The organism is Corallococcus sp. AB018 (assembly GCF_003986945.1).
GTDB classification, from domain to species: domain Bacteria; phylum Myxococcota; class Myxococcia; order Myxococcales; family Myxococcaceae; genus Corallococcus; species Corallococcus exiguus.
In genome coordinates this window covers 1-57,671 of record NZ_RAWR01000027.1, presented here as the reverse complement: position 1 = coordinate 57,671, position 57,671 = coordinate 1, and the positions used below count along the sequence as shown (strand labels likewise).

The window sequence follows — 57,671 nt, the reverse complement described above, 5'->3', positions numbered from 1 at the left end:
TGCCCCATCCCCAGCTGTCCCTGCCTCCGCAGGGCGGCGCGAACCAGGTGCCCCCCGATGAGTTCCTGGGCGAGCTCGTCATCCCCAATCTGGCCGGGCACACCTGCCTCACCCTGCCGGTGACCGGCAACTTCTACGGGTACACGAGCGCGGATCCGCTCACGTACTACGTGGGGGCCACCGTGGACCGGTACTGGATTGCCCCAGAGGTGCGTAAGGACAACAACACCTTCGTCGGGCCGCGCGTCGGCGTGGGGAACGCGCCGGACCTCGTCATCACCGCGATGGGCGGGCCGGAGAATCTCGAGCCTTATGGACAGGCCCAGGTCCCCGTCACCGTCTGCAACCAGGGCACTCAGCCCTCTTCCACCCAGACGGTGGAGTTCTTCCTCTCCACGTCGTCCACGCCGCCGGAGCTGACCTTCCCCGGTGGAGATCCGGCCTCCAGCGTGTCCCTGGCGGGAGCGGTGGAGATTCCGTCCCTCCCCGAGAACGCGTGCGTCACGCGCGAAGGCACCCTCAACGCCAATCCACCGGCGGATCCGGAAGCGCCCCTCTTCGTGGGGGCCTTCATTCGCGCAGGGTCTCCCAACGACGAACTGCGCACGGACAACAACGCCTTCGTGCGGGGCCGCATCGGCGTGGGGTACGGGCCGGACCTGGTCGTCACGGAAGTCACCGCGCCATTCGCCGTGCGCTGGGGCGAGATGTTCTCCACCACCGTGAAGGTCTGCAACCAGGGCACGCAGTCCTCGGGATGGAACAGCCAGGTGAAGCTCCTCCTCTCCACCCAGCCCACCCTGGCGTTCCCGGACGAGATGCCGTCCTCCTCCACCCAGGTGACCCTGGGCGATGTGGACGTGGACTCTCTGTCCGTGGGGCAATGCACGACGCGCCAGCTCTTCATCACCGCGGACACGCTGCCCGGCTACCAGGGCTCCGGGCTGTTCTACCTGGGCGCGCTGGTGGACTCGCAGCGGTCGGTGACGGAGCTGCGCGAGGACAACAACGCCTTCGTCGAGAACTTCCTCGCGGTGCTGCCGTAGCGCTTCCACGCCGCACGTAGGACACGCGGGCGTCGGCCGGGGTCTTCACGAGCCCCGGGCGGCGCCCGCCGCCGTTTCGCGCAGGCCTCAGCGGGCGGTGCCGCTCCACTCGCGGTACCACGCCACCAACCGGGCCACGCCCGCGTCCACGGACACGCGCGGCCTGAAGCCCGTCTCCGCCTCCAGCCGCGAGGTGTCCGCCCACGTGGAGACCATCTCCGCGGGCGCCGAAGGCACGGACGTCACGCGGGCCTTCGTGCCCCAGTGCCGCTCCAGCAGGCCCACGAAGTCCCCCAGCGCCACCGGCTCGCCGTGGCCCACGTTGAGAAGCCGGTGCGGCGGGCTCCCCGAGGGAGGCCGGTCCAGCACGCGCAGCACGGCCTCCGCCACGTCATCCACGAAGGTGAAGTCGCGCCGCATCCGCCCGTCGCCGTGCAGCCGCAGGGGCTCACCCTTCGCCAGCGCGCGCAGGAAGAGCAGCGGCGCCATGTCCGGGCGTCCCCACGGCCCGTACACCGTGAAGAAGCGCAGGCCGCTCGTGGGCAGCCGGTGCAGGTGGCTGTACGCGTGCGCCATCAACTCGTTGGCGCGCTTGGTGGCGCCGTAGAGGTTGAGCGGTTGATCCACGGGCGCGTCCTCGCGGAACGGAGCGGGCGTGGACGCGCCGTACACGGAGCTGGAGGACGCGTAGACCAGGTGCTGGACGCGCGCCTCGCGGCAGGCCTCCAGCACGCGCACGAAGCCCGTCACGTTGGTGTCCGCGTACGCCGGAGCCTCCGCGTCCGGGGCCCGCACGCCCACCCGCGCGGCCAGGTGCACCACGCCCTCCGGACGCGCGGCCGTGAACGCTTCAACCAGCCGGGCCGCGTCGGTGATGTCCCCGGACAGGAAGGTGAAGCCCTGCGCGCCGGACAGCCGCTGGAGGCGCGCGCGCCGCAGCGCCACGTCCCCAGGAGCCGCGTCCAGCGCGTCCAGGCCCACCACCGTGTCGCCCCGGGAGAGGAGCCGCTCGCAGACGTGGGCGCCGATGAAGCCCGCCGCGCCCGTCACCAGGACCCGCATGCCCCCCTCGTCACGCGCGAAGGAGGGACGACCACCGTCACGGCACCACCTGCACCGCGTCGATGACGGCCCGGCGCAGGAACGAGTTCCAGTCCGTCGCGGACTGGTAGGCGCTCACCACGGGCTGCGAGCGGAACGTGTCCGTCCAGAGCACCTGGCCGGTGGGGTCCACCATGCCCAGCCGCAGCACCACGTCCACCCGGCCCAGCACCGTCGCGCCGGACACGTCCAGCCAGTCCAGGATGACCACCACCGCGGCCTCGGCCTTGTTCTGCTGGACGAAGGAGGACACCTCGTCCGTGAGCGGCACCGGGGCCTGGGACTGGCGCGTGGCCACGACCTCGAAGCCGCGCGAGAGGAGCTCCGCCTCCGTCTGGCGGGCCAGCACCGTGCGCGGGTTGCTCTCCCCGATGATGTCCTGGCGGAACGTGCCCGTGGGCAGCACGTCCACGCGCGAGCCCGCCACCACCACCACCTTGCGGATGCTCCCCTCCGGGCGCACCTGCCGTGCGGCGCAGGCCGGAAGGACGAGGGACACGAGCAGCAGCGGGAGGAGTCGTGCGGGGCGCATGCCGTCACGCTAGGCCACAAGCGGCGGGGCCTCCACCCCGACCGCACCCGCCTACCCCTCAATCGAACAGCCCCTGCAGGTAGAAGTCCCCGTCCCGCCCGTCCCGGTACACCCAGGCGGGCCCCAGCCCCTCGAAGTGCACGCGGTAGTAGTCCCTCTGGTACGGGGTGTCCGTCCACCATTCGCCACCCAGTCGCTCCGGCCCCGCCATCGCCGTCACCCGGTGCCGCCGCCCCGCGATCCGCGCCGCCAGCATCTCCCCGGACGCCGTCACCTCCGCGTCCAGCCGGGCCGGCTGGGCCAGCAGCCGCGACGGCCGCTCCCGGGCGGCCCCCGCCTCGCGCCAGACGGTGATGGGCGCGGCAGACTCCGGCGCCGGAGCCAGCGGGCCCGACGGGGACAGCAGACCGCGCCGCGCCTCTGGAGGATGGAAGGCCCGGGGCGTATGCGCGGACTCCGGCCGGTGCACGGCCTCCAGGGACGCGGCGAACAGCGCCCCCTCGCCCAGCGTCGTCGCCAGCCGCGACAGCACGCCCTCCAGGGCCGCGTCCCCCTCCGGCGCGTCCCCCAGCGCCAGCTGCTGGCCCAGGTCCTCGTCGTGCGCGTCCACCCGCACGGAGACCTCCGCCACTGGCCGCTCCAGTCGCAATTCCCCCAGCCGGTGCCGAGCCAGGTCCAACAGCAGCTTCGCTTGCGCCGTGGGCCGCGCCAGCAGGAGCGGCACCTGGGCCTCGCCGGTGGGGTCCAGGCGCAGCACGAAGGTGAGCCGCACCGCCGCCCGCTGCCGCCCGGACAGCCGCGCGCCCAGCCTGTCGAGCAGCGTCTTGAGCGCGAACTGCACGGGTTCGAAGGTGTCCGCGGGCGCGTCCAACACCACCCGATCCTCCAGCGCCTCCTCCAACGGATCCGGCGTGAAGGGCGTGTCGTCCACGCCCCGGCACCGCGCATGGACCCGGGCCGCACCGGCGCCTCCTCGCGCCGTCACCGCCCCGGCCGGCAGCGCCGCCACCTCTCCCAACGTGGACAGCCCCAGGACGGTGAAGGCCTTCGCCGCCGAGTCCTCCAGCGCGCCCATCGGAAGGGGCGCCAGAGCTCGCGCGCCCTGCCCCTCCGGCACCACCGCCACCCGCTGGGAGCCATACCGCGCCAGCACTCGCGAGGTGAACGCCTCCGACGCCACCGTCACGTGCGCCCGGTAGCCCTGCTCGCCGCAGACCTCCAGCACGCGCGCGCCCAACTCCCGTTCGCCGCCCACCAGGTGCGCCGCGCTCGCGTCGAACCACAGCCCGTCCGGTGCGTCGCGCTGGAAGCCAGGACACAGGCCGAGCAGCGACTCCCCCAGCGCGGCCAGCGCCTGGGCCTCGTCCTTCAACCGGTACGGGAAGTTCCGCAGCTCGGGCTCCAACGCGGTGGCCGCCGTCAGCGTCATCCCCGTCCGCACGCCGGCCTTCAGCGCGCGCGTGGAGGCGAACACCACCCGGCGCTGGCCGCGCACCTCCTCCACCAGCACCAGCGGCTGGCCCGCGAGCGCGGGAGACTCAATGACCTTGCGCTGCACCGGGAAGCGCGTGACGTGCAGGTAGCCCCTCCGCATGGCCCACCCTCTCTCTCTTGTCAGCGGCCGGCCGGGGACAGCGCGCTCCCCAGCGAAGGCATGGGCGCGTCCCGGCCGGGGCGCTGACCCAGGATGCCCATGCCGTTGCGCACGCGGTCGGCGGGGTCCCGGTAGAAGTCCGGCCCCGCATCCCCTGACGCCTCCACGTCCGCGTCCAGCAGCCGCGCTCCGGCATCCAGCCCCACCTCCGGGTAGAGCTCCCGCCAGGGGCTCACGACGCGCGTCCCCACGCCTCCGCCCCGGCTGCGCTCCAATTCCACGGACCAGCCCTGGACGCCCCGGGCCTCCAGTCGCAGCCGCGCGAGACCGTCCGCGGGCGCCTCCGGCGACGTCAGCAGCAACACCAGCGTCCCGCCTCGCGCCGCCGCGTCCGCGAGCTTGCGCGCCTCCGTCAGGGCCAGCCGCTCCGGACGGCCCGGAGCGCCCACGCCGAGCGTCAGATCCACCACCACCGCCGTGAAGGCACCACTGCGCGCCAGCTGCACGGCGGCCCACACCCGCTGCGCGAAGGCCTGGGGCCGCACGACGAGCAGCCGCTCCAGGTCCACGCCCAGCGCCGCCGCCGCGGGGGGATAGAGCTCCTTCGGACCATCCACCCACGCGCACAAGCGCAGCTCCCGGTGCGCGGCCGCCACCGCTCGCAACGCCAGGCTGGTGCGCCCCGACGCCGCCTCGCCGCACAGCTCCACGGAGTGCCCCAACGGCAGGCCACCTTGAGGCAGCAGCGCGTCCACCGCGTCCACGCCCGTGCGCAGCACCGACAGCGCGCGACGGGGCGCCGCCTGCAACTGGCGGATCCGTTCGCGCAGCTCCTCCACCACCGCCAACCCCGACCGTTCGACCGCCGCGCCCATGTGGCCTCCTCGCCTCGCGCACCGCGCGCGCATGGGGCCAGTATCCGAAGCCCTCTGACACCCGAACAGGCTGCATTCCGAGCGCATCGGACCTGTCGCGTCGGGTGCTCCGCTCGACGGAAGGAGGCGGATCCGCGCGCATTCTTTTTTTGGCACCGGACATGACAGGTCACGTGCGGGCCCACGAAAAAGGGCCCCGCGTCCTTCGCGGGGCCCTTCGGGTGATGCGCGGCGGATCAGCCCCGGGCTATCCGGCGCACAGCACCTTCACCTCCACCTTCGTGTCGCCCACGCGCCGCAGGCACGGGCCCAGGAAGAAGATGCGCGCGGAGCGGTCGCCGCTGGGGGGCTCGTAGCGGAAGTCGCCGTTGCCCGCCGTGCACGTCTGCACGGATCCATCCGCGCGCGTGACGTTCACCACCGCGAGCCGCGGATCCGGCAGGTTCACCACGGCCACGCTCTGCGCCACCGTGGCCAGGTCCGCGATGTCCAGCAGCGTCTGCTGGTAGCTCGTCTTGCAGATGGAATCCAGGTTCGCCCGGGTCGCGTCGAACGCCTTCGCCATGTCGCTCTGCCGGTAGCCGGGCCCGTAGGACGTCGGGCAGTCGACGTTGCGCACGTAGGTGGTGCCGCTCGTCGTGTCCACGATCAGCTCCGCGCGCTTGTCCGTCACCGCCACCGGCCCGATGGTCGCCCACAGCACCTCGCGCGACGCGCCCTGGCTGTCACGCAGGCTCTGGAAGGCCTGGTAGTACTCCGACACCGGCGTCAGCTTGTCCCCCTGCTCCGTGCACGAGTCCACGGCCCGGTCCTCGCCCAGCGCCACCGGGGGCGGCCGCTGCGTGGAGCTGCAGTCCTCCTCGTCGGACACCACCACCACCAGCAGGCGGGCGTCGTCCCGCAGGAAGCCTCCGTTGCCCCCTTCCGCCAGGGGCTGGGTGGCCAGGGGCGAAGCGACCGCCAGCCGCACCGCCTCGAAGGGCGCCTCCTGACCGCTGCCGGAGGTTCCCTGGTCCACCAGCCGCTGGAACTTGGGCAGCAGCAGCGGATCCGAACCCTCGATGAAGCGCTCGGCGGTGGGCAGGTTCGCCTCGTCCCTCACCGGCCGCAGCCGGCCTTCCTGATCCGGGAAGGAGCGGATGACGTCCGCCCCGTCCGCGAAGCGCTGGCGCTGGTACACGGAGGTGGTGATGACCCCCACGCGGAAGTCCTGGGACACACCGTTGCCCTCCTTCAGCGCGGCCAGGAAGGCGGGCAGTTCCGTCGCGATGCCCTGCTGCTCCTCGCTCATGGATCCGGAGTTGTCGATGACGAAGAGGATGTCCGTCTTCTGGGGGGCCACCAACGGAGGGCTCGCCTCGCAGGTGTCCGGGACCGTGGAGCCGTCATCATCCACGGGGGAGTGGCATCCGAGCGCCAGGAGCGCGGACAGCGACATCAGGTGGGCGCAGGTGTGGAGCTTCACATCGTCCTCCAGTGCGGGGACGCGCGCTCGCGCACCGCATCAGGCGTGAGAGGGGGCAAGCATGCCCCACCCCTTCACCGGACGCGAGACTTCTGGGCCGTTACATAGAGGAGAGTCGTACAGCCGACGAGGCACGGAAATAACGCACATCGCGTTTGCCATGTCCCTTTTGGTTGTTACGTTGGTTCATCCGCCGCAGAAAACAACCGGATGGTTCACCGGCCCGGCCGCTTGCTGACCGGGTTCAAGCAAGGAAGAGGCCGAACTCCCATGTCTGACGAGAAGAAGAAGGGCACCGCGGCCAGCGCCATGCCCACCGCGATGGCCCCTCCGGGGCTCATCAACAAGGAAGACATTCCGCAGGTGCTGCCCATCCTGCCGCTCCGCAACAGTGTCTTCTTCCCCGGCGGTGTGCTGCCCCTGGCCGTCGGCCGCCAGAAGACGATTGCGCTGATCAAGGACGCCGTCCGTGACGACCAGGTCATCGGCGTCGTGACGCAGCGCCGCGCCGAGGAAGAGGATCCGGGCGCGTCCGACCTGTACACGATGGGCACCGTCGCCCGCATCGTGAAGCTCTTGAAGATGGGCGAGGACAACTACTCGCTCGTGGTCCAGGGCCTCGCGCGCTTCCGCGTGATGGAGCTGGTCCAGGAAGCGCCCTACCTGAAGGCCCGCGTCGACGCGGTCGAGGACAAGACCTCCTCCGAGAACGTCGAGGTCGAGGCCCTGGGCATCAACCTGAAGAAGCTGGCGCGCGAGGTCATCGAGCTGATGCCCGAGCTGCCCGCCGCCGCCACGGAGCTGGTGGAGAGCATCACGCACCCGGGCCACCTGGCGGACCTCATCGCCGCCAACGTGGACGTGCCCATCGAGGAGAAGCAGGCCGTGCTGGAGACGGTCGACCTCAAGGCGCGCATGAAGCTCGTCCTGGAGCTGCTCAACCGCAAGCGGGAGATCCTCAAGCTCTCCAACAAGATCGACTCCGCCGTGAAGGGCGAGATGTCGAAGACCCAGCGCGAGTACTACCTGCGCCAGCAGCTCAAGGCGATCAAGGAAGAGCTCGGCGAGATGGGCGAAGAGGAAGAGGAGCTGGACGAGCTCCAGGAGCGCCTGAAGAAGGCCGCCCTGCCCCCTGAGGTGGAGAAGGTCGCCCAGAAGGAGCTCAACCGCCTGAAGACGATCCCGGCGGCCTCCAGCGAGTACACCGTCGCGCGCACCTACCTGGACTGGATCGCGGACCTGCCGTGGTCGAAGATCAGCGAGGACAACCTCGACATCGAGAACGCGCGCCAGCAGCTGGACAAGGATCACTTCGGCATCAAGAAGGTGAAGAAGCGCATCCTGGAGTACCTGGCCGTCCGCAAGCTGAAGAACGACATGCGCGGGCCCATCCTGTGCCTCGTCGGTCCCCCGGGCGTCGGCAAGACGTCGCTGGGCCAGAGCGTGGCCAAGGCCACGGGCCGCAAGTTCGTGCGCCTCAGCTTGGGCGGCGTGCGTGACGAGGCCGAAATCCGTGGCCACCGCCGCACGTACGTGGGCGCGCTGCCGGGCCGCTTCATCCAGAGCATGAAGAAGGCCGGGACGAAGAACCCGGTCATGATGCTGGACGAAATCGACAAGCTGGGCGCGGACTTCCGCGGCGACCCGAGCGCGGCGCTGCTGGAGGTGCTGGACCCGGAGCAGAACAGCACGTTCAGCGACCACTACCTGGACGTGGCGTTCGACCTGTCGAAGGTCATGTTCGTCGCCACGGCGAACCAGCTGGATCCCATCCCCGGGCCGCTCCGCGACCGCATGGAGATCATCGAGCTGACGGGCTACACGTTCGAGGAGAAGCAGGCCATCGCCCGCATCCACCTCGTGCCGAAGCAGCTCAAGGAGCACGGCCTCAACGGGGACCACATCGAGGTGCAGGACGAGGCGCTGCTCATCCTGACCACGTCGTACACCCGCGAGGCGGGCGTGCGTAACCTGGAGCGCCGCATCGCGGACATCTGCCGCGCGGTGGCGGTGGAAGTGGCCGGCGGCAAGCTGGAGAAGCAGATCATCGGCTCGGAGCGCGTGAAGGAGATCCTCGGGCCCGAGATGTTCTACTCGGAGGTCGCGGAGCGCACGGAGGTTCCCGGTGTGGCGACGGGCCTCGCGTGGACCGCGGCGGGCGGCGACCTGCTCTTCATCGAAGCGACCAAGATGGCGGGCAAGGGTGGCATGACCCTGACCGGCCAGCTGGGCGACGTGATGAAGGAGTCCGCCACGGCGGCCCTGAGCTACCTGCGCAGCAAGGCGGAGGCGCTGGGCATCCCGTCCAACTTCCTGGAGAAGACGGACCTGCACCTGCACTTCCCCGCGGGCTCCATCCCCAAGGATGGTCCTTCGGCCGGCGTCACCATCCTGACCGCGCTTACCAGCCTGCTGACGGGCATCCGGGTGCGGCACGACACGGCGATGACGGGCGAGGCCACGCTGCGTGGCCTGGTGCTGCCGGTGGGCGGCATCAAGGAGAAGGTCCTGGCGGCGCACCGCGCGGGCATCAAGCGCGTCATCCTGCCGGAGCGTTGCCGCAAGGACCTGATCGACGTGCCGGATCAGGCGAAGAACGAGCTGGAGTTCATCTTCGCCACGAAGATGGACGAGGTCCTCAACGCCGCGCTGGAGACGTCTCCGTTCAAGGAGGGCGCCGCGATCGCCGCGCCCACCACGGACACGCCCCCGGCGGAAGTCCGGGCGTAACGAGGTCCAGGGTTTGAAGTGACGCGGGCAGGTTCCCTTCATCGGGGACCTGCCCGTCGTCTTTTTCATGCAGGGCATACACGAAGGAGCGGACCCATGAAGTACGCCAACCTGGGACACACCGGCCTGCGGGTCTCCCGCATCTGCCTGGGCTGCATGAGCTACGGCACCCCGAAGTGGCGCCCGTGGGTGCTGGACGAAGAGGCGGCGCAGCCCTTCTTCCGCCGCGCGGTGGAGCTGGGCGTCACCTTCTTCGACACCGCGAACATGTACTCGGACGGGGTCAGTGAAGAGGTGACGGGCCGCGCGCTGCGCAAGTACGCGAAGCTGGACGAGGTGGTGCTGGCCACGAAGGTCTACTTCTCCACGGGCAGCGGCCAGAACGAGCGCGGCCTGTCGCGCAAGGCGATCACCCAGGCGTGCGAGGCGAGCCTCAAGCGGCTGGGCGTGGACACCATCGACCTCTACCAAATCCACCGGATGGATCCGAACACGCCCATCGAGGAGACCCTGTCCGCGTTGGATCAGCTCGTGCGCCAGGGGAAGGTGCGCTACCTGGGCGCGAGCTCCGCGTACGCGTGGCAGTTCATGCGCGCGCTCAGCGTGTCCGAGCGCAACGGCTGGGCGCGCTTCGTGTCCATGCAGAACCACTACAACCTGGTCTACCGCGAGGAGGAGCGGGAGATGCTGCCCCTCTGCGAGGCGGAAGGCGTGGGCGTCATCCCGTGGTCGCCGCTGGCGCGAGGACTGCTCGCGGGTTCACGCAAGTCGCTGGACGACAAGGAGGCCACGACGCGCGCGGGCTCAGACACGCTGTCGCCCATCCTCTACAACCAGCCCGGGGACTGGGACGTGGTGGAGGCGGTGAAGCAGGTGGCGGAGGCGCGCAAGGCCCCGCCCGCGCAGGTGGCCCTGGCGTGGCTGCTGTCCAAGCCCGTCGTCACCGCGCCCATCATCGGCGCGACGAAGCCCGAGCACCTGGAGGACGCGGTGAAGGCCGTGAGCCTCAAGCTCACGCCGGAAGAAGTGAAGGCGCTGGAGGCCCCCTACAAGCCGCACGCGGTGCGCGGCCTGTAGGCGGTGCCAGGGCTGGACGCGCCTCAGCGCTCCTTCACGAGCGCGTCCACCTTCTTCTCCAGCGGCTTCACGTCCTCGAAGAACGAGTCCATGGAGTGCGCCGGGGCCACGCGCAGCACCGGCGGCAGGAGCGAGCGGGGGAACTCCAGCTCCTCACTGAAGGGCTCGTTGCCCAGCACCTCCGACGCGTTCGTGAGGATCAGCACGCCCACCGACGCGATGACGAGCCCGCGAACCACCCGCTTGCCGCTCCAGCGCGTCACGTAGCGCAGGTGCCAGTAGAGCCCCCACCCCACCAGTGCCAACACGGCCAGCATGCGCACGAAGCCCAGCCACGAGCCCAGCGAGAAGCTGAAGCTCACGAGCGCGAACAGGGGCGGTAGCAGCGAGAAGCCCAGCAGCACCAGGGCGGCGATGGTGGTGTGCACGCGGAAGTGGAAGCGCTTGCGCGCGATGCGGCTCGCCAGCGACCAGCCCCCGGCCCACAGGAGCGCCAGCCCCAGGGGCACCACCGCGGACATCAGCAGGTCGCCCCAGTCCGTCTTCCGGAACTGGGTCACCCGCTCGGAGATGAAGGACGTCACGACCAGCGCCTGCAGCGTGAACGCGAAGGCCCGGGGTCGCTCGATCAGACGCTCGCTGGGGGCTTCGGGGGCTTCGTTGACGACCGTGTCCTCCACCACGAAGGAGCGAGGCCGGAAGCGCAGCACCGTGTCCCCCACGGACACGCGCGCGTCCGGGGTGATGACCAGCTCCTTCAGTGGCGCCCACGGCTCCACGCTGAAGGTGCCGTTGACGCTGCCTACGTCATGGAGCACCACCGCGCCGTCCTCGCGCCGCTCCAGGCGCAGGTGTTCCGCGGAGACCTTCGGGTCGTCCAGGATGATGTCGTTGGCGTAGCCGCGCCCCACCGTCACCGGCAGCGTGTCCAGCCGGTGGCGGAACTGGACGGCATCCCCTTCCAGCACCTCCAGGAAGATCACTTCGCCCATGACAGACCCTCCAGGTAGCGGCGCGCCAGCTTGCGTGCGTTCTCCGCGGAGAAACCGCCCAGCGTGAGGCTGGTGTCCACGCCGTGCGTGGATGCGTTCAGCGTGGCCGCGCGCAGCACCAGATCATAGAGGCCCGGGAAGCGGCGGTAGGCGCGCATGCAGATGGCGGCGCGCACGGTGAGGCCGTTCACGTCCACGAACTCCGACTTGCAGCGGAAGTTGGTGACGTCCTCGCGAGTGGCGGCCACCGCGTCCGGGTCCTGCGAGAAGAGCGTGCTGTAGAGCGCGGAGAAGCGCATCGCGCCCAGCTTCTGGCTTTCCACGTGCTGGTGCAGGTAGGCCACCACGCCCGTGCGGTGGCTGGAGGACAGGAAGATGTCCTCCTCGGAGGAGCACTGGTAGCTCGTCACCGTGTAGGGAGTCTCCGGATCATGCGGCGTGTCGCCCCAGCACTTGAGGAAGGGGCTCCAGCGGCCGGGGACGCGGTACCCACCCAGCGACTGCTTCGGCAGGTCCGTGGCCATCAGCCGGTCGGTGATGCGCTGCTGGTTGGCCAGCAACTGGTCCTTCACGGACGTCATCAGCGCGGCCGGGTCCGGAGGCGCTTCCTGCTCCAGCGCCCGGTCGAGCAGCGCGCGCGCGCGGGCCACCGGCACCAGGAAGCCCACCTGGTTGCCCATGGTGGCCACGTTGACGCCCACGACGCCGCCTTCACCGCTGAGCGTGGGTCCGCCGCTCATGCCGGGGTTGATGGCGCCGGTGAAGTGCACGCGCTCGTAGAGGGCGTCGCGCACCAGGCCGTTGTAGGTGCCCTCCACGATGGTGGTGCCCAGGTCGCGCGGGTTGCCCATGGCGAACAGGCGCGTGCCCTGCGGCGGTTCGTGTTCCTCCAGCTTGAAGTAGTCGCTGACGGGCGTGTCCACCTGGATGACGGCCAGGTCGCTCGCCACGTCCACCGCGAGCAGGCGCACCGGCACCGTCGCGTCGCCGCGGTCCAGCTCCGCGGTGTAGTCCTCCGGGTGGAGCACCAGGTCGGAGACGACGTGGTAGTTCGTGAGGGCGTGGCCCTTCGCGCTCACGAAGAACGCGGAGCCGATGGAGGACTTCGTCCCGGAGCGGCGCTCGATGATGCGCACCTGCGAGACGCGGCCCTGGATGCGGCGGAACAGCTCGTGCGTGGCCGGAGGCAACGAGGCCACCGGCAGGGGCGGCACCACCACGTCCGCGATACCAGCGTCAGGCGCTGGAAGGGCCGGCGGGGTTGGAGACGCCGAGGGCGCCGGAGGAGCCACGGGCTCCTGCGAGAGCACGGCGACAAGAAGAAGGGAGAACATGGGCGGGCGGCACCGTATCCCACCGCGAGCCCCACCGGGGGACGCCTTGGCCCTCCTGTCAGGCCACGCTACGAAGTGGCCGGTCCCTCTCCCTGCCGGCGGCGGCGCCAGGCCGCGTACGACACCAGCAGGGCTCCGGCCAGGGTGCCCGCCAGCGCCCCCGCGAGCCGCCGGGAGACGACGCCTGTCACCGGGGCCTCCATGCGGAAGGTCTCCAGCGATGCGCGCACCCCGGGCGCCAGGGCATCCCAGCGGGCGGCGGGCGCGCTGACCGTCACCACGGCGTGGCGGCCTTCGGAGGCCAGCCCCGTCACCAGCACCGTGCGCACCTGCCCTGCTTCACGCAGCGTCCCCAGCACCTCCACCCGGGGCACGGGCCCACCCACGCGGTCCACCCGCTCCGGCGTCAGCGCCACGCCCAGCTCCCGTTGGAAGTGCTGGACCACGGCGGTGGAGAAGGAATCGCGCTCGGAAGGACTGGCGGAGAAGCCTCCGTCCACCACGGCGATGAGGAACGTGGCCGCGTCCGGGCCCTCTCCGTCCGACAGCGCCGCGGACAGGGCGCGCGTGCGCACGCCGTCCTCCGACACCGCGCCCACCTGCGAGCCGGTGTAGCGCTCCCAGCGCGCCATCCGGAACGTGTCTGGAGGCCGGAAGCTGTAGCCATCCCGTCGCAGCTCCGTGCCGAGCGCACCGGACAGCGACAACCACACACCGGTGAGGACGGGCAGGAGCACGGGCCCCGAGGATAACCCCGAAGCCCGCGCCACGCCCGCTCCCCTGCCCCGCCGCTACCCGATCTTCTTCTTCAGGTCGTCCACCGGCGTCGTGTGCGTGACGATGCGGGACTGGAGCTCCCGCGCCACGTTGGTGATGAGCGGCTTGCGCATCATCGTCATGTGCGTGCCCGGCATGTCCACGACCTCCACGCCGCCGGTGACGAACTCCTCCCAGCCGGTGTGCTCACGCGTGTCCGGCCGCTGGCTGGCGCGCAGCAGCACGATCTTCCCGTCGAGCGGCTTCGCGTCGTACTGCGTGAAGGCGCGCGAGGTGGACTCGAACACCCGGTACAGGTTGCGCACGCGCTCCACGCCCACGTCGGCGATCTGCGTGTCACCCTGGCTGCCCACCTCGTAGAAGTAGTTCACGCGCTCCGCTTGCGTCATCTGGGAGATGCGCTCGCGCAGTTCCAAGGGGTCACGGCCGGTGGTGGCCGCCAGCATCATGGTGAGCTCGGAGGTGAGCATGTCCTCCAGTACCTGCTCCGGCGTCTTGTCCGGCACCATGTGCTGCACGGTGTACGCGTCGATGCTCGCCAGCAGCGCCACCTCTTCGCCCACGGCGCGCAGTTGCCGCGCCATCTCGAAGGCGATGATGCCGCCCAGCGACCAGCCCGCCAGGTGGTAGGGCCCGTGCGGCTGCACCTCGCGCACGGACGCCAGGTACAGCGCGGCCATCTCCGCCACGGTGCCCAGGGGCTCCTCGCCCTCGGTGCCCCGGGCCTGCAGGCCGTAGCACGGCTGATCCGCGTCCAGCTCACGCGCCAGGTCCACGTAGCAGAGGACGCCGCCGCCCGCCGGGTGGATGGCGAACAGCGGAGGCTTGGTGCCCTCCGGCTTCAGCGCCACCAGCGGCGACCAGGCGCGTGACTCGGCCTCCAGCAGCGCGGCCAACTGCTCCACCGTCGACGCCTGGAACAGCGACGCCAGGGGCAGGTTCTTGCCGGTGAGCTGCTGGATGCGGCCCATGAGCTGCACCGCCAGCATGGAGTGGCCGCCCAGGTCGAAGAAGTCGTCGCGGATGCCAATGGGCGACATCCCCAGCGTCTCCTCCCAGACTCGGACCAGCTGCAGCTGAAGCGGCGTGCGCGCCACCACCAACATGGAGCCTTCCGCGCGAGCGGTGTCCGGCGCGGGCAGCGCGCGGCGATCCACCTTGCCGTTGGACGTGAGCGGCAGCGACTCCAACGTCATGAAGGCGGACGGCACCATGTACTCAGGCAGCGTGCGCCGCAGCTGCTCGCGCAGCTCCGGGACTCCCGCCACGCTCTGACCCGGCGCGCCCACCAGGTACGCCACCAGGCGCTTGTCGCCCGGCACGTCCTCGCGCACCAGCACCACGGCCTCGCGCACGCTCGGGTGCGAGAGCAGGCCCGCTTCGATTTCGCCCAGCTCGATGCGGAAGCCACGCACCTTCACCTGGAAGTCCGCACGGCCCAGGTACTCCAGCGTGCCGTCAGGACGCCACCGCGCCAGGTCGCCGGAGCGGTAGAGCCGCGCGCCCGGAACAGTGCTGAACGGATCCGGGATGAAGCGCTGCGCGGTCAGCTCCGGCCGGCCCAGGTAGCCGCGGCTCAGGCCGTCGCCGCCCACGTACATCTCACCCGTGACGCCTGGAGGCACCGGCTGTCCGTGCGCATCCAGCACGTACACCTGGAGGTCCGGAATCGCGACGCCCACTTCGCTGCCGCGCCCGCCCTCCGCGTCCGCCGCCTTGAGTGCGCGGTAGGTCACGTGAACGGTCGTCTCGGTGATGCCGTACATGTTGACGAGCACCGGCGCGTTGTCCGCGTGCCGCGCGTACCAGGGACGCAGGCTGCCGAACTCCAGCGCCTCGCCGCCGAACACGACCGTGCGCAGGGACAGGCCCTCGTGGTCGCCCGTGCGCTCCTCGTGTTGGATGAGCTGACGGAACGCGGACGGCGTCTGGTTGAGCACCGTGACGCCCTCGCGCTTGAGCAGCGCGTGGAAGTCCGCGGGCGTGCGGCTGACTTCGTACGGCACCACCACCAGCTTGCCGCCGTACAGCAGCGCGCCCCACATCTCCCAGACGGAGAAGTCGAAGGCGTACGAGTGGAACAGCGTCCACACGTCCTTCGCGCCGAAGGCGAACCAGTGCTTCGTGCCGTCGAAGAGGCGCACCACCTGGGCGTGCTCAATCTGCGCGCCCTTGGGACGGCCCGTGGAGCCGGACGTGTAGATGACGTACGCCAGGTGATGCGGCGCCACGCCGCTGTCCGGCGTCGTCGTGGGCGCGGAGGCCCAGGCGGCGGCATCCGAGTCCAGGCACAGGCGCTTCGCCGCGCCCGACGGCACCACGTCCAACAGGTGCTGCTGCGTGAGCACCACCGGCACGCGCGCGTCCTCCACCATGAACTCCAGGCGATCCCGCGGGTACGCAGGATCCATGGGCAGGTACGCGCCGCCGGCCTTGAGGATGGCCAGCAGGCCCACCATCAGCTCCAGCGAGCGCTCCACCGCGAGGCCCACCAGGACCTCCGGCCCCACGCCCAGCGTGCGCAGGTGATGCGCCAGCTGGTTCGCCCGCGTGTCCAGCTCGCGGTACGTGAGGCGCTGTTCGGCGTAGGTGACCGCGATGGCGTCCGGGGTGCGCGCCGCCTGACGCTCGAACAGCGTGTGCAGGCACGCGTCCACCGGGAAGCGGAAGGACGTGTTCCAGTCCGTCACCACCTGCGTGCGATCCTCTTCCGTGAGCAGCGGCAGTTGGTGCAGCCGCGCGTCGGGGTTCGCCCCGATGCCCGCCAGCAACACGCCCAGGTGACGGGCGAGCCGCTCGGCGGTGCTCGCGTCGAACAGGTCGGTGTTGAACTCGAGCCCGCCCTCGATGCCGTTCGCCGTCTCCGTGAGGCCCAGCGACAGGTCGAACTTCGCGGTGCGGTGCTCCACCTCCACGCCTTCCAGGGTGAGGTCGGTCAGCGTGAACGCCCCTTCCGGCGCGTTCTGCAGCGTCATGGACACCTGGAACAGCGGCGTGCGGCTGGTATCGCGCGTGGGCGCCAGCTCCTCCACCAGCTTCTCGAACGGCACTTCCTGGTGCGCGTACGCGCCCAGCGTCGTCTCCCGCACGCGGCCCAGCAGCTCGCGGAACGTGGGGTCGCCGTCCAGCTTCGTGCGCAGCACCAGCGTGTTGACGAAGAAGCCGATGAGGCCTTCCGTCTCCGCGCGCTGGCGGCCCGCGATGGGCGTGCCCACGCTGATGTCATCCTGCCCGGAGTAGCGAGACAGCAGCGTCTGCCACGCGGCCAGCAGGACCATGAAGGGCGTGGTGCCCTCCTTCAACGCCAGGGCCCTGAGCGTCTCCGTCAGCTCGCGGCTGACCTTCACCGGGACGCTGGAGCCGTGCGACGTCTGCACGGCCGGACGCGGACGGTCCGTGGGCAGCTCCAGCGCGGAGGGCGCGCCGGTCAGCTGCTGCTTCCAGTATCCGAGCTGCTTCTCCAGCACCTCGCCCTGGAGCCAGCCGCGCTGCCAGCCCGCGTAGTCCGCGTACTGCACCGGCAGCTCCGGCAGGGACGGCGTGCCGCCGTTGGAGAAGGCCTCGTAGGACGCGGCCATCTCGCGCACCAGCACGCCCATGGACCAACCGTCGGAGACGATGTGGTGCATGACGAGCAGGAGGATGTGCTCCTCCTCATCCAGCTTGAGCAGCTTCACGCGCAACAGCGGACCGGTGGCCAGCTGGAACGGCTGCACCGCTTCGTCGTCCGCGAGCCGGCGAGCCTCGTCATGGCGCTCCGGCTCCGCGATGTCGGAGAGGTCCACCACCGGGAGCGGCAGCGACACCGCCGGGTGGATGACCTGCGTGGCCTGTCCGTTGTCCAGGTGGAACGACGTGCGCAGCGATTCGTGCCGGCGCACCAGCTCCGTGAAGCTCTGCTCCAGCGCCATCACGTCCAGCGAGCCCTTCAGGCGAAGGACCATGGGGACGTTGTAGGCCGGGCTGGACGCGTCCAGCTGGTGCAGGAACCACAAGCGCTGCTGCGCGAACGACAGCGGCAGGCGGCCTTCGCGCGGCATCGGCACGATGGCGGGCGCCTGGGTGCCCGCACCGGCCTGGAGCGCCTGGTCGATGAGGACGGACAGCTTCTGCACCGTGGGCGCGTTGAAGACGTCTCGCAGCTGCAGGTCGATCCGGAAGATGCTCCGGACGCGCGACAGCACCTGCGTGGCAAGCAGCGAGTGCCCGCCCAGCTCGAAGAAGTCGTCCGTCGAGCCCACGCGGTCCACGTTCAACAGCTCGCTCCACGCTCCGGCGAGCAGCTGTTCGGTGGGAGTGCGCGGCGCGATGAACGCGTCGTCCTGCGCGCGCTCGTCGCTGGGGACGGGTAGCGCCTTGCGGTCCACCTTGCCGTTGGAGGTCACCGGCAGCGCCTCCATCACCACGAAGGCGGACGGCACCATGTACTCCGGCAGCGTGCGCTCCAGGTGCTCGCGCAGGCCCTTGCGGTCCAGGGACTCCACGTCACCCGCTACGTAGGCGACCAGCCGCTTGTCGCCGGCCACGTCCTCGCGGACGACGACGACGGACTCGCGCACGCCGTAGGCGCCCATGAGGGCGGATTCGATCTCCCCCAGCTCGATGCGGTAGCCACGCACCTTCACCTGGTGGTCGACGCGGCCCATGTATTCCAGCGTGCCGTCGGCGCGCCAGCGGGCCAGGTCGCCGGAGCGGTACAGCCGCGCGCCAGCGTCGGTGCTGAACGCATCCGGCACGAACTTCTCCGCCGTGAGCTCCGGCCGGCCCAGGTAGCCGCGGCCCACCTGCACGCCGCCGATGTACAGCTCACCCGGCACGCCCACCGGCACGGGTTGCAGCTGCGAATCCAGCACGTACATCCGCGTGTTGGGCAGCGGCTTGCCGATGCGCACCGCGCCGGAGGCGGAATCCTCCGGGGCCACGACGTGCACCGAGCAGCCCACCACCGTCTCCGTGGGGCCGTACTCGTTGATGAGCCGCGTGGCCGGCGCGTGCTTGCGCCAGAACGCCAGCTCCTCCGAGAAGAGCGCTTCGCCGCCGATGACGAAGGCGCCCGTGCGCCCCGCCGCCGCGTCCGCGCCCAGCAGGTCCGACAACAACCGCAGGTGGCTGGGCGTCAGCTTCACCAGGCTGAAGCCCGTGCCTTCACGCAGCACGTCCGCCAGGCCTTCCACGCCCCGCGTCTCCGACACCATCACCACGCCCCGGCCCGCGACCAGCGGCGCCAGCATGCTGGTGACGGTCAGGTCGAACGCGAGCGACGAGTGCACCGGTGCACCCGCGCCCGTATCCAGCCCGTACGCGGACAAGCACCACGTCAGGTAGTTGGACACGCCGCGGTGTTCGATGGCCACGCCCTTGGGCTTGCCCGTCGAACCGGACGTGTAGATGACGTACGCCAGGTTGCCGGCCGTCACCGCCGTCACGGGCGCGTCCTCGCGCTCGCGGGAGATGCTGCGCTTCCAGTCGCCATCCAGGCTGATCAACTGCTGGGTGGTGACGGGCAGCTCGTCCGCCAGCGAGTCCTGCGTCAGCACCACCGGCACCTGCGTGTCCTCCAGCATGAAGGACAGGCGATCCAGCGGGTACTTCGGGTCGAGCGGCACGTAGGCGCCGCCGGCCTTGAGCACGCCCATCACGGCGATGACCATCTCCAGCGAGCGCTCCAGGCACAGTGCGACCTTCACCTCGGGCCCCACGCCCAGCCGGCGCAGGTGGTGCGCCAGCTGGTTGGCCTTCGCGTCCAGCTGCCGGTACGTGAGCTGCTCACCCTCGAAGGTCGCGGCGATCGCATCCGGGGTGCGCGCCACCTGCTCCTCGAAGCGCTGGTGGATGCAGGCGTCGCGCGGGAAGTCGGCCCGCGTGTCGTTCCACGTCGTCAGCAACTGCGTCCGCTCGCCCTCGGTGAGCAGCGGCAGGCGCTGCACGGGCACGTCCGGCTGGGACGCCACGCCCTCCAGCAGGACGCGGAGGTGCTCCAGCATCCGCTCGGCGGTGCCGGCGTCGAACAGGTCGGAGTTGTACTCCATGGCTCCGCGCAGCTCTCCGTCCACCTCCGACAGGGTCATGTTCAGATCGAACTGCGCGGTGCGGTGCTCCAGCGGGACGGCGCGCAGCGTGAGGCCCTTGACCTCCAGCTCCGGCACCGGCGCGTTCTGGAACGACAGCAGCACCTGGAACAGCGGCGTGCGGCTGGTGTCGCGCGTGGGCGCCAGCTCCTCCACCAGCTTCTCGAAGGGCACTTCCTGGTGCGCGTACGCGCCCAGCGTCGTCTCCTTCACCTGGGCCAGCAGCGCGCGGAAGGACGGGTTTCCCTCCAGCTTCGTGCGCAGCACCAGCGTGTTCACGAAGAAGCCGATGAGGCCTTCCGTCTCCGTGCGGCCACGGCCCGCGATGGGCGTGCCCACGCTCACGTCGTCCTGACCGGAGTAGCGCGCGAGCAGCACCTGCCACGCGGCCAGCAGCACCATGAAGGGCGTGGCGCCTTCCTTCAGCGCCAGGGCCTTCAGCGTGTTCGTCACCGGCTTGCCCACGCGCAGGTTCACGCTGGCGCCCCGGTACGTCTGCACCGCCGGACGCGGGCGGTCCGTGGGCAGCTCCAGCGCGGCGGGCGCGCCAGTCAGCTGCTGCTTCCAGTACGCCATCTGCTGGGCCAGCACGTCACCCTGCAACCAGCCGCGCTGCCAGCCCGCGTAGTCCGCGTACTGCACCGGCAACTCCGGCAGGGACGGCGCGCGGCCGGAGGCGAAGGCCTCGTAGAGGGCCGCCATCTCCCGCACCAGCACGCCCATGGACCAGCCGTCGGAGACGATGTGGTGCATCGTCGCGAGCAGCACGTGCCGCTGGGCCTCCAGCTTGAGCAGCTTCACGCGCAGCAACGGACCGTTCGCCAGGTGGAACGGACGCTGCGCCTCTTCGTTGGCCCGACGCTGGGCCTCGGCCTCGCGGACGTCCTCGGGCTGACCGGACAGGTCCACCACCTGAATCGGCAGCGTCGCGGCCGGGTGGACGACTTGCGCGGGCTGGCCGTCGCGCATGGGGAACGTGGTGCGCAGCGATTCGTGGCGGCGCACCAGCTCCGTGAAGGCGCGCTCCAGCGCGGACACGTCCAGCGTGCCCTCCAGCCGCACCGGCAGCGGGAGGTTGTAGAAGGCGCTGTCCGGCTCCAGCTGGTTGAGGAACCACAACCGCTGCTGGGCGAACGACAGCGGCATCCGCTCCGCGCGCGGCAGCGGCACGAGCGGCGGCGCCCTCACGCCCCTGCCCTGCGCCACGAGCGCGTCCACGCGCCGGGCCAGGTCCGACACCGTGGGCGCCTCGAAGAGCGTCCGCAGCGGCAGCTCCACGTCGAAGGCCTCGCGGATGCGCGACGCCAGCCGCGTGGCCATGAGCGAGTGGCCGCCCATCTCGAAGAAGTGGTCCTCCACGCCCATGCGCTCCACGCCCAACAGCTGCGCGAAGAGGGCCGCGAGCAGCTCCTCCGTCGGCGTGCGCGGGGCCACGAAGGTGCGCGTGCGCGACACCTCGCCCGTCGGCGCGGGCAGGGCCTTGCGGTCAATCTTGCCGGCGGGCGTCAGCGGCAGCGCTTCCAGCACCACGAAGGCCGAAGGCACCATGTACTCCGGCACCTCGGTCTTCAGGTGGCGGCGCAGCTCCACCGCGTCCAGCGTGCCCGCGGCCTGGGGCACGACGTACGCCACCAGGCGCTTGTCGCCCGGCGCGTCCTCGCGCACCACCACCGCCGCCTCACGCACCTCCGCGTGGTGCAGCAGCACGGACTCGACCTCCCCCAGCTCGATGCGGAAGCCGCGCACCTTCACCTGGGAGTCGATGCGGCCCAGGTACTCGAGCTCGGCCAGGGACGTCCACCGCACGCGGTCACCCGTGCGGTACAGCCGGGCACCCGGCTCCTGGCTGAACGGGTTCGGGATGAACCGCTCCGCCGTCAGGTCCGGCCGGCCCTGGTAGCCACGCGCCAGGCCCGCGCCCGCCACGTACAGCTCGCCCGGGACGCCCGTCGGCTGGGGCCGGAGCGCGTCATCCAGCACGTACACCTGCACGTTCGCCCACGGCTTGCCGATGGTGAGCCGCTCCGGGTTCGCGCCGTTCTCGGTCAGCGTCGCGCAGACCGTGGCCTCCGTGGGGCCGTAGGCGTTGATCATCAAGCGCCCTTCGCCCCACTTGCGCGCCAGCTCCACGCTCAGCGCCTCGCCGGCGGAGATGACGGTGCGCAGGCCCTCCAGCCCTTCCGTGCCCAGCTGCGCGAGCACCGACGGCGTCAGGGTGACAGCGGTGATGTGCTGCTGCTGGAGCAGCGTGCGCAGCGGCTCATCCGGCAGCAGCCGGTCGCGCGGCGCGAGCACCAGCGTGGCCCCGGCGACGAGCGTGCCGAACACCTCGCACACGCTGGCGTCGAAGCTGGACGCCGCGTACTGCAGCACGCGGCTGCCCGGCGCGTAGCGGTGCGCGCGGCCCGCCTGGATGGCGGTGTTCACCAGGCCCTGGTGCTGGAGCAGCGTGCCCTTGGGACGGCCCGTGGAGCCGGACGTGTAGATGACGTACGCCAGGTTGGCGGAGGTCATGTTCACGGACGGCGCCGTGGTGGGCAGTGCCTGGAGGACATTCCGGACGTCATCCAGGTGCAGCCCGACACGGTCTTCCGCGTGCAGGCCCGGCATGGGCTCACCGCGCGTCACGAGCACCGTGGCGCCGCTGTCCTCCAGCATGTAGTCGAGCCGGTCGATGGGGTACGCAGGGTCGAGCGGCACGAACGCGCCGCCGGCCTTGAGCACGCCCAGCATGCCGACCACCAGATCCAGCGAGCGGTCCAGGCAGAGCGCCACGCGCACTTCCGGCGCGACGCCCAGGGTGCGCAGGTGGTGCGCCAGCTGGTTCGCCTTCGCGTCCAGCTGCGCGAACGTGAGCGACGTGTCCTCGTAGACGAGCGCCACGGCGTCCGGCGTGGCGCGGGCATGCGCCTGGATGAACGACTGGATGCACGCCTCGCGCGGGAACTCCACGCGGGTGTCGTTCCACACCACCAGCGCCTGCCGCGCCTCGTCCTCCGTCATCAGGGGCAGCGCCATCACGCGCTGGTCCATGTCCGTGGCGATGCCTTCCAGCATCATCACCAGGTGCTGCACCAGCCGTTCGGCGGTGGCGCGGGAGTACAGGTCGGAGTTGTACGCGAGCCGGCCCAGGAAGCCCTCGGACGCGTCCGCCAGCGACAGGGACATGTCGAACTTCGCCGTGCGCGCTTCGGCCTCGAACGTCTTCAGCGTGAGGCCGGCCACGGACACCTGACCGGACAGATCCTCCGCCTGGAGCACGAACATGGCCTGGAAGAGCGGCGAGCGGCTGGTGTCGCGCACCGGGTGCAGTTCCTCCACCAGCTTCTCGAACGGGACCTCCTGGTGGACGTGCGCGGACAGCACCGTGTCACGCACCTGGGTCAGCACGTCGCGGAAGGACGGGTTGCCCTCCAGCTTCGCGCGCAGCACCAGCGTGTTGACGAAGAAGCCGATGATGCCCTCCGTCGACGAGTGCCCGCGGCCCGCGGCCGGAGAACCCACGCTGATGTCGTCCTGGCCCGCGTGGCGCGCCAGGAGCACCTGCCACGCCGCCAGCAGGAACATGAACGGCGTCACGCCCTTCTCGCGGCACAGCGCCTTGATCCGCTGCGACAGCGTCTGCGGCACCTTCACCGCCACGCCGCCGCCCGAGTACGTCATCACAGCCGGGCGCGGGAAGTCCGTGGGCAGCTCCAGCGCGGAGGGCGCGCCGGACAGCTGCTGCCGCCAGTACTCCACGTGCTTGCTCATCACGTCGCTGCGCAGCCAGTCGCGCTGCCAGCCCGCGTAGTCCGCGTACTGCACCGGCAGCTCCGGCAGCGGCGACGGCTTGTCCTCGCGGAAGGCCGCGTAGAGCGCGGCGATTTCCCGGACGAGCAGGCTCATGGACCAGCCGTCCGTGATGATGTGGTGCAGCGACAGGAGCAGCACGTGCTCCGTCTGCGACATGCGCAGGATGAGGGCGCGCATGAGCGGCCCCGTGGCCAGCTTGAAGCCGCGGTTGGTCTCCGCGTCGGCCAGACGCTTCGCCTCGGCCTCGCGCTCCGCGTCCGGCAGGCTGCTCAGGTCCACGACGTTGAGCGACGCAGGCGTGGGCGCGTGGATGCGCTGCACGGGCTGATCGCCTTCCGCGTGGAACGTGGTGCGCAGCGATTCGTGGCGGCGCACCAGCTCCGTGAAGGTCCGCTCCAGCACTCCCACGTCCAGCTCACCCTCCAGACGGACGGGCAGCACGATGTTGTAGAACGCGCTGTCCGGCTCCATCTGGTCCAGGAACCACAACCGCTGCTGGGCAAGACCCAGCGGCAGCGAGCCCTCGCGCGACAGCGGCACGATGGGCGGAGCCTGGAGTCCCTGCTCCGAACGCACGGACTGATCCACGCGCTGGGCCAGGTCCGCGATGGTGGGCGCTTCGAAGAGCGCGCGCAGCGGCAGCTCCACGCCGAACGCCTCGCGGATGCGCGAAGCGACCTGCGTGGCCAGCAGCGAGTGCCCGCCCAGGTCGAAGAAGTTGTCGCGCACCCCTACCCGCTTCACGTCCAGGATCTCCGTCCAGACCGTGGCGAGCATCTCCTCCGTCGGCGTGCGCGGCGCGGCGAACTCCGCCTCGCTGCGCTCCGTGCGGGAGTCGGACGGCGCGGGCAGCGCCTTGCGGTCCACCTTGCCCGCGGGCGTCATCGGCAGCGACTCCAGCACCACGAAGGCGGACGGCACCATGTACTCCGGCACCTCGCCCTTCAGGTGGCGGCGCAGCTCCGCCACGTCCAGCTCCGTGTCCTCCTGCGCGACGACGTAGGCCACCAGGCGCTTGTCGCCCGGCACGTCCTCGCGCACCACCACCGCCGCCTCACGGATGTCCGTGTGGTGCAGCAGCACGGACTCGACTTCGCCCAGCTCGATGCGGAAGCCACGCACCTTCACCTGGAAGTCGATGCGGCCCAGGTACTCCAGCTCGCCCGTCGCCAGCCAGCGCACGCGGTCACCCGTGCGGTACAGCCGCGCGCCCGCGTCCGTGCTGAACGGATGCGGCACGAACTTCTCCGCCGTCAGGTCCGGCCGGCCCTGGTAGCCACGCGCCAGCGCCACGCCGCCGATGTACAGCTCACCGCCCACGCCCACCGGCACCGGACGCTGCGACGCGTCCAGCACGTACACCTGCGCGTTCGCCCACGGCTTGCCGATGGTGATCCGCTCGGGGTTGACGCCGCCTTCGGTCAGCGTCGCGCAGACCGTGGCCTCCGTGGGGCCGTAGGCGTTGATCATGAGGCGCCCCGCGCCCCACTTGCGCGCCAGCTCCACGCTCAGCGCTTCACCGGCGGACACCACGCTGCGCAGACCCTCCAGCCCTTCCGTGCTCAGCTGCGCGAGCACCGACGGGGTCAGCGTGGCGGTGGTGATGCCCTGCTCCTTCAGCAGCGTGCGCAGCGGCTCGTCCGGCATCAGCCGGTCGCGCGGCGCGAGCACCAGCGTGGCGCCCGCGGCCAGGGTGCTGAAGATCTCCCAGACGCTGGCATCGAAGCTGGACGCCGCGTACTGCAACACGCGGCTGCCCGGCCCCACCCGCTTCGCCGCGGCGGCGCGCAGGGCCGTGTTCACCAGGCCCTGGTGCTGGAGCAGCGTGCCCTTGGGACGGCCCGTGGAGCCGGACGTGTAGATGACGTACGCCAGGTTGTGGGCGGACACGCCCGTGCGCGGCGCCTCTTCCGGCATCCGCTCGATGGCGTCCACGTCCATGTCCAGCTGGATGGTCAGGCGGCCGTCGGTGGGCAGCGAGTCCATCAGCGACTCCTGCGTCACCAGCACCGGCGCGCCCGAGTCCGACAGCATGTAGTCGAGCCGCTCCACCGGGTACGACGGATCCAACGGGATGAACGCGCCACCGGCCTTGAGGATGCCGAGCATGCCCACCACGAGATCCAACGAGCGCTCCAGGCAGAGCGCCACGCGCACCTCGCGTCCGACGTACCGGCGGCGCAGGTGGTGCGCCAACTGGTTCGCCTTCGTGTCCAGCTCCGCGTACGTGAGCGACTGGTCCTCGTACACGAGGGCCACCGCGTCCGGCGTGGCCTCCGCGTGCGCTTCGATGAGCGAGTGGATGGTCGCCTCGCTCGGCAACTCCGCGCGGATGCTGTTCCAGCCCACCAGCACCTGGTGCCGCTCCTCGGCGGACAGCAGGGGCAGCTCACCCACTGGCGCCTCGGGCTTCGTCACGATGCCCGTCAGCAACACGTGCAGGCGCGCCATCATCCGCTCCGCGGTCGCACGGGCGAACAGGTCGGAGTTGTACTCCAGGCGGCCCACGAAGCCGTCCGCCGCGTCCAGCATGGACAGGGCCAGGTCGAACTTCGCGGTGCGCGCTTCCGCCTCGTAGGCGCTCAGCGTGAGGCCCGGCACGGACAGCTTCGCCGCCAGCTCCTGGTGCAGCACGAACCACACCTGGAAGAGCGGCGAGCGGCTGGTGTCGCGCACCGGCTGCAGCTCTTCCACCAGCTTCTCGAACGGCACTTCCTGGTGCGCGTGCGCGCCCAGCACCGACTCCCGCACCCGCGCGAGCACCTGGCGGAAAGAGGGGTCCCCTTCCAGCCGCGTGCGCAGCACGAGCGTGTTGATGAAGAAGCCGATGAGGCCTTCGGTCTCCATGCGGCCACGGCCGGCCACGGGCGAGCCCACCGTGACGTCGTCCTGGCCCGCGTGGCGCGCCAGCAGCACCTGCCACGCGGTGAGCAGCAGCATGTACGGCGTGACGCCTTCCTTCAGCGCCAGGGCGCGCAGGGCATCCGACAGCTCGCGCGGCAGCGTGAAGGGCAGCGTCTCACCGCGGTACGTCTGCACCGCCGGGCGCGGGAAGTCCGTGGGCAATTCCAGCGCGGAGGGCGCGCCGGTCAGCTGCTGCTTCCAGTAGCCGACCTGCTTCTTCAGCACGTCGCCCTGGAGCCAGCCACGCTGCCAGCCCGAGTAGTCCGCGTACTGCACCGGCAGCTCCGGCAGCGGCGACGGCTTGCCCTGGCGGAAGGCCTCGTAGAGCGCGGCCACTTCGCGCACGAGCACGCCGCGCGACCAGCCGTCGGACACGATGTGGTGCACCGTGAGCAGCAGCATGTGGCGCACGTCCGAGATGCGCACCAGCGTGGCGCGCAGCAGCGGGCCCGTGGCCAGGTTGAACGGCCTGCCCGCGTCCTCGTCCGCCAGACGCTGCGCCTTCGCCTCGCGCTCCGCCTCCGGCAGGTGCGTGAGGTCCACGAGCGGCAGCGGCATGGCGGCCGCCGGGTGGACGACCTGCACCGGGTTGCCACCCTCCGCGCGGAAGGTGGTGCGCAGCACTTCATGCCGGCGCACCAGCTCCGTGAAGGCCTGCTCCAGCGGGGCCACTTCCAGCGCGCCGTCCAGCATCACCGGCGCGGCGATGTTGTAGAACGCGCTGTCCGGCTCCAGCTGATCCAGGAACCACAGGCGCTGCTGCGCGAACGATAGCGGCAGCGTGTTCTCGCGAGACAGCGGCAGGATGGCCGGTGCCTCCAGGCCGAAGCCCTGGCGGACCGCCTCATCCACGCGAGCGGAGAGCGTCTCCACCGTGGTCGCCTCGAAGAGCGCGCGCAGGGGCAGCTCCACGCGGAACGCGCTCCGGATGCGGGAGATCATCTGCGTCGCCAGCAGCGAGTGGCCGCCGAGCGCGAAGAAGTCGTCCTTCGCCCCCACGCGCTCCACGCCCAGCAGCTTGGACCACAGGCCCGCGATGAGCTCCTCGGTGGGAGTGCGCGGGGCCACGTGGGCGCGGCCGGCTTCGGACTCCTGCTCCGGCGCGGGCAGCGCGCGGCGGTCCACCTTGCCGTTGGACGTGAGCGGCAGCGCGCCCAGCATGACGAAGGCGGACGGCACCATGTAGTCCGGCAGCCGCGACTTCAGGCCCTGGCGCAACGCCCCGGCCTCCAGCGTGTGGCCGGGCACCGCGACGACGTAGGCCACCAGGCGCTTGTCTCCCGGCACATCCTCACGCGCCAGCACGACGACTTCCGCCACGCCGGGCAGGCCGCTCATCGCGGCTTCAATCTCCGGCAGTTCGATGCGGAAGCCGCGCACCTTCACCTGGAAGTCGACGCGGCCCAGGAACTCCAGCGCGCCGTCCGGCAGGTAGCGCACGCGGTCGCCCGTGCGGTACACGCGCGCGCCCGGCTCCGGGTGGAACGGATCCGCCAGGAAGCGCTCCATCGTGAGGCCCGGCTGTCCCAGGTAGCCCCGGGCCACGCCCGCGCCGCCGATGAACAGCTCGCCGGGCACGCCCACGGGGACGGGCTGCAGCGCCGCGTCCAGCACGTACATCCGCGCGTTGGGCAGCGGACGGCCCAGCGGCACGGAGGCCGTGGCGGCAAGCGCAGTGCCCCGCTCCACCTTCCACGTCAGCACGCCGACCGTGGTCTCGGTGGGACCGTAGTGGTTGAAGACTTCGAGCCCGGGCACGAGTGCGTGCACGCGCGCAACGAGCGCCGGATCAGACGCTTCACCGCCCAGCACCAGCCGCTTGCGAGGCAGGACGCGCTCGGGCGACGGCGACGACAGGAGCGCCGTCAGGTGCGAGGGGACGATCTTCAAGCAGTCCACCGCGTGGCGCTCGAAGTAGTCGCCCAGCGCGGCCGGGTCGGAGGCGCGGTCGCGCGAGATGAGGTGCAGCGTGCCGCCGCCGCTCAGCGTCGGGAAGACGGCGGTGTGGCCCAGGTCCGCGGCCAGCGTGGACACCGACGCGAAGCTCGCCGCCGGGGGCAGCTCCAGCCGGACCGTCACGCCCTCTACGTAGTGGTTGAGCTGACGGTGCTCGATGGCCACGCCCTTGGGCCGGCCCGTGGAGCCGGACGTGAAGATGACGTAGGCCAGGGAGCTCGCGTCACCCAACCGCTTCGGGTCGTCCTCACGCTCGCGCGAGAGCAGCCCGGCGTCGGAGTCCAGGCACACGTGTCCCCTGGAGGCGTCCGCCACGTGCTCGGCGAGCGAGGCCTGGGTGACCACGAGCGAAGCCGCCGCGTCCTCCAGCACCGTGCGCAGGCGCTCCGGCGGGTGCGACGGATCCAGCGGCACGTACGCGCCACCGGCCTTGAGGATGCCCATCATGCCGACGATGGCGTCCGGGGTGCGCTCGGTGAGCAGGCCCACGCGAGCATCCGGGCCCACGCCGCGCGCGCGCAGCCAGTGCGCGAGCTGGTTGGCCCTGCGATTCAGCTCCCCGTAGGTGAGCTGGCCGTCGTCGCAGACCACCGCCACGGCGTCCGGCGTGCGGGCCGCGTGGACGGAGAAGCGCTCATGGACGAAGGTGTCACCCGCGGGCTGCGCGCCCGTGGCGTTCCAATCCACCAGCAGCTTCTGGCGCTCCGCATCCGGCAGCAGCCGCGCGTGCTCGTGACGCGCGTGTGGGTTGGCGGCCATCGCTTCGAGGGCGCGGAAGTAGTAGCCCGCCAGCGCCTCCGTCTGGTCCGCGTCGCGCTGCGTGCCGTTGGTGCGCAGCACGAGCATCAGCGCGCCGGTGTCCGGGCGCTGGAGGAACAGCGTGCTCAGCGGAAGCTCCATCCACGCGGTGGACGGCGTCTCCTCCAGCAGGCGCACGCCTTCGAGCTGCGACAGGCCTCCGGCCACGTGGAAGTGGACGAAGTTGAAGATGGTCTCGAACAGCCGCTGGCCACCCAGCTGCTGCTGCAACCGGCCCATGGGGTAGCGGCGGTGCGGCCAGATGTCGCCGTCCGCCTTCGAGACCTGGCGCACCAGGTCCAGCCACGAGCCGTCCGCCAGCGTCACCGGGAACGGGATGCTGTTGAGGAACAGGCCCACCATGCGCTCACTGTCGGCCGTCTCCGGACGGCCGTTGGAGACCACGCCCGTCACCACCGAGCGCTGTCCCTCCATCAGCGCGCGCACGCGCAGGTGCGCCGCCAGCAGCACGGTCTTCAGCGGCACGTTGACCGCCTGTGCCACGCGCTGCAGTCCTTCCTGGAGCGCGGCGGGCACGTCCACCTGCCGCATGCTCAGCACCGGCTCCTGGCCCGCGGGCAGCGGCGCGCGAGGAGCAGGACGGTCCACTTCCGCGAGGCGCGACTTCCAGAACTGCTCGCCCTCGCCGGAGGTGAGCGACTGGTGCTCCAGCGCGACGAACTGACGGTAGGTGACGGCCAGCGGCGCCGCCTCCGGGGCCGGCGTGCCGCGCAGCAGGTTCACGTAGCCGCGGAACAGCTCCGACAACAGCGTCGCGAGGCTCCAACCATCCAGGATGGCGTGGTGGAAGATGAGCGAGAACTGGAGCGTCTTCTCCGTGCGCCGGTAGATCGCGAAGCGCAGCAGCGGCGCGCGGTTCCAGTCGAACGGACGGCAGCGGTCCGCTTCCACGAGCCTGCGCAACAGCGCGTCCTGCTCCGCGGCGGGCACGTGGCGCACGTCGTGGAGCTCCAGCGGCACCTGGGCCTCGCGGTGCACGAACTGCAACGGCTGCTCGTAACCGGTGAGGTCGAACGACGTGCGCAGGATGGCGTGGCGGCGAGCCAGCTCGGCCAGCAACTGGCGCATCTTCGCCTCATCGAGCGCCATCTCCAGGTGGTAGCTGGTGGCGTCGTGGTACATGCCGGACGCCTGGTCCAGCTCGCTCTGGAAGAGCATGCCGGCCTGGAGCACGGCCACCGGATACGCATCCTCCACATCCGCGGGGAGGCGCGCGCGGTCCGCTTCGGACAGCAGGCTGAAGGGCTCCGAGCCAGGGACGGCCTGCGCCGCGGCCTTCGACGGGGCCGCGTGCACCAGGTTCCCCAGCGCGCGGATGGTGGGCTGACGCAGCAGCTCCACCATGGGCAGATCCAACCCGCGCTCGCGAAGCTTCGCGATGAGCTGGATGCTGCGGATGGAGTCACCGCCCAGGTCGTAGAAGCTGTCGTCGATACCGACGCGCTCCACGCCCAGCACCTCCGCCCAGACCTCGCACAGCGCGGTCTCCTCCATGGTGCGAGGCGCGGCGTACGCGGTGGACATCTGAGGACGCTCGCTGCCGGGCACGGGCAGCGCGCGGCGGTCCACCTTGCCGTTGGGCGTGAGCGGCAGCGCGTCCAGCGCCATCAGCGCCGTGGGCACCATGTACGCGGGCAGCTTGTCGTGCAGGAACGCACGCATCGTGTCCACGCCCAGCGGCTCCGCGCCCTCTTCCGTGACGACGTAGGCCACCAGGGCCTTCTCGCCCGCGACCTCCTGCACGGCGACGGTGACGTCGAGCACGGACGCGTGTCCGCGCAGCGCCGTTTCAATCTCGCCCGGCTCGATGCGGAAGCCGCGCACCTTCACCTGCTGGTCGATGCGGCCCAGGAACTCCAGGGCGCCGTCCGCGCGGAAGCGGACCTGGTCCCCGGTGCGGTACAGCCGCGCGCCCGGCACGGTGCTGAACGGATCCGGAATGAACTTCTCCGCCGTCAGCTCCGGCTGGTTCAGGTAGCCGTGCGCCAGGCCGTCGCCGCCCGCGAACAACTCGCCAGGGGCGCCCAGGGGCACGGGCTGCAGGGACGCGTTGAGGACATGCACGCGCGTGCCGTTGATGGGACGGCCGATGGGCACGGAGATGCCCAGCGCGCCCGCGTTCTCCACCGGGTAGCACGCGGTGAACGTCGTGTTCTCCGTGGGGCCGTAGCCGTTGATGACGCGGCAGCCGGGCAGCTGCTCCATCACGCGCAGCACGTGCGCGGGGGACAGCACGTCACCACCCGCCAGCAGCTGGCGCACGGGACGCAGGCCGTCCAGGTTGCCATCCACCATCTGGTGGAACAGACCGGCGGTGAGCCACAGGGTGCTCACGCCCTCGCGGTTGATGACCTCCCCCAGTTCGTCGAGGGTGGGCGCGCGCGGCGGGAACACGGCGAGCTTCGCGCCGTTGAGCATCGCGCCCCACAGCTCGAAGGTGGACGCGTCGAACGCGAGCGGCGCCAGCTGGAGGAACACGTCCTTCGACGACAGGCTCACCCACTCCGGACCGCACACCAGGCGCACCACGGCGCGGTGGGGCACGGACACGCCCTTGGGGCGACCCGTGGAGCCGGAGGTGTAGAGGACGTACAGCTCGTCCTCGCCGCTCGGCGCGGTGTCGAGGTTGGCGTCCGAACGCTTCGCGAGCGCGGCAGCGTCGTCATCCAGGCAGATCACCTGGAGCCACTGCGCGGGCAGCTCGTCCGCGATCGCGGAGACGCTGACGAGCGCGGACAGGCCCGCGTCCTCGATGAGCATCGAGAGGCGTTCGGTGGGGAAGCTGGGGTCGAGCGGCACGTACGCGCCGCCCGCCTTGGCGATGCCCAGCACCGCCACGACGAGGTCCAGCGAACGCTCCAGGGACACACCCACGCGCTTGCCGGGCCTGACGCCCAGGGCGCGCAGGTGGTGCGCGAGCTGGTTGGCGCGCGCGTTGAGCTGGCCGGCGGTGAGCGTCCCGCCCTCGAAGCTGACGGCGACCGCGTCCGGGGTGCGGGCGGCCTGCGCCTCGAAGACGCGCGACACGGGCTGGCCGTGCGGGTACGTCCGCGGGCGGTCGTTCCACGCGGCGAGCGTGTTGCGCTCATCCGGCGTGAGCAGCGGCAGCGTGCCGATGCGGAGCTCGGGGTCGTCCACGACGGCGCGCAGCAGCGACTCGAAGTGGGCGAACAGGCGCTCCACCGACGCGCGATCGAGCACGTCCGTGTTGTGCTCCACCGTGACGGTGAGCCCGCCCTGCCACGGGAACACGACGACGAGCAGGTCCCACTTCGCGGTCCCGTTCGTCTCCGCGTCCAGGAGGCTCAGCTCCAGGCCGGGGAGCTGGAGCGGCGGCAGCGGCGCGTTCTCCAGCACGAACTTCACGTTGAAGAGCTGGCCACCCGGCTCGCGCGGCGGCTTGAGCGCCTGCACCAGCGTGCCGAAGGGCAGGTCCTGGTGCTCGTAGGCGTCCAGGGTCCCCTTGCGCACGCGGTCCAGCAGCGAGCGGAAGGACAGGTCGCCCGACACCTGCGTGCGCAGGACAAGCTGGTTGGTGAAGAAGCCGACCAGGGACTCCAGCTCCTCGCGGGCGCGGTTCGCGATGTCCGTGCCCACGACGATGTCGTCCTGGCCGGTGCGGCGGTGCAGGAGCGCGTCGAACGCGGCGAGCAGCACCATGAACAGCGTAGCGCCCTCCCCTCGCCCCAGCGCTTCGATGCGGGACGTGAGGTCCGGGGACAGGTGGAAGCGGCGGCTGTCACCGTGGAAGCGGTCGCCCGCGGGACGCGGCGCGTCCGTGCGCAGCGCGATGCGGGGCGCTCCGGCGAGCTGCTTCTTCCACCAGGAGATCTGCTGCTCCAGCACGTCGCCGCTCAGCCACTGGCGGTGCCAGAGGGTGTAGTCCGCGTACTGCACGGGCAGCGCGGGCAGCGGCGAGGGCTCTCCGCGCGAGAACGAGGTGTAGAGCGCCTGGAGCTCGTTCATGAACACGCCCACGGCCCAGCCATCCACCACGATGTGGTGCATGGCGAGGCACAGCACGTGCTCGCGCGCGCTCAGCTTCAGGAGCTGGGCGCGCAGGAGCGGGCCCTGAACCAGGTCGAACGGCCGGGCGGCCTCCGCGTTCAGGTGCTTCCGGGCCTCGGCCTCCGCCTGGTCGGCGGGCAGCGAGGACAGGTCCACCACGGGCAGCACGAACGGCTTCGCCGGCAGGATGACCTGCACGGGCGCGCCGGACGCGTCCTGATGGAAGACGGTGCGCAGCGCATCGTGGCGCCGGACGATCTCCTCCAGGCCGCGGCGGAGCACGTCGACGTCCAGGTCGCCAGTCAAACGCGCCGCGCTGGGCACGTTGTAGATGGGCGTGCCCGGCGTGAGCTGCTCGAAGAGCCAGAGGCGCTCCTGATCGAACGACAGCGGCAGCGAGCCCTCACGCGACGCGGGCTTGAGCGGCGGCGTCTTGAACTTCCGCTCGGCGCCGGTGGCCTCGTCCACGCGGGCGGCCAGGGCGGCCACCGTCGGAGACTCGAAGAGCGCGCGCAGGGGCAGCTCCACCTGGAACTCGCCGCGCAGACGCGACACCAACTGCGTGGCCATCAGTGAGTGGCCGCCCAGTTCGAAGAACGAATCCTCCGCGCCCACGCGTTCCACGGTGAGCACGCGCGCGAAGAGGGCCGCCACGCGCGTTTCCGTCGACGTGCGCGGGGCCACGTAGGCATCCGGACGCGTGAGCGCACCCGTGGGGGCTGGCAGGGCCTTGCGGTCCACCTTGCCAGCGGGCGTCATCGGCAGTGCGTCCAGCACCACGAACGCCGACGGCACCATGTACTCCGGCACGCCGTCCTTCAGGTGCTTGCGCAGCGAGGCCGCGTCCACCGTCCGCTCCGGCTGCGGAACGACGTAGCCGACGAGCCGCTTGTCGCCCGGGACGTCCTCGCGCACCACGACCGCCGCCTCACGCACGTCCGAGTGGCGCAGCAGCACGGCCTCGATTTCACCCAGTTCGATGCGGAAGCCACGCACCTTCACCTGGTGGTCGATGCGGCCCAGGTATTCGAGCTCGCCCTCGGCCAGCCAGCGCACGCGGTCGCCGGTGCGGTACAGCCGCGCGCCGGGCTCCTGGCTGAACGGGTTGGGGACGAACTTCTCCGCCGTCATGTCCGGCCGGCCCTGGTAGCCGCGCGCCAGGCCTTCACCCGCGACGTACAGCTCGCCCGCGACACCCACGGGCACCGGATGGTGCAGGGCATCCAGCACGTACACCTGCACGTTCGCCAGCGGCTTGCCGATGGTCAGGCGCTCCGCCCGGACACCGCCGTGCGTAAGGGTCGCGCAGACCGTGGTCTCGGTGGGGCCGTACGCGTTGATCAGCGTCCTCCCCTGCCCCCACTTGCGAGCCATCTCCACGCTCAGCGCCTCACCGGCGGAGACGATGGTGGACAGCCCGTCCAGTCCGTCCGTGCTCAACTGCGCGAGCACCGACGGCGTCAGCGTCACGGTGGTGATGCGCTGCGACTTCAGCAGCGTGCGCAGCGGCTCATCCGGCAGCAGGCGGTCGCGAGGCGCGAGCACCAGCGTGGCCCCGGACACGAGCGTGCTGAACACCTCCCACACGCTGGCGTCGAAGCTGGACGCCGCGTACTGCAACGCGCGGCGGCCCGTACCCAGGCCCTTCGCCGCGGCGGCCTGCCGGGCGGTGTTGTTGAGGCCCCGGTGCGGCAGGAGCGTGCCCTTGGGGCGGCCCGTGGAGCCGGACGTGTAGATGACGTACGCCAGGGTGTCGGCGTTGGCGCTGGAGGCCGGAGCGGTCTCCGGCAGCGTCCGGAGGTGCGTCGCCTCCACGTCCATGCGCACGACGCGCAGGCCGTCGGAGGGCAGCTGCTGGCTCAGCGATTCCTGCGTCACCAGCACGGGCGCGCCGCTGTCCTCCAGCATGAAGGACAGGCGCTCACGCGGGTAGGACGGATCCAACGGCACGAAGGCGCCACCGGCCTTCTGGATGCCGAGCATCGCCACCGCCAGCTCCAGCGAACGCTCCACGCAGAGCGCCACGCGCACCTCGGGCCCGACGCCCAGCGTGCGCAGGTGGTGCGCCAGCTGGTTCGCCCGCGCGTCCAGCTGCGCGTACGTCAGCGAGGCATCCTCGAACACCAGCGCCTGCGAGTCCGGCGCGCGACGCACCTGGGCCTCGAAGAGCACCGGGAACGTCACGTCACCCGTGACGTCGCCGCGAGTGTCGTTCCACGCCACCAGCACCTGGTGACGCTCCTGCTCACCCATCAGCGCGAGCTGGGACAGCTTCGCCATGGGCCGCACCGCCACGGACTCCAGCAGCACCCGCAGGTGCTCCGTCATCCGCCGCGCCGTCGCCGCCGCGAACAGGTCCGTGTTGTACTCCAGCGTTCCTTCCAGCCCGCCCGCCGTCTCCGTCAGCGACAGCGTCAGGTCGAACTTCGCGGACTTCGCGTCAACTTCGTACGGCGACAGCTCCACGCCCGACAACTTCAGGTGCGGCAGCACGTCCTGCTGCAACGCGAACATCACCTGGAACAGCGGCGCGTGGCTCAGGCTGCGCTGCGGCTGGAGTTCTTCCACCAGCTTCTCGAACGGCACGTCCTGGTGCGCGTACGCGCCCAGCGTCGTCTCACGCACCTGCTTCAGCACCTGCTGGAAGCTCGGGTTGCCCGCCAGCTTCGTGCGCAGCACCAGCGTGTTGACGAAGAAGCCGATGAGGCCCTCCGTCTCCGCCTGCGTGCGGCCCGCGATGGGCGAGCCCACCGAGATGTCGTCCTGCCCGCTGTAGCGAGACAGCAGCACCTGGAACGCCGCCAGGAGCAGCTGGTACGGCGTGACGCCTTCCTGCTTCGCCAGCGCGTTCAGCGTGCGGCTCAGGTCCACGCCCAGCTTCACCGGCACCGTCGCGCCGCGGTACGTCTGCACCGCGGGACGCGCGAAGTCCGTGGGCAGCTCCAGCACCGCGGGCGCTCCGGACAGCTGCTGCTTCCAGTAGCCGACCTGCTTCTCCAGCACCCCGCCCAGCAGCCACTCCCGCTGCCATTGCGCGAAGTCCGCGTACTGCACCGCCAGCTCCGGCAGCGGCGACTTCTGGTTGAGGACCTGGGCCTCGTAGAGCGCGGCGACCTCACGCACGAGCACGCCCATGGACCAGCCGTCGGAGACGATGTGGTGCATCGTCACCAGCAGCACGTGCTTCGCTTCTCCCAGCTTCAGCAGCTTCGCGCGGAAGAGCGGACCCGTGCCCAGATCGAACGGGCGCGCGGCTTCTTCCTCCGCCAGCCGCCGCGCTTCCGTGTCCTGTGCACCGGAGACATCCACCACCGGCAGCTCGAAGACCTTCGCCGGGTGGATGACCTGCACCGCCTGACCGTTCTCATCGCGGAAGGTCGTGCGCAGCGACTCATGCCGGCGGACGATCTCTTCCAGGGCCCGCCGCATGGCTTCCACATGCAGCGCGCCCTCCAGCTTCACACCGCCCGCCACGTTGTAGAAGGCGCTGCCCTGCTCCAGCTGGTCCAGGAACCACAGACGCTGCTGCGCGAACGACAGCGACTCCGTGGCGCTCCGGGGCCGAGGCGTGATCGCCGGGGCCTTGGACGCATCACGGCCTGACACGGCCGTATCCACGAACGCCGCGAGCGAAGCCACCGTGCTCAGCTCGAAGAGCGAACGCAGCGGGACCTCGGCGCCGAAGGCCGTGCGCAGCCGGGAGACCAGCTGCATCGCCAGCAGCGAGTGTCCGCCCAGTTCGAAGAACGAGTCCTCCGCGCCCACGCGCTCCACGCGCAGCAGCTGCGCGAAGATCGTCGCGACCTGCTCTTCCGTCGCAGTGCGCGGAGCCACGTACTGGCCCTGCGCCACCTGGGCCTCCGGAACCGGCAGCGACTTGCGGTCCACCTTCCCGTTCGGATTCAGAGGCAGTGCGCTCAACACCACGAACGCCGACGGCACCATGTACTCCGGCAGCCGCGCCTTCAGACCCTTGCGCAGCTCCGCCACGTCCAGGGACGCACCCGCCACGTACGCCACCAGGCGCCTGTCGCCGGGCACGTCCTCGCGCACCATCACCACGGACTCGCGCACGCCGGGCTGCGTGGACAGCACCGACTCCACTTCGCCCAGTTCGATGCGGAAGCCACGCACCTTCACCTGGAAGTCGATGCGGCCCAGGTACTCCAGCTCGCCATTCGGCAACCAGCGGATGCGGTCGCCCGTGCGGTACATCCGCGCGCCGGGCTCCTGGCTGAAGGGGTTGGGGACGTACCTCTCCGCCGTCAGAGCAGGCTTCGCCAGGTAGCCTCGCGAGAGGCCCGCACCCGCGATGTACAACTCGCCCGGCACGCCCTGCGGTACCGGACGCAGCCACGCATCCAGCACGTACCCCCGCGAGCCCGTCAGGAGACGGCCAACGGTCGGCTCCCGCGTCGCGCCCTTCTCCACTCGCAAGTACGTCGAGTACGTCGTGTCTTCCGTCGGGCCGTAGAAGTTGTAGACGGCCTCCACGTTCTTCAGCCCGTACACCGCCTGCGCCAGCCGGTTCAGCAACGGCTCACCGGCGAGGTTCACCGTGCGCACCGTCTCCGGAACGCCTTGGCTGCGCAGCAACTCCGCCATCGCGGAGGGCACGGTGTTCACCAGCGTCACCCGGCTCGCGTCCTTCATCGTCGGGAGCGCCAGCGCGTTCTCCGCGACGATGACGGAACCACCGATGCTCAGCGGCGCGAAGACTTCAAACACTGAGATGTCGAAGTTCAGCGACGTCGACGCCAACATGCCCGACAGCTGTTGCGGCGTGAAGAACGTCGTCGCCCAGTGCAGGAAGGCCACCACGCTGCGCTGCTCGATGGCCACGCCCTTCGGACGGCCCGTCGAACCCGACGTGTACAGCACGTACGCCAGATTCCTCACGCCCGTGCGCGCATCGACGCGCGAAGCAGGGTTCTTGGAGATGTTCTCCCAATCGGTATCCAGGAACACGTTGCGCGCCGAGTGCGCGGGGAGCACGCCCAGCAACTTCTGCTGCGTCAGCACCACCGTCGCCTGCGCGTCCTCCAACATCCAGCCCAGGCGATCCTGCGGGTACGCCGGATCCAACGGCACGTAGGCGCCGCCTGCCTTCAGCACGCCCAGCAGCGCCACCACCATCCGTGCGGAGCGCTCCAGGCTCACGCCCACCAGCATGTCCGGGCCCACGCCCATGCCACGCAGGTGATGCGCCAGCTGGTTCGACTGCGCCTCCAGCTGCGCGTACGTCAGCACCTGTCCGTCGAAGTAGACGGCCGCCGCATCCGGCGTGCGCGCAACCTGCGCCTCGAAGAGCGCCTGCATCGTCCCGGTCACCGGAGCCGGCAGGTCCGTCCCCGACACGTCCAGCAGCAGCGACTGCTTCTCCTGCGCGCCCATCAGCGACAGGTCGAACACCTTCGCCATGGGCCGCACCGCCACGGACTCCAGCAGCACGCGCAGGTGCTCCGTCATCCGCCGCGCCGTCGCCGCCGTGAACAGGTCCGAGTTGTACTCGAGCGTCCCTTCCAGTCCGCCCGCGGTCTCCGTGAGGAAGAGCGTCAGGTCGAACTTCGCCGTCTTCGACTCCACTTCGTACGGCGACAGCTCCATGCCCGACAGCTTCAGGTGCGGCAGCACGTCCTGCTGCAACGCGAACATCACCTGGAACAGCGGCGCATGGCTCAGGCTGCGCTGCGGCTGCAGCTCTTCCACCAGCTTCTCGAACGGCACGTCCTGGTGCGCGTACGCGCCCAGCGTCGTCTCGCGCACCTGCTTCAGGAGCTGCTGGAAGCTCGGGTTGCCTGAAAGCTTCGTGCGCAACACCAGCGTGTTGACGAAGAAGCCGATGAGGCCCTCCGTCTCCGCCTGCGTGCGGCCCGCGATGGGCGAGCCCACCGAGATGTCGTCCTGGCCCGTGTACCGCGCCAACAGCACCTGGAATGCCGCCAGCAGCAACTGGTACGGCGTGACGCCTTCCTGCTTCGCCAGCGCATTCAGCGAGCGGCTCAGGTCAGCGCCCAGCTTCACCGGCACCGTCGCGCCGCGGTACGTCTGCACCGCCGGACGCGCGAAGTCCGTCTGCAGCTCCAACATCGCCGGAGCCCCTGCCAGCTGCTGCTTCCAGTAACCGACCTGCTTCTCCAGCACTCCGCCCAGCAGCCACTCCCGCTGCCACTGCGCGAAGTCCGCGTACTGCACCGCCAGCTCCGGCAGCGGCATGGCGCGGCCCTGCGAGTGCGCCTCGTAGAGCGCAGCCATCTCGCGCACGAGGACGCCCAGCGACCAGCCGTCGGAGACGATGTGGTGCATCGACACCAGCAGTACGTGCTTCGCTTCTCCCAGCTTCAGCAACTGAGCGCGGAAGAGCGGACCCGTGCCCAGATCGAACGGACGCACGGCCTCTTCGTTCACCCGGCGCTGAATCTCTGCCTCACCCGCGACCGACAGATCCACCACGGGCAGGTCCATCCGGACCGCTGCGTGGATGATCTGCACCGCTTGACCGTTGTCCTCGCGGAAGGTCGTGCGCAGCGACTCGTGCCGCGCGACGATCTCCTGGAGCGTCAGGCGCAGGGCCTCCACGTCCAGCGCGCCATCCAGACGCACCGCGCCCGGCACGTTGTAGAGCGCGCTCCCCTGCTCCAACCGGTCCAGGAACCACAGGCGATGCTGCGCGAACGACAGCGGCAGCACGCCCTCACGCGACACCCGCTTCAGCGGCGGCAGGTTCGCGGCTTCCGCCTGCTGCTTCTTCCCGTCGACGAACGACGCGAGCGAGGCCACCGAGTTCAGCTCGAAGAGCGAACGCAGCGGGACCTCGACGCCGAAGGCCGTGCGCAGCCGGGAGACCAGCTGCATCGCCAGCAGCGAGTGTCCGCCCAGTTCGAAGAACGAGTCCTCCGCGCCCACGCGCTCCACGCGCAGCAACTGCGCGAAGAGCGTCGCGACCTGCTCTTCCGTCGCCGTGCGCGGTGCGACGTACTGGCTCCGCGACTGGGCCTCCGGCACCGGCAGCGCCTTGCGGTCCACCTTCCCGTTCGGATTCAGAGGCAGCGCGTTCAGCACCACGAACGCCGACGGCACCATGTACTCCGGCAGCCGCGCCTTCAGGCCCTTGCGCAGCTCCGCCACGTCCAGGGACACACCCGCCACGTACGCCACCAGGCGCTTGTCGCCGGGCACGTCCTCACGCACCACCACCACCGACTCACGCACGCCGGGCTGCGACGCCAGGGCCGACTCCACCTCGCCCAGTTCGATGCGGAAGCCACGCACCTTCACCTGGAAGTCGATGCGGCCCAGGTACTCCAGCTCGCCCGTCGCCAGCCACCGCACGCGGTCACCTGTGCGGTACATCCGCGCGCCCGCGTCGGTGCTGAACGGGTTCGGCACGAAACGCTCCGCCGTCAGCGAAGGCTTCGCCAGGTAGCCGCGCGCGAGGCCCGCGCCCGCGATGTACAGCTCGCCCGGCACGCCCTGCGGCACTGGACGCAGCCACGCGTCCAGCACGTACGCCCGCGAGCCCGTCAGCGGACGGCCAATCGTCGGCTCACGCGCGGCACCCTTCTCCACCCGCGAGTACGTCGAATACGTCGTGTCTTCCGTCGGGCCGTAGAGGTTGTAGACGCCCTCGACGTTCTTCAGTCCGTACAGCGGCTGCGCCAGCCGGTTCAGCAGCGGCTCGCCCGCGAGGTTCACCGTGCGCACCGACTCCGGCACGCCCTGGCTGCGCAGCAACTCCGCCATCGCGGAGGGCACCGTGTTCACCAGCGTCACGCGGCCCGCGTCCTTCAGCGTCGGCAACGCCAGCGCGTTCTCCGCGACGATGGCGGCACCACCGCAGATCAACGGCGCGAAGACTTCGAACACCGACAGGTCGAAGTTCAGCGACGTCGCCGCCAGCACACCCGCCAGCTGCTGCGAAGTGAAAGCCGCCGTCGCCCAGTGCAGGAAGGCCACCACGCTGCGCTGCTCGATGGCCACGCCCTTCGGACGGCCCGTGGAGCCCGACGTGTACAGCACGTACGCCAGGTTCCCCACGCCCGTGCTCGTCGCGACAGGCGTGGTCGGCTGCCGCGCGATCACGGCCCAATCCGTGTCCACGCAGACGGCCTTCGCGGAGTGCTCAGGCAGCACGCCCAGCAGCTTCTGCTGCGTCAGCAGCACCGTCGCCTGCGCGTCCTCCAGCATCCAGCCCAGACGATCCTGCGGGTACGCCGGATCCAGCGGCACGTACGCGCCGCCCGCCTTCAGCACGCCCAGCAGAGCCACCACCATCCGTGCGGAGCGCTCCAGGCTCACGCCCACCAGCATGTCCGGGCCCACGCCCATGCCACGCAGGTGGTGCGCCAGCTGATTCGCCTGCGCATCCAGCTGCGCGTACGTCAGCACCTCACCATCGAAGTGGACCGCGGGCGCATCCGGCGTGCGCGCGACCTGCGCCTCGAACAGGGCCTGCATCGTCCCGCGCACCGGGACCGACAGGTCCGTCCCCGACACGTCCCTCAGCAGCGTCTGCTTCTCCTGCGCTCCCATCAGCGACAGGTCGGACAGCTTCGCGCCCGGATCCGTGAGCAGCGACTCCAGCAGCACCCGCAGGTGCTCCATCATCCGCCGCGCCGTCGCCGCAGCGAACAGGTCCGTGTTGTACTCAAGCGTCCCGTCCAGCCCGCCCGCCGTCTCCGTCAGGTAGAGCGTCAGGTCGAACTTCGCCGTCTTCGACTCCACGTCGTACGGCGACAGCTCCACGCCCGGCAGACGGAAGTGCGGCAGCACGTCCTGCTGCAACACGAACATCACCTGGAACAGCGGCGCGTGGCTGAGGCTGCGCTGCGGCTGGAGTTCCTCCACCAGCTTCTCGAACGGCACGTCCTGGTGCGCGTACGCACCCAGCGTCGTCTGCTTCACCTGGGCCAGCAGTGCGCGGAAGGACGGATTGCCCTCCAGCTTCGTGCGCAGCACCAGCGTGTTGACGAAGAAGCCGATGAGGCCCTCCGTCTCCGCACGCGTGCGGCCCGTGATGGGCGAACCCACCGAGATGTCGTCCTGCCCCGAGTAGCGCCCCAGCAGCACCTGGAACGCCGTCAGCAGCAGCATGTACGGCGTGACGCCTTCCTGCTTCGCCAGCGCGCCCAGCGCCTTGCTCAGCTCCGCGCCCAGCTTCACTGGCACTGTCGCGCCGCGGTACGTCTGCGCCGCCGGACGCGCGAAGTCCGTGGGCAGCTCCAGCAGCGCGGGCGCTCCGGACAGCCGCTGCTTCCAGTAGCCGACCTGCTTCTCCAACACGCCGCCCAGCAGCCACTCGCGCTGCCACTGCGCGAAGTCCGCGTACTGCACCTTCAGCGCCGGCAGCGGAGAACCCCGCCCGCCACGGAACGCGTCGTAGAGCGCGGCGACTTCACGCACGAGCACGCCCATGGACCAGCCGTCGGAGACGATGTGGTGCATCGTCACCAGCAACACGTGCTTCGCTTCACCCAGCTTGAGCAACCGCGCGCGCACCAGCGGACCCGCGCCCAGGTCGAACGGGCGCCCGGCCTCTTCATCCACGCACCGCCGCGCCTCCTCCTCGCGCGACGCCTCCGGGAAGCCCGTCAGGTCCACCACCGGCAGCTCGAAGGCCTTCGCCGGGTGGATGAGCTGCACCGCCTCGCCGTTCTCCTCGCGGAACGTCGTGCGCAGCGACTCGTGCCGGCGGACGATCTCCTCCAGGCCCCGGCGCATCGCCTCCGCGTCCAGCGCGCCGTCCAGCCGCACCGCGCCCGGGATGCTGTAGAGCGCGCTGCCCTGCTCCAGCCGGTCCAGGAACCACAGGCGCTGCTGCGCGAACGACAGCGGCTGCGTGGCGCCACGCGGCCGAGGCGCGAGCACCGCCGCCTTCGGCTCCTGCTTCGACGCCGTGATGCGCTTCGCCAGATCCACCAGGCTCGGACCCTGGAGCAGCAGCTCCATGGGCAGCGCGATCCCCAGCCCCTTCTCCACCGCGTGCGCCAGCTCCACCGCGCTCAGCGAATCCAGGCCGTAGCGCGTGATGGGCTCACGCACATCCACCGTCTTCGCCGGCATCTTCAGCTGCTCCGCCACGCGCTCCACCAGCCACGTCAGCGTGCCCCGCGCGGCCTCCGGCACATCCTCGCGCACCGGCGCCGCGGCGGGCTCCGAGGCCTCGGCGGCATCCGACTCCTCCGCCTCCTCGAACCCCGGCTCGCGCCACACCAGCACCGTGCGCAGCTCGTCCGCGAGGAACTGCGCCTTGCTCGCGTGCCGCTGGATCTTCCCGCTGGAGGTCTTCGGGATGCTGCCGGGCTCGATCAGCGCCACGGCGTGCACCTGCACCTCGTGCCGCTCGGCGACGCGCTGGCGGATCTCCTTCACCGCCGCCTCCGCCATGTCCACCTGCTTGCGCAGGTTGCCCGCCTTGCGCAGGTCGATCTCCTGCACCACCACCAGGCGCTCCTCGCCCGCCACCTCCAGCGACACCGCCGCGACGCTGCCAGCGCGCAGCGCGGGGTGGCTCTCCTCCACCGTCTGCTCGATGTCCTGCGGGTAGTGGTTGCGGCCCCGGATGATGATCAGGTCCTTGGCCCGTCCGGTGACGTACAGCTCGCCGTCCCGCATGAAGCCCAGGTCGCCGGTGCGCAGGAACGGGCCTTCGTCCGTGCCCTTCACTCGCGCATGGAACGCCTCCGCCGTCGCCTCCGGCTTGTTCCAGTAGCCCAGCGCCACGCTGGGGCCGCGCACCCAGATTTCACCCACGCCGCCGGGCGCGCACGCCTCGCGCGTCTGGGGATCCACGATGGCCACGGGGTGTCCCGGCCGCTCATCGCCGCAGCCCACCAGGACGCGCGCCTCCGGCTTCGCCGCGTCCACCAGCACCGCCCGGCGCTGCTCCAACGCCGGAGCATCCAGCGCGCAGCGCACCGGCGGCGCCTCCACGCGCCCGCCCGACACCAGCAGCGTCGCCTCCGCCAGGCCGTAGCACGGGAAGAAGAACTCACGCTTGAAGCCGTGCGGCCCGAAGGCCTGCTCGAAGCGATCCAGCGTCGCCGGACGGATGGGCTCCGCGCCGGTGAACGCCACCCGCCACGAGCTCAGGTCCAACGACTGACGCTCCTCCGCCGGGATGCGCCGGATGCACAGGTCGAACGCGAAGTTCGGCCCGCCGCTGATGGTGGCCTTGTAGCGGGTGATGGCCTCCAGCCACACGCGCGGGTTCTTGAGCATCGTCATCGGCGACATCAGCGCCGCGTGGAACGTCGCGTACAGCGGCGTGAGGATGCCGCCGATGAGCCCCATGTCGTGGTACGGCGGCAGCCAGATGACGGCCGAGCTGCTGGGGCCCAACTCGAACGCGTCGGTGATCAGCGCCAGGTTGTGAGCCAGGTTGCCGTGGCTCAGCATCACGCCCTTGGGCGAGCCCGTGGATCCCGACGTGTACTGGAGGAACGCCAGCGTCGACGCGTCCACCGCCGGCGGCGTCCACTCCAATTCCCCACCGGCCGGAATCTCGTCCGTCCCCACCCAGTGCAGCGAGCGCAGGTCCGGCGCCTGCTCGAAGACGAACTCCGTCATGGACAGGATGCCGGACGTGGTGAGCACCACCGTCGCGTTCGCGTCCTGGATGATCGCGCGCAGGCGCGGCAGCGTCCGCTCCAGCCGCATCGGATCCGGCGGATACGCCGGCACCGCGATGAGCCCCGCGTAGAGGCACCCGAAGAACCCCGCCACGTACTCCAGCCCGGGCGGGTACAGCAGCATCACGCGCTCGCCCGGCTTCGCCACCTTCCGCAGCGCCACCGCGATCCGCCGCGCCCGCGCATCCAGCCCCGCGTAGCTCAGCGCTCCGTCTTCCTGCCCCGCGTCGTCCAGGAACGTGTACAGCGGCTGATCGGGCCGTGATTCAGCCCGGCTCCGCAGGATTTCGACGAGAGTGGAATGCGAGGGCGTCAGCTCAGGGGAACGCGGCAAGGAAGAACCCATGTGGAAAGCCGGAGATCACCGCAAAGGCTTCAGTGGGCCGACTTCCTGTGCGACGCACACGCACGATGTGCGTGACACAGGCGCCCTTGCAATGTGTCCGGGGGAGCAGAACTGGATACGAGAATACCACTAGGAATGGGTTCTACTGAACTTGAACAAATTGCTCGAATCGCTCACATTCGCTCGTCAGCCCTGCTTCCTGGTCTTCAGCACTCACTCCGCCCTCCCTTGACTCCGCGAGTTCCCTTCTTCGAACCGCCGTGAATCGAGTGCGGGTGCGGGGACTCCCTGATCGCACACCATGACTGCTCCCCTGTATCGCCTCGCGGACGCCACTCTCGTTGAACCGCTCGTCCAGGACTTCCAGGCCTGGTGGATGACGGTGGCGCCCATGCCCGCGAGCCTGCATCTGCAGGCCTATCTGCTGCCGCTGCTGAAGGCCTACCTGCAGACGCCGGACTTCCACGCGAAGGCAGCGAAGGATCCGGAGCTGAGCGGCAGCTCCTTCGTGGGCATCGCGCCGGAGCGCGCGGAAGAGGTGCGCGCGCTCATGCAGCGGATGACCACCGCGCAGGAGGACAACATCAAGCTGGCGGAGGCGTTCGACGAGTTCCAGACGCAGCTGCTGGCGGAGGCCAAGGGCCAGTCCCTGGAGCCGCTGTATTCGCGGCTGCCGGACGTGCTCAAGGGCAAGGTGGAGCTGGTCTACGACTACGTGAACCGCCCGTCGATGCGCGTGCACGAAGGCCTGCTGTACCGCGGCCCTCACCACAAGACGGAGCTCCAGTCGATGCGGCTCCGCCGGCTGAAGGCGGACGCGGAGCGCGACTCGCTGCTCACCACGCCGCGCCTGATGGAGGCGGGGCAGCTGGACTGGAAGGTGCCCTTCCACGACGAGCGCCTGGACAAGCTCTTCAGCCTGGACGTGGAGCCCAAGCCGCTGGAGTGGATCCGCGACCTGCTGGGCGACGCGGTGAAGTCCGACGCGGACCTGATGCCCCTGCTCACGGAGGCGACGCAGACCCTTCCCGAGACCTGGAACGGGCCGGGGGTGCGCATCCGCTACGTGGGCCACGCGTGCGTGCTGGTGGAGTGGAAGGGCACGTCCATCCTCATCGACGCGGTGGTGCCGGTGCGGCCGGAGAAGATGGGCCCGCTGGAGCGCATGTCCTTCGCGGACCTGCCCCGCCGCATCGACTACGTGGTCATCACCCACAGCCACCCGGACCACCTGGACATCGAAACGCTGCTGCGCCTGCGCCACCGCATCGGCACGCTGATGGTGCCGCGCGCCAGCGGCGCCCTGGCGGGTGACTACTCGCCGCGGCTGTTGGGCAAGGCGCTCGGCTTCAAGAACGTGCTGGAGCCCTACTTCTACGAATCCCTGCCCATCCCGGACGGCGAGATCATCGCCGCGCCGTTCATGGGCGAGCACGGCGACGTGGCCCACGCCAAGTCCGCGTGGATCATCCGCACCGGCGAGGATCGCCTGTTCTTCGCCGCCGACTCCATGTGCGTGGACGAGACGACGTACCGCGACCTGCGCAGCACGGTGGGCGATCTGCACTCGGTCTTCATGAACACGGAGATCGTCGGCGCGCCGCACACCTGGATGCTGGAGGGCTTCTTCCCCAAGAAGCGCGACCGCAAGCTGGAGAAGAACCGCCGGTGCCGCGGCAGCAACTCCGCCGAAGGCCTGCGCCTGCTGGAGCTCGTGGGCGCCAAGCGGATCTTCAACTACGCCATGGGCCTGGAGCCCTGGATGGAGCACATCATCGGGCCCGCCGCCACGCCGGAGACGCCCCGCATGAAGGAGTCGGATCTGCTGCTCTCCACCGCTCGCGAGCGCGGCCTCCAGGCCGAACGACTCGAGGGCGCGCGGCAGGTCCACCTCAAGGGCTGATTCGCACGCGGGCGCTGGGCGGCCTGGCCGCCCCCCCGTGAGTAGGGCTCGACGGGACGAGCCCAACCGGTATGCTCGGGAACATGAGGAATCCCCGGAAAGAAACCCTCACGTTCATCGCGGTGACGCTCGCGGTGAGCTGGACGATGGCCGTGGCGTTCATCGCGGGCGGCGAGAAGTCCGTGTGGCTGATGCGCTGGATGATGTGCGTGCCGGGCATCGTGGGCCTCGCGTGTTCGTGGTTCTTCCGGCGCGAGCCCCCTTCCGCGGTGGGCTTCTCCTTCCCCGGTTGGAAGTGGTGGTTCCTGGGGCTGGCGCTGCCGCTGGCGTACGGCGCTTTCATCGCGCCGCTGGCCTACGCGATCCGGTTCGCGACCGGGGACGCGTCCTTCATCACGTTCCAGCCGCAGCTGCTCAAGGGTCCGTTCGGAGTGACGGGCGTGGCGACGGTGCCGGTGATGATCCTCCTGTTCTGGGCGCTGACGGTGACGTGGTGGCTGGCCGCCGCGTCCGTGCGCTGGCGCTGGGTGGAGAAGCTGGGCGCGAAGCTGCCCGAGCGCTGGCGCTGGCTGCGGTTCGGCCTGGCCGCGCTGGTGTGGGGGCCCGTCGTGGGCTTCGGCGTCCCCAGCGAGCTGGGTGAAGAGGTGGGCTGGCGCGGGACGCTGGTGCGCTGGTGGATGCACCGGCCGGCGCTGGCCGCGGCCATCACCATGCCGGTGTGGGCCGCGTTCCACCTGCCCCTCATCTTCTCCTCCACGCAGCGCGGGCACGTGGGGCAGAACGTGACGTTCCTCCTGTCCATCGCCGTGGCCGCGGTGGTGTTCGCGCAGCTCTACATGGCGTCGCGCTCCATCTGGCCGCCCGCCCTCTTCCACATCAGCTGGAACATCATCAACCCGCTGCTCTTCGGCAGCGTCTACAACGGCCGGCCGGGGCTCTTCGGCGGTCAGGTCTGGGTCTTCAACGGAGAGGGCGTCTTCGGGCTCCTGCTCCACGGGCTGGTGGCCGTGTGGCTCTTCCGCCATTGGAAGCGGAGCGCCCGGACCACGGAAAGCGCGGTATTGCCGGAGTCCTCCGCGACGCCTGCCTGAGGCCTTGCGGCCTGGCGAGCGCAGGCTTTTCCGCATGTGACATCCCGGGCGGGCAACAGTTACTCTCCCGCGCGAGATGACCCCTGCCGTCCGGGCCGACATGGAAGCACGTGCCGACCGCGCCCTGCGCCGGGGCGAGCTGGCGGAGGCGTTCGAGCTCTTCGAGCACCTCCTGGCCGCCTTTCCGCGCGAAGAGAGCCTGGCCGCCAGGCTGGCCCAGCTGCGCGACAGCCTCCAGCCGGAGGAGCTGCAGCACCTGAAGAACCGCGTGCGCGAACCCCAGCGCCTCCCGCTGGGCCCGCCGTCGCCCATGCAGGAGGGCGAGCGACTCTTCACGTTGGGTGACTATGTGGGCGCCGCCGCCGCGTACCGCCGGGCACTTCAGGAGCGCCCCGGCAACGAACTGGTGCTGGAGCGGCTGGAGGAGCTGTACCGGATGGCCCGCGAGATGCCAGTGCAGTCCCCCACGGACCGGGCCCTTCCGCCACAGAAGGAGGATCGCCTCCAGGCCCTCCTGGACCGGCTGGCCTCCCGGCGTCGCCTCAAGCGCGACTGAGGGGCCGCCCCCGCGTCCCGGCGAGCGCGGATCCGACGCAACCGCTGATTCGCGCGTTGCACCCCCCTGGGGTGGCACCTACAATCCGCACCGACGTTGCTGTCATAGTGCCGCCCGTTCCTACTGACACCCGCGTCCGACTTCCTACGATCCTATGGCTCGACCTCTTCGACTCGGCGTCCTCACCGGCGGTGGCGACTGCCCGGGACTCAATGCGCTCATCCGTGGCCTCGTCCGTCGAGGCGTGCACGAGTTCGGCCACTCGTTCGTCGGCATCGAGAATGGCTACATGGGCCTGGTGGAGCCGGAGCTCGTCCGCCCGCTCGGTGTGGAGGACACGCGCGGCATCCTGCCCAAGGGCGGCACCATCCTCGGCACGTCCAACAAGGCGAACCCGTTCTCCTATCCGGTGCGTGAGGGTGATGCCTGGGTGGATCGGGACGTGTCGGATTCGGTCCTGCGCCGCTGCGAGGAGTTGCGGCTGGACGGACTGGTCGCGATTGGCGGGGACGGCACGCTGTCCATCGCGCACCAGCTGGCGGAGAAGGGGCTGAAGGTCGTCGGGTGTCCGAAGACCATCGACAATGACTTGTCCGGCACGGACCAGACGTTCGGGTTCGACACCGCGCGGCTCATCGTCACGGAGGCGCTGGACCGGCTGCACTCCACCGCGGAGGCGCATGACCGCGTGATGGTGGTGGAGATCATGGGCCGCCACGCGGGCTTCCTCACGCTGGAGAGCGGCATCGCTGGCGGCGCGGACCTCATCCTCATCCCGGAGATTCCGTACCGCGTGGAGTCCATGCTGGAGACGCTGAAGCGGCGGGCCACGCGGCGGCGCAGCTTCTCCATCATCGCCATCTCCGAAGGCGCGTATCCGGAGGGTGGCGCGCTGTCCGTGCTGGCGGAGGCCGCGGACATCCCGGGGCGGGGCGTGGTGCGGCTGGGCGGCTCCGGCAAGGTGTGCGCGGATCTGCTGGCGAGCCACATCGCGGCGGAGATCCGCGTCACCGTGCTGGGCCACCTGCAGCGCGGCGGCAGCCCGAGCGCGGCGGACCGGGTGCTGGCCACGCGCTACGGATGCAAGGTGCTGGACCTGGTGCGGGACAACCAGTGGGGGCACATGGTGGCGCTTCGGAACAACGAAGTCGTTCCCGTGCCGCTGAGTGAGTCTCGCAAGGAGCGACGCGTGGACGTCCAGGGAGACCTGGTGCGGTTCGCGCGGAGCATGGGCATCGGGTTCGGGGACTGAGGGGAGAGCGCGCACCGCACGCCATGACGCTCGTCGGCCGCCATATCGGTCGCTATCGCATCCTGGAGGAGCTGGGCTCCGGGGGCATGAGCGTCGTGTACAAGGGCCTGGACACGGCCCTTGACCGCGAGGTCGCGGTGAAGGTGCTGCACCCGCACCTGGCCGGCAAGGACGAGTCGCGCCGCCGCCTGGCGCGCGAGGCCCGCGCGGTGGCGAAGCTGCACCACCCCAACATCCTGGAGGTGTTCGACTTCTCCTCGGCGGAGGCGCACGACGCCTTCATCGTCACCGAGTACATCCGCGGCCGGACGCTCAAGACGTACCTGGATGAAGGCCCGCTGGAGCCGCCGGAGCTGGCGGCGATGATCATCCACGAGCTGGCGGCGGCGCTGGCGCACGCGCACGAAGCGGGCGTCATCCACCGCGACCTGAAGCCTGAGAACGTCATGGTGCGCGAGGACGGGGTCCTCAAGCTCATGGACTTCGGCATCGCGCGGCTGCTGGACATCGAGGACCGGATGACGGTGACCGGCGCGCTGGTGGGTTCGCCCGCGCACATGTCGCCGGAGATCATCGAGGGCCTGGAGGCCGGGCCTGAGGCGGACGTCTTCAGCCTGGGGATCATGTTCTACGCACTGATGACGGGCCGCCTGCCCTTCACCGCGTCGAACACCACGGCGACGCTCAAGCGCATCCTGGATGGGGCGTATGAAGACCCTCGCCGCCGCGTGCCCGCGCTGTCGGATGAACTGGCGGAGATCTGCGCGACGTGCCTCCAGCGCGACCCCGCGCGGCGCTACCCGAACGCGGGGAAGCTGCGCGACGCGCTGGCGGATGCGCTCGCGGGGCTGGGCTTCTCCCGCGTGGGCGAGGAGCTGATTTCGTTCTTCGCGGATCCGCCGTCGTACCAGCGGCTCGCGCGCCAGCGCATCGTCGCGGCGCTGCTGGAGCGTGGGGAGCGGCAGCTGGCGGAGAAGCGGACGCCGCGCGCACTGGCGTGTCTCAACCACGTGCTCGCGCTGGACGCGACGAATGAACGGGCGCTGGGGTTGCTCAAGGGCATCCAGCGTCAGCAGCGGCGGCGCACGTGGCGCAGGCGCGGCATCCGCGCGGGCATCGCGGCGGGCGTGGCGCTCGCGTTGGGTCTGGGCGGCTGGCAGCTGTACCGGATGAACGCGAGCGCGCCCGAGACGCCGAAGGTGCAGACGACGGATCCACGCACCGAGGGCTCGAAGGCCTCGGGTTCCCAGCCCACGGCTGGCGGAACGACGGGCGCCTCCACGGGCACGCAAGGCACGGGCGCGGTCCAAGGCTCGCAGGGCACGGGCGGCACGGCGGGTTCGCCCGATCGCACGGGCACCCCTCAGGGCACGCAGGCCACGGGCTCGCGACCCAACGGTGCGCAGGGCTCGGGTGGCACGGGCACGCCTGGCCGGGATACCGACCTCAACCCTCGCGTCCCCTCCCCTCCAGATCGCACGTCCTCGCGCCCCACGGTGGTCGCCAGCCTCGACCCGCAGGACGACTCCAAGCCCGCGCGCAACGGCAAGCTCCCCGTGTCCATCCTCGTGCGCCCCTACGGCTCCATCCGCGTGGACGGCGGCCCCGCGGGCACGAAGCAGCTCGCGCAGCACGACGTGCAGCTGTCCCCTGGCGAGCACACCGTCATCGTCTCCTGCGACTACTGCGAGGACGCCACGGAGACCATCGACGTGAAGCCGGACCGCGAGAACGTCTTCCGCCTGCGCGCCTTGCTGAAGGCCTCGCAGCTGGCCATGGACTACCAGCCGCCGGACGCCACCGTGCGCGTGGGCGACGTGGAGCGCGCCGCGAACGACAGCCTCCAGCACCCCTTCGACATCCGCTCCCCCCGAGGCCCCGCCAGCTTCCAGCACCGCGTGGAGGTGGAGATCTCCTCCCCCGGCTACAAGACCGAGAAGCGCGTCGTCCTGCTGGAGCCCGGCAAGCCCACCACCCTGCGCGGGAGCCTGGCGCCCGAATGAGCCGAGGCCCGCTGCTTCTCGTCGTCCTCCTGCTGGCCGCCCTGCTCGGCCCCGCGTCCGCGCGCGCCCAGGCGCCCATGGGCGCGGATCCGGAGGTCGCCGCGCTGCGCTCGTCGTTCGAATACGGCAAGTACGCGGAGGTGCTGGAGCGCGCCGGTCAGCGCATCGACCGGGGCGACCTGCCGGAGGAGGACCTGGTGGAGCTGCACAAGCTCGCGGGCCTGTCCGCCTTCAACCTCAACAAGACGGACGACGCCGAGCGCCACCTGCGCGCCGTGCTCCGGTTGGATCCCGACTTCAGCCTGGACCCCTTCGTCGTCCCGCCCCCGGCCGTCGCCTACTTCGAGGACCTCAAGAACCAGATGTCCGGCGAGCGCGATTTCCTTCGGCAGGAGCAGCGCCTGCGCCTGGAGCGAGAGAAGACCGAACAGGAGCGCCGGGAACAGGAGCGCGTCGCCCTGGAGACGCAGCGCCGCCGCGCGGAGGAGCTGGCCCGTCAGGTCACCGTGCGCACCGTGGAGAAGCACAACTTCCTGGTCAACTTCGTCCCCTTCGGCGCCGGCCAGTTCCAGCAGGGCCGCAACGGCATGGGCATCGCCTTCGCCGCGACGGAAGGCGTGCTGGCCATCACCAGCATCATCGCGTTCTTCGCGTACGATTCGCTCTTCGAGGAGCGGCTCATCAACCTGGACAACGTGCTGGACGAGGACGGCCGCGCGTCCATTCCGGTGCGCTACATCCCCACGGACCGCGCCCGGCAGGCGGACACCTGGCAGCTGCTCAAGCTCGCGTCCGCCACCGGCTTCTACACCGTCTACACCCTGGGCGTGGTGGACGCCGTCTACCACCACGAGGACCAGGTGGTGAGCAGCACCACCGTCGAGTCCCGCCCCGAACCGAAGCCCTCTCCTACCGTCTCCCAGGCCGCGCCGCCGCGCGTGCGGCTGTACTCCACCAAGGGTGGGCTGGGCGCCGGCTTCTCTCTCACGTTCTAGCCCCGAACCCCAAAGTCCGCCCATGGCCAGCCTCACCGTTCGCACCCCCGATGGAAAGGTCCGCACGGTCTCCCTGCTCAAGCGCATCACCAGCCTGGGGCGGGGATCCGACAACGACGTGCCACTGGAGGACGCCAGCGTCCCCTCCAACGCCCTGCACGTCACCTTCGACGGCTCCCGCTACGAAGTCGGCAGCCTGGGCGCCACCTTCCACGTCAACGGCAAGCGGCGCGACAATCACGCGCTCGCCACCGGTGACGTGGTCAAGGTTGGCGGCACCGAGCTGACCTTCTCCCGCGAGGACGCCCCCCGCGAGCCCGTGCGCCGCGAGGTGCCCGAGCGGGAGGTGTCCCTCCTCCCCTCCGCCGCCACGGCCTCGTCTGATTCGCACACGGCGGAGCTACCCGGCGTGGTGGGCCGCGAGCTGGTGCTGCTCAAGCGGCTCACCGCGTTCAGCGAGCGGCTCTTCGGCAGCTACGACGTGGACCGCATCCTGGAGAGCCTGCTGGACGAGGCCATCGAGGTCACCCGCGCCGACAAGGGCTTCCTCATCCTGATGGAGAGCGGCGAGCCGCGCGTGAAGGCCGCGCGCAACGTGGCCCGGGAGAACATCGAGGACGCGGTGGAGAAGCTGTCCGACTCCATCATCGCCAAGGTGGTGAAGGACCAGAAGGCCATCATCGTCGCGGACGCGCTGGACGCGCCGGAGTTCAAGGCCAGCGAGTCCGTGGTGAACCTCAAGGTCCACTCCGTCATGTGCGTGCCGGTGATGCACAAGGGCGACCTGTTCGGCGTGCTCTACGTGGGCAACGATCGACTGGTGAACCGCTTCGAGCCCAAGAGCATGGACATGCTCACCGTGTTCGCGGCGCAGGCGTCCCTGCTCTTGCAGAACGCGCTGCTCGTGAACGACCTCAAGCTCGACAACACGGAGCTGCGCCGCAAGCTGGAGGACCAGCGCTACGGCGACATCGTGGGCGCGTGCCAGGGCATGCGGGACGTGTACAAGCGCATCGACAAGATCGCGCCCACGGACATCTCCGTGCTGATTACGGGAGAGACGGGCACGGGCAAGGAGCTCATCGCCCGGGAGGTCCACCGCCGCTCGCCGCGCACCAAGGGTCCGTTCATCACGGTGAACTGCGGCGCCATCCCGGAGAACCTGCTGGAGAGCGAGCTGTTCGGCCACGCCAAGGGCGCCTTCACCGGCGCGGTGGCCACGCGGCCCGGCAAGTTCCAGGCAGCCATCGGCGGCACGCTCTTCCTGGACGAGATCGGCGAGATGCCGCTCCAGCTCCAGGTGAAGCTGCTGCGCGCGCTCCAGGACAAGATTGTCTACAAGGTCGGTGAGAACCGCGGCGAGCCGGTGGACATCCGCGTGGTGGCCGCGACGAACAAGATTCTTGAAGACGAGGTGAAGCGGAACACGTTCCGCGAGGACCTCTACTACCGGCTCAACGTCGTCACCGTGAAGCTGCCGCCCCTGCGCGAGCGCGGCGAGGACGTCATCGTCCTGGGCCGCTTCTTCCTCCAGAAGTACGCGCGCGAGTTCAACTCCAAGGCGCGCGGCTTCACGCCCGCGGCCGCCGTGTCGATGAAGAAGTACGGCTGGCCGGGCAACATCCGGGAGCTGGAGAACCGCCTGAAGAAGGCGGTGGTGCTGGCGGACAAGCCGCTGCTCGGCGCGGACGACCTGGACCTCAAGCCGGAGAACCTGGAGCCCATCATGCCGCTGCTCCAGGCGAAGGAAGAGTTCCAGAAGCGTTACATCAACGAGGTCCTGGCCCGGAACAACGGCAACCGCACCAAGACGGCCAAGGACCTGGGGGTGGATCCCCGCACCATCTTCCGCCACCTGGAGAAACTGGAGGCGGAGAAGACGGGCGGTCCGCTTCCTCCCGAGGAGAACGAGGAACTGCTATAGCGTTCCTCCAAGCCACGCCATGCACCGTCACGCGACGCGACAGTCCCGGGGCATCCTCCAGCCGTTGGTGACGGCCCTGGGGCTCGCGGCGCTCGCGACGGGCTCCGGGTGCCTCATCCCCCAGGACGTGGCGCTGCTGGAGAGCCTGCCCGAGTTCAGGAACCGCCCGCCCCGCATCGTGGAGGAGCAGGTGGAGCCCTCCGAGCGCATCCTGCGCGCCTTCGGCGTGGGCAGCTGCACCCAGGACTTCAACGTGGTGGTGGAGGACCTGGACGTCGACGACCGCATCACCGTGGAGTGGTACGTGGACTACAACCCGTCCAACCCCACGGGCTACTACCGGCAGATCGTCCTCGCCAACACCGGCCAGCCCCGCCGTGACGACCGCGGCACGCTGCGCATGGACCTGCGCTCGGCCAACAACCCGCTGGCCCCGCCGGGCATCCACCTGATCGAGGCGTTCGTCACCGACCGGCACCTCACCAACCGCCAGCCGGATCCTCCGGACGAAGTCATCCTCGCGGACGGCGGCGTGGTGAAGAACCCGGGCTTCGTCACCTCGTACGCGTGGGTGGTGAACACCGTGGCGGGGGACTGCCAGTGAGGCGCGCGCTCCGGGCCCTGGCGCTGGCGCTCGGGCTGACCGGGGCCGGGTGCGGCTTCCTGGATGACGAGCCGCCCCCGGAGCAGCTGGTGTGCCGCTCCGACGCGGAGTGCGCCGCCGGCCAGGTGTGCTTCGTGGATGGCTGCGGCAACCCCGGCGGCGACATCGTCGTGGAGGTGCAGCCCCATCCCAAGGCGGGCCTGCTCGCGCAGGACTTCCCGGTGGACCGGCTGCGGGCGGAGCAGAACCTGGAGCTCTTCAGCCCCGTGCGCCTGACGGGCACCGTCACGAGCGGCACCACCGCCACGGAGGACGGTGGCACGGCGCCCGTCCCCTACCGCGCCCCCATCCACCTGCTGGCCACGGGCGACAGCCGCCTCATCCCGGGCGTGGCACGGCGCTATGAGACGACGCTCACCCCGGACGACGGCGCGTGGGTGCTGCCCGTGGGCAGTGGCCAGTACACCGTGACGCTCACGCCGGTGGACCCGTCCCTGCCGCCGCTGTCGCGCGACGCCTTCGTGGACCCTTCCTCGGGCGGCATGGTGGCCTTCGACCTGCCCACCGCGTCGCGCGTGGTGACGGTGACGGGGACGCTGATGCTCCAGGGTTCGAAGCGGGTGGACGCGGACATGGAGGTACAGGTGCTGGATGAGTCCCTGCGCCCGCTGTCCCAACGCGCCCGCGTGGCCCGCGACACGGGCGCGTTCCAGTTGGTGCTGGGCGCGGATGACGCAAGACGCGCCACGGTGCTCGTGCGCGCGACGCCCGTGAACGCCGGGGATCTGGTGCCCTGGAAGACCTTCGTGGTGGATCCGTCCACCATCCTCCCCATCCCGCTGGAGCTGGGCGACCCCGGCGCGGCCGTGACGGTGGAGGGCCGCGTGCTGGAGATGAACGGCCAGACGCCCATGGCTGGCGCGCGCGTGTCGCTCCAGGGCCGCGTGGCCGGCGGCGGCACCTTCAAGGGCGTGCCGGTGCTGACGGACGCGCAGGGGCGCTACCAGCTCACGTCCCTGCCCGGCGTCGCGGAGTCCCCGCTCACGCTGGTCATCGTCCCGCCGCCCAGCTCGTCCTCGCGGCTGACGCCCCAGCAGGTGGCGGTGGCGGCGGTGGACACGGTGCTGCCAGACGTGACGTGCCCGGAGCGCATGACGGTGGTGGGCAGCGTGAAGAACCCGGAGGGCACCGGCCCCGCGTCGGGCGTGCGCGTCGTGGTGGAGCCGGTGGGGGCGCTCGAAGGCTATCCGCAGCCGCCCCTGGGCTTCGAGTCGCCCCTCACCACCAACAGCGACGGCAACTTCGCGCTGGCCCTGGACCCGGGCGAGTACCGGCTGGACTTCCTTCCTGGGGAGAACCTGCCGCGCGTCAGCCGCTTCGTCACCGTGCCGGCCGGCACCGCCGATTCAGAGGTGATGACGCTGGCGGCCTTCACGCTGTCACGGGGCCGTTCGTTGAGCGGCCGCATCACCCTGCCCCCAGACCCCGCGCTGGCGCCGGACGGAATCGGGGCGAACGCTTCCGTGCGCTTCTTCCGCGTGGTGACGGTGGGAGGACGGCCGGAGTCCATCCTGCTGGCGCAGACAGTGTCCGACAGCACGGGGCGCTACTCCACCGTGCTGCCCACGCGCTGAAGCAGTGACTACCGGCCGCTGTCCTTGCGGCGCGCGGTGTCGAAGGCGGCGTGCAGCGCGTCCACCGCGCCGCCCACCTCGCCCGCGTACTGCACCGCGTGGATGGTGTAGAGGTCCTGCACCCGCGTGAGGTGGCGGTACACCGAGCGCAGCTCCACGCGCGCCGGATCCCTCGACTCCAGGGCGCACTCGGACTCGGACTTGCGCACGCGCGTCAGCCAGTCCGTGCGGAAGCGCATCCACTCCTGGTCGACCTTACGGGCGGGGAGGACGTGCACGAGCTTCTCGCGCTCGGACTCCAGGTCCTTCCAGTGCGCGTCCGCGGCGTCCAGGCATTCGCGCACGGTGAGCGGTGGCGTCACGGCCGGGGGCCTCGCGGGCGTCATCGCCGCGACGGAGTGCCCCACGTTCCAGATCATCCACAGCGAGACCAGCGTGGCCAGCGTGATGTGGACCGCGTACGCGGCGCCACGGTAGCGGCGGAAGCGGGCGTCTTTCTGCGAGTCGGGAGCGGACACGGGGCCCAGGTCTTACGACCCTGGACCCCGGGTGGCAATGCTTCCCTTGCACACCGTCCGGAAGGCGAACCCTGCCCGGACGGCGGCGGTGTGGGGACTACGGACCCGCGGCGGGGGCGGCCACGGCCGGAGCGGCCTGGGG

The 57,671-nt window shown here is 70.5% G+C and carries 22 protein-coding genes (1 of these 22 running past the window's edge); 12 read left to right on the top strand and 10 right to left on the bottom strand.

Annotation, left to right across the window (positions count from 1 at the left end; genetic code table 11):
* Positions 1-1,046 carry part of the coding region annotated (locus D7Y11_RS08650; RefSeq protein ID WP_126933452.1) for a CARDB domain-containing protein on the top strand (this coding region is incomplete at its 5' end). 2,785 nt of the annotated region lie to the left of the window's left edge, so 1,046 of the 3,831 annotated nt are shown.
* Between the two features lie 87 nt (positions 1,047-1,133).
* Here D7Y11_RS08650 and D7Y11_RS08645 read toward each other — a convergent pair.
* From D7Y11_RS08645 to D7Y11_RS08625, 5 genes are all read right to left on the bottom strand, one after another.
* Entirely contained in the window at positions 1,134-2,108 is a 975-nt protein-coding gene (locus D7Y11_RS08645; protein ID WP_126933451.1) for an NAD-dependent epimerase/dehydratase family protein, read from the bottom strand.
* Positions 2,109-2,145: 37 nt separating this feature from the next.
* Complete coding sequence (locus D7Y11_RS08640) at positions 2,146-2,679, bottom strand: hypothetical protein (RefSeq protein WP_120579563.1); 534 nt, start codon at positions 2,677-2,679, stop codon at positions 2,146-2,148.
* Between the two features lie 58 nt (positions 2,680-2,737).
* Positions 2,738-4,273, bottom strand: a complete 1,536-nt coding sequence (locus tag D7Y11_RS08635; protein WP_126933450.1) for a DNA polymerase Y family protein — start codon at positions 4,271-4,273, stop codon at positions 2,738-2,740.
* Positions 4,274-4,293: 20 nt separating this feature from the next.
* A complete protein-coding gene (locus tag D7Y11_RS08630; protein WP_120575388.1) occupies positions 4,294-5,148 on the bottom strand; it encodes an ImuA family protein in 855 nt (284 codons plus the stop codon).
* Positions 5,149-5,395: 247 nt separating this feature from the next.
* Positions 5,396-6,613 (bottom strand): VWA domain-containing protein, encoded by a 1,218-nt coding sequence (locus D7Y11_RS08625; protein ID WP_126933449.1) that lies wholly within the window; start codon positions 6,611-6,613, stop codon positions 5,396-5,398.
* A gap of 270 nt (positions 6,614-6,883) precedes the next feature.
* Between D7Y11_RS08625 and lon the strand changes: the two genes are divergently transcribed.
* Together lon and D7Y11_RS08615 are read left to right on the top strand one after the other, a co-directional pair.
* Positions 6,884-9,343, top strand: a complete 2,460-nt coding sequence (gene lon, locus D7Y11_RS08620) for an endopeptidase La (RefSeq protein WP_126933448.1) — start codon at positions 6,884-6,886, stop codon at positions 9,341-9,343.
* Between the two features lie 96 nt (positions 9,344-9,439).
* Entirely contained in the window at positions 9,440-10,420 is a 981-nt protein-coding gene (locus tag D7Y11_RS08615; protein WP_126933447.1) for an aldo/keto reductase, read from the top strand.
* A 23-nt stretch (positions 10,421-10,443) separates the two neighbouring features.
* Here D7Y11_RS08615 and D7Y11_RS08610 read toward each other — a convergent pair whose 3' ends face one another.
* From D7Y11_RS08610 to D7Y11_RS08595, 4 genes are all read right to left on the bottom strand, one after another.
* Positions 10,444-11,412 carry an FHA domain-containing protein gene (locus D7Y11_RS08610; RefSeq protein WP_126933446.1) on the bottom strand — a complete coding sequence of 323 codons (969 nt, stop codon included), beginning with the start codon at positions 11,410-11,412 and terminating at the stop codon, positions 10,444-10,446.
* Positions 11,400-12,746 carry a serine protease gene (locus D7Y11_RS08605; protein ID WP_126933445.1) on the bottom strand — a complete coding sequence of 449 codons (1,347 nt, stop codon included), beginning with the start codon at positions 12,744-12,746 and terminating at the stop codon, positions 11,400-11,402. The genes D7Y11_RS08610 and D7Y11_RS08605 overlap by 13 nt, the downstream gene beginning before the upstream one ends.
* 68 nt (positions 12,747-12,814) lie before the next feature.
* Positions 12,815-13,483, bottom strand: a complete 669-nt coding sequence (locus tag D7Y11_RS08600) for a hypothetical protein (protein WP_120575382.1) — start codon at positions 13,481-13,483, stop codon at positions 12,815-12,817.
* A gap of 54 nt (positions 13,484-13,537) precedes the next feature.
* Positions 13,538-45,037: a non-ribosomal peptide synthase/polyketide synthase gene (locus D7Y11_RS08595; protein WP_158641908.1), complete on the bottom strand. Its 31,500-nt coding sequence runs from the start codon at positions 45,035-45,037 to the stop codon at positions 13,538-13,540.
* Between the two features lie 313 nt (positions 45,038-45,350).
* Between D7Y11_RS08595 and D7Y11_RS08590 the strand changes: the two genes are divergently transcribed.
* From D7Y11_RS08590 to D7Y11_RS08550, 9 genes are all read left to right on the top strand, one after another.
* A complete protein-coding gene (locus D7Y11_RS08590) occupies positions 45,351-46,952 on the top strand; it encodes an MBL fold metallo-hydrolase (protein WP_126933443.1) in 1,602 nt (533 codons plus the stop codon).
* A gap of 83 nt (positions 46,953-47,035) precedes the next feature.
* A complete protein-coding gene (locus D7Y11_RS08585; RefSeq protein ID WP_158641907.1) occupies positions 47,036-48,043 on the top strand; it encodes a CPBP family intramembrane glutamic endopeptidase in 1,008 nt (335 codons plus the stop codon).
* A gap of 76 nt (positions 48,044-48,119) precedes the next feature.
* Entirely contained in the window at positions 48,120-48,599 is a 480-nt protein-coding gene (locus tag D7Y11_RS08580) for a hypothetical protein (RefSeq protein ID WP_120575378.1), read from the top strand.
* A gap of 154 nt (positions 48,600-48,753) precedes the next feature.
* A complete protein-coding gene (locus D7Y11_RS08575; protein ID WP_120575377.1) occupies positions 48,754-49,851 on the top strand; it encodes a 6-phosphofructokinase in 1,098 nt (365 codons plus the stop codon).
* 23 nt (positions 49,852-49,874) lie between these two features.
* Positions 49,875-51,854, top strand: a complete 1,980-nt coding sequence (locus D7Y11_RS08570; RefSeq protein ID WP_126933441.1) for a serine/threonine-protein kinase — start codon at positions 49,875-49,877, stop codon at positions 51,852-51,854.
* Positions 51,851-52,849 carry a hypothetical protein gene (locus tag D7Y11_RS08565; protein ID WP_120575375.1) on the top strand — a complete coding sequence of 333 codons (999 nt, stop codon included), beginning with the start codon at positions 51,851-51,853 and terminating at the stop codon, positions 52,847-52,849. The genes D7Y11_RS08570 and D7Y11_RS08565 overlap by 4 nt, the downstream gene beginning before the upstream one ends.
* A gap of 22 nt (positions 52,850-52,871) precedes the next feature.
* The gene (locus D7Y11_RS08560; RefSeq protein ID WP_120575374.1) at positions 52,872-54,773 is read left to right on the top strand and encodes a sigma 54-interacting transcriptional regulator; all 1,902 of its coding nucleotides are present in this window, start codon (positions 52,872-52,874) and stop codon (positions 54,771-54,773) included.
* A gap of 19 nt (positions 54,774-54,792) precedes the next feature.
* Complete coding sequence (locus D7Y11_RS08555) at positions 54,793-55,377, top strand: hypothetical protein (protein ID WP_120575373.1); 585 nt, start codon at positions 54,793-54,795, stop codon at positions 55,375-55,377.
* Entirely contained in the window at positions 55,374-57,011 is a 1,638-nt protein-coding gene (locus tag D7Y11_RS08550) for a carboxypeptidase regulatory-like domain-containing protein (RefSeq protein ID WP_169819990.1), read from the top strand. The genes D7Y11_RS08555 and D7Y11_RS08550 overlap by 4 nt, the downstream gene beginning before the upstream one ends.
* A gap of 8 nt (positions 57,012-57,019) precedes the next feature.
* Here D7Y11_RS08550 and D7Y11_RS08545 read toward each other — a convergent pair whose 3' ends face one another.
* Positions 57,020-57,529, bottom strand: coding sequence for a hypothetical protein (locus D7Y11_RS08545; protein ID WP_169819991.1), 510 nt, complete (start codon positions 57,527-57,529; stop codon positions 57,020-57,022).
* Positions 57,530-57,671: the final 142 nt, after the last annotated feature.

What these genes read in the sequence shown, in the direction of transcription:
- D7Y11_RS08645 (WP_126933451.1), bottom strand. Translation starts at nt 2,108, where the DNA reads ATGCGGGTCCTGGTGACGGGCGCGGCGGGCTTCATCGGCGCCCACGTC.
- D7Y11_RS08640 (WP_120579563.1), bottom strand. Translation starts at nt 2,679, where the DNA reads ATGCGCCCCGCACGACTCCTCCCGCTGCTGCTCGTGTCCCTCGTCCTT.
- D7Y11_RS08635 (WP_126933450.1), bottom strand. Translation starts at nt 4,273, where the DNA reads ATGCGGAGGGGCTACCTGCACGTCACGCGCTTCCCGGTGCAGCGCAAG.
- D7Y11_RS08630 (WP_120575388.1), bottom strand. Translation starts at nt 5,148, where the DNA reads ATGGGCGCGGCGGTCGAACGGTCGGGGTTGGCGGTGGTGGAGGAGCTG.
- lon (WP_126933448.1), top strand. Translation starts at nt 6,884, where the DNA reads ATGTCTGACGAGAAGAAGAAGGGCACCGCGGCCAGCGCCATGCCCACC.
- D7Y11_RS08615 (WP_126933447.1), top strand. Translation starts at nt 9,440, where the DNA reads ATGAAGTACGCCAACCTGGGACACACCGGCCTGCGGGTCTCCCGCATC.
- D7Y11_RS08610 (WP_126933446.1), bottom strand. Translation starts at nt 11,412, where the DNA reads ATGGGCGAAGTGATCTTCCTGGAGGTGCTGGAAGGGGATGCCGTCCAG.
- D7Y11_RS08605 (WP_126933445.1), bottom strand. Translation starts at nt 12,746, where the DNA reads ATGTTCTCCCTTCTTCTTGTCGCCGTGCTCTCGCAGGAGCCCGTGGCT.
- D7Y11_RS08590 (WP_126933443.1), top strand. Translation starts at nt 45,351, where the DNA reads ATGACTGCTCCCCTGTATCGCCTCGCGGACGCCACTCTCGTTGAACCG.
- D7Y11_RS08585 (WP_158641907.1), top strand. Translation starts at nt 47,036, where the DNA reads ATGAGGAATCCCCGGAAAGAAACCCTCACGTTCATCGCGGTGACGCTC.
- D7Y11_RS08580 (WP_120575378.1), top strand. Translation starts at nt 48,120, where the DNA reads ATGACCCCTGCCGTCCGGGCCGACATGGAAGCACGTGCCGACCGCGCC.
- D7Y11_RS08575 (WP_120575377.1), top strand. Translation starts at nt 48,754, where the DNA reads ATGGCTCGACCTCTTCGACTCGGCGTCCTCACCGGCGGTGGCGACTGC.
- D7Y11_RS08570 (WP_126933441.1), top strand. Translation starts at nt 49,875, where the DNA reads ATGACGCTCGTCGGCCGCCATATCGGTCGCTATCGCATCCTGGAGGAG.
- D7Y11_RS08565 (WP_120575375.1), top strand. Translation starts at nt 51,851, where the DNA reads ATGAGCCGAGGCCCGCTGCTTCTCGTCGTCCTCCTGCTGGCCGCCCTG.
- D7Y11_RS08560 (WP_120575374.1), top strand. Translation starts at nt 52,872, where the DNA reads ATGGCCAGCCTCACCGTTCGCACCCCCGATGGAAAGGTCCGCACGGTC.
- D7Y11_RS08555 (WP_120575373.1), top strand. Translation starts at nt 54,793, where the DNA reads ATGCACCGTCACGCGACGCGACAGTCCCGGGGCATCCTCCAGCCGTTG.